The organism is Legionella sp. km535, from assembly GCF_003990085.1.
Lineage (GTDB): Bacteria > Pseudomonadota > Gammaproteobacteria > Legionellales > Legionellaceae > Legionella > Legionella moravica.
Genome location: NZ_RZGU01000017.1, coordinates 1 through 57,671, shown reverse-complemented (window position 1 = coordinate 57,671; position 57,671 = coordinate 1). Strand labels below are relative to the sequence as shown.

The following is a 57,671-nucleotide window of genomic DNA, read 5'->3' as shown; positions in this document are numbered from 1 at the left end:
GTGGGTTCCAGCGTGCACTTCCTTTTAACGTTGCAGGCTCAAATCGAATGACTTTGTTGTTAGCATGTTTCTGCCGCCATCCAGCAGTCATTGCCCAAAGTTCGCCTTTTAAATCGGTAATGACGCAAGATTGTTTCCAGGATAGAAGGGAAGGGATCACTAGACCAACTCCTTTCCCTGAGCGTGTTGGTGCATAGGTTAAAACATGCTCAGGTCCATTGTGGCGCAAATAATGAATCTCACCTTTGTCATCTTCAAATGCCCCAACATAAACTCCTTCATCATGTCCAATGAGGCTCGCACTGTTTAAGTCTTCCCAATTAGCCCATCTGGCTGAACCATGGAGGTAATCACTCACATTGTTCTTTTTAAAATATTTGGAAGCCAACACGATCATCATTAAAAAGAGACAGTCAATCATGACAATCAGACCAAAGGCAGCATTGAAAGAATCTGGGTAATAAGATTGATATTTAATAGCCCAATTAAAAATCTGCCAAGGCATATAAATATGAGCGAATGAAGTCCCCAAGACATCAGCATAGTGAAATTGATGTGCGAAAAACTGCGTGCCAATTTGTATGCTGATTAAAAAAGAACAAATCACTAACCAGGTATGCGTTTTATTTGCCTTGCCAGGATTTTTGTCTCTGACTTGAGGGCCTATGGCTTTATTCAGTTTGTTTTGGCTCATTGGCTCTCTCCCGATGCCCTTTGGTTCACAAACTGACTGACTTCATCTGATGTATCAGTTCCTGAACTAAAGCTACCTCCAGGAGTACCCATAGACAGAATATTTTGTGTGTTGGATTCTTGCGATTCAGAAGCAGGTGAATCTACCTTGTTCTGAATTGCCTCAGCAATTTTCCCACCCGTTGTGTCAGCAATTTTTTCAGCAATGGCCTCTTTAACCGAGTTTGCTTTTTCACGAGCCACATCCATAGTACCTGATGCTAAATGGGAACCAAAAGAACCTGCAAATTTGGCAGCTGTTCCCATGGCTTCGGCTAAACCACCGGTTTTAGAGCCTTTATCCATCCCTGACACAAAACTTGTATCGCCAGAGTTGGTTGATTGGCTGGCTGCTTTAAATGCCGCATTGAGTGCGGATAATCCACCACCGCTTTGGGCAAGTACACTACCTGCAGCCCCCGCCATGGCAGCCCCAGCTATTCCAGCAGCTCCCATAGCACCACCCAGACCGAGCCCACCGCCACCACCAGAACCACCTCCTGATACAATGCCTGCTAAAGCAGGTGGAATTTTATCAATAAGAACCAGTAACAGTACGGCAACTACCAGCATGACAAACATTTCTTTAAGCATGATGTTTTCAGACATTGCAGCGTAATATTGATCTACAAAGGATTTGCCAATACCAATAATTAAAATCATGGCAAAAGCTTGTAATGCAATCCCCAACACAGTTTTGTAGTAGTTAATTGCAATGTCCTGAGTCCAACGGCCACCGCCAAACCCTAATAAAACAATGCCACCATAAGTTAAAATCCATGCGGTGATTAAGATAATGAGCATATTGATACTGACTAAAGCCAATATAATCAGAATAACCCCTGCAACGAGTAATCCTACTGTAGTTGCTGCAGGAGACCAGATGGATGAGCTGTCTATGGCTTTTGAAACAATATCAAACCCAACATCCACAATATCAGAAGGAGAGACATGCTCATTAATCCCAGAAGCTTTGGCTGCAAGTTGCCGCATGGAGTCTATTATCGCTTTTGCAATTGCAGGTCCATTGTCTAAAATCCAATAGAAAAAACCGACAACCACAAAAAACCGTACTGTTTCGCTCAAGAATTCTTGAATGTCTGCTCTTCGCAATGCCATCAAGCCGTAAGTCCACACCATACTGATTGAGGCCAAAGACCAGAACAAATATCTTGCGTAACTCAACATGGTTTTGCTCCATAGCGCGGATGTGCTGGCAAACCGTTGTAAAATATTATCCAGTAAGTCACGACTATCCATGCCATGCCCCTGAGCATGGCAACAAGCAGAAAACCCAAGTAAACAGAAAAGGATAAAGTAAGGAGCTATTTTTTTATTCATACCATCACCACTTCTTGCCAGAGCTTTTGGAATAGCTACCACCACGGAAACACGCATCACCAATCGCTTGGAGTTCTTCTTTAGTTCGACCCTCTCTTGAACTGCCGCATGTTAGAGAAGCCAAATGTTCAGCCTTTTTTTGAGCTGTAGTTTCAGCACTGTCGCAACCTGACAGCACACAAGTAAGAACCAAAATTGATAAACATATAACTTTCATTTTCCTCTCCTTTTTATGATGGATTACCATTTTTTCCCTGAGCTTTTATGGTATGCCCCTGATCTGAAATGCTCATCTCCTGCAGTCTGTATTGCTTCTTTGTTGGCATTCGCCGCATCTTTGACTGCCTGGGCATTCTGTTGCGCCAATAACACGCCTCTGATTTGAAGTAATTGATGGGATTGATTACTTGCTAATTGAGAAGCGGCTTGAAGAGCCTGTTTTTGGCCTGCAGCACTTTGTGCTTGAGATTGCAACGTACGCAGCTTTGCAGAATCATTTTTTAAGCTCTGTTGTTGTTTATCAATCCCTTTGAGCATGGCATCATTGGAGCGTTTTTCAGCAACAGAAGCCGCTAATCTGCTTTGTTTGATTTTTCTAAGTTCTTCAGCAGAACATTGACCCGTGCCATTAAAACACGGGGTCTTTTGGTAGTATTCCTGACTTTGGAATCGGTCAAGATACCCTTGGAGGCTGCCAGCTTCCTGCTTGTAGTAATCAATGGTATCAGTCGACTCAAGCAAATTATTAATAACCGAGTTGGCATTATCCCATTCAAAGGAAGTCAGTGATTTGGTGTTGTCTAACATGTTTTGATATTGATCCATCTGATTTTTGTATTGATCGACTTGCGTTTTATACTCGCTAAGCTGAGTTGCAATCATTTTTCCATTTTGAATCCAGTTCGCAATGTCAAACACAGGCGCACCACCCGCGAATATTGGTAAAGCAAAGCAATAAATAATCATGGATTTAAATTTCATAATGCTCTCCTTCATTGATAAGCAAATTGCTTATATGGTTGTTTAAACGTTAAATCTTTCACTACGATGATATTGAAACGATAACCTGGACGGACATTGATAGTCGGAGACACATTTAGGTTTTTTGAAACCAGTTGTGAAGTAACCTCGCCCAACTGTTGTCCTAGAGCCTGACTCATGACACTGCCAGCTGTGGGCTGGGCGTAACCCAATTGGTTAGATTGATTTGTATTTTGGCTATAAGTAATACCCGCAATAATGCCTGACATTAAAAGCGCTGAACCATAAATTCGCGCATAATGGTGATCTACCTGATCGCGAAAACCACCATATCCAGCACTATCAGCACCGGGCATAGAGCCGATATCCAGAGCTTTACTGTCTGGAAACACCAGACGTTGCCACGCCACTAATACGGAAGACTGACCAAAAGGGACATCACTGGAATAAAGCCCCAATATCTTGGTGCCTTGGGGTATTAAAAGATATTTTCCGGTAGCGGTGTCATATACGTTTTGTGATACTTGAGCGATGATTTGACCTGGTAATTCTGATGAAATACCGCTAATCATTACCCCTGGAATCACGCTGCCAGCTCTTAGTTCGTATCGACTGTTTGGATTTTGCAACGTTGAATTTAAATGCCAGCGCATTTCATTTTCTTCCCCACCTAATGTTTGTGGCATAGGTTTGGCCTGTCTTCCTTGTAATAATGCGAGCTGCTCTTTAAATGCTGATGAAGGGTCGATGTTTAATGTCATCTCATTGCTATTCATGGAAGTTTTAGTAGTGTCGCGATTATTCAATCGTGGGTTATCTACCATTACGGATGACTTAGCTTTGACAGCCTCTTCAAATTCTTGAGTTTTTTCCTGACGAATACGCTCGATTTCAGCTTCAGATACCTCTTGTGTCAGAGTATCTTCTTTTTGTGGAAGTTGCTCAGGAATGGGCAAAGGGGTTGTTTCACTGTTAGCTATAGTGACACTCTGGGGCGGAATTACTGCTGATTTATGGTTTCCTACCACGTCATTAGCAAGACTCATGGTATTTTTCTTTGAGTTTTTAACCTTCACTATTTCTGGTGGCTGGTTTTGCGCATTAGCTCGTTTATTGGCAACCAATGCGATGAGAACCACAAAAAGAGTTAAAATACCAATTGCAATCATGAGTGGCACATTATTTACTCGTTTTACACCTGTGGTTTCAAGCTTTTGCGGTGAATTGTCTGGTGACAAATAATCATTATTTCGATTCATTGTTCTTACTCCTTATGAGTCCATGCGCTGACAGGAATGATATTTTCATTGTTTTTTGCATACAGACGGCTCAATGTTTGTATTCCTACAAAAAGGCTTACTCGATAACTTTGAGGTTTAAGCTCATCAAGAACGTAGAAAAAATTAGCTTTATTCTTAGGGCATTGATTTTCATTGATGCCATAGCCCTTTTTTCTCAAATTTTGAATAAGACTTAAGCCAAAGCCATCGTTGACTGCCTGACCAATACAAAATGTATTTTGAGCAGGGGGATAGACTCGGGTTAATTGAGTGGCTGCATCTGTCGCCAAATAAGCATCTTTACCCTGAGGCATTTGGGTGAAATTGCCATAACGCATGCTGGCACAGCTTGATAACAAGACGGCAGCCAATAAAACACTTAGTTCTTTCATCTTCAGCACCTTGTAATCGTAATTTTTTCTTGAGAGGAACCGCTACCGATAACCAATATGGCTTTATCAAAAACACCATCCACGATGTAACGACAACCCTGGAGGCGATAATTGACCATGACGGACTCTGATTTTTTAAATAGCCCTCGACTTCTTAAAACGAGCAGCGCAGGCGCTTCACTTTGAGCCATGGTTTTTGGCATCTCAATAATCGTTTTGACGCCATTGTTATATACTCTAACAGGCTTAAATCGGGCATTGCCTTGAATGCGATAATTGAAGTTAAGATCACCTAGATATTCATTGGTTTCTGGTAAGGTATCTACTTTTCGTCTTTCAGCCTGGATGCGTTGTAGTAACTGCCATTTGGCTTTTGCCTCATCAGGATAAGTAAATGAAATGTAAGGCATAAATTCGGTTCTATCTGACTTTAATCTAAAGTGATACGTTCTTCTGTCTGTAGTGACTACCAAAGAAGAATCAAGGCCTACATCTTTAGGTTTTATGAGCAGATGGATTTGTTGCATAGCCCCAGATCCCGTGATGGATGGTTCAACGACAAAGCGTGGGTCACCAACGTTCATGTCGTTAAACTGCTCTCCTGGTTGGAGGGCAATATCACACACTTGTAAAGGCGCACAAACTACCCTGATTTGACCTGATCCATAAATAAAACTGACTGAACCATCGCTTGATGCAAAGGGTATACTTGTTTTTTCTCCTTTTTGTGTACGCTCTGCAATATCTAAACCTTGTTTTTCCTGACTCGATAGCTTGGGTACAGTATCCGAAAAATAATGCTCGGCCAGAATAGTGTTATCTAATGCAAAACTTGTGAGCGGTGTTAATAAAAAAAATAGCTGCATTATTCTTTTCATTGTTGTTCTCCATGCTTTAATTCGTATGACCAGTTAAAATCACGCACATAAATCAGGTGGGGATTTTTCAAAATGGACTCACTGGTGGCATCCTTGATTTCATTCTCCTGATACATCGTAATCATCGCTTTCATCATGCGAGGCTTTTCTTTAAGCGACCCATCACGATTTCTCACCGTTTCAATCCAGTCGACTTGCCAGGTCTCATCCGACTCTTGAAGTACTGAGCGAATGTCTATGCTCACAATCTCAAAGGCAGCTCTTTCAAAGGGATTGGATTGCTGTTTGTCACTGTAGAACTCTTGAATCTTAGCTAAAGCTGCATCATTGACATTTAAATAGGAATACACTTGAAAAACTGCCTTCTTTTGCAGTTCCGTATCAAGGCTTACCATGCGAACGTTTTCAATAAAATGGGCAGCTGCAGCACGATAATCGTCAATGCTTGCGTCACCAACCTTATCAGCACGGGTAACTGATAAGGTATTGCCATTGGCATCTTGTTGAAACACCAAAGGGATAAATTTGGATTGGCTACCTATCGCAATGAGTCCACCAACTGCTGCCAATGCGATTAACAGGCTACCTAATCCTACCAATTGCCAAACTTGTAGTGATTTCATAAGTCCTGCCGTATGAACATTCCATGCTCGTCTGGCGTTGAAGTAGGGGTTATTTGTTACACTTTTTTTCATGCTGCTTCTCCGTAATGATTCATGCGAATACCTTTCTCTGAAAGCCATTGAGAGACCCACTCATCTTCATACTTCGACTCTAATTGCTTCATACGCGCAATCGAATCAGGATCTGTTGCACCTACAAACGCCAAGGCATAAGGGCCTAACGCCAATTGATAAAGGCGCTGCCCTTTTTCACTGACATAGTAGTAATCACGCTTGGGTTGAGCAGATGCTATGATGTCTATCTGGCGTGGATTTAAGCCCATGCGCTCATAAATAAGTCGGGTCTCAGGATCTCTTGCATACAGATTGGGTAAAAAGATTTTGGTGGCGGTTGATTCAACAATAATATCTAAGATTCCAGAGTTGGCGGCATGAGATAAATGTTGCGTTGCCATAAACACCACACAGTTTTTCTTAGCCATGGAATCAAGCCATTCAGCAATCTTGTTTTTAAACACAGGATGCGCCAGCATTAACCAGGCTTCATCAAGCAAGATTAGAGTGGGACGACCATCTAATGAAGTTTCAATACGCCTAAAGAGATAAAGTAAAACAGGCAATGCAAATTTTTCACCTAAACCCATTAAATGCTCGATTTCAAAGGTCATAAAGGAAGACAAACCAAGCCCATCACTTTCTGCATCCAATAAATGCCCCATTAACCCATCTATGGTGTACTGCTTTAACGTTTCTCTAATGGGTTCATCCTGAATCGTCATGACAAATTCAGATAAGGTTTTAGAGCCACTTTGGTGCATGCTTAGAATTGCATGGCCGATTTCATTGCGCTGAGCTGGTGTGGTATTCAAACCATTCAAAGCTAGAATCGTATCAATCCACTCCATAGCCCAAGCCCGATCTGCTTTAGTTTCTAAAAACTGCAAAGGCGCAAAGGCAAGGCGTGAATCTTTACCTGCGATGGTGAAATGCTCCCCACCTGTTGCTTTACAGGTTGGATACATAGACATACCTTTATCAAAAGAATAAATACGTGCATCTTTATATCGACGCCAGGATAATGCTAATAAACCAAGATGGGTTGATTTACCAGAGCGTGTGGGACCAAACATAATGCCATGGCCTAAGTCTCTGACATGAAGATTCAGACGAAATGGCGCATTACCGCTAGTGACACAGTGCAGCAAAGGCGGTGATTGAGGGGGAAACAGTGGGCAAGGCGCTTTATTTTCACCAGTCCAAATGCTGGATGTTGGCAACAAGTCCGCCAGATTCATGGTATTCATTAGAGGTCGTCTGATGTTTTCAACACCATGGCCCGGTAGGCTGCCCATGTAGGCATCCATGGTATTAATGGTTTCTGTCCGGGCGCTAAAGCCTAACGCATTGATATTCTTTTCGATAAATAGCGCGGCTTTCTCTACGCTTGTTCTATCCTCATCCATTAATACAACTACAGATGTATAGTAGCCTTGACCCACCATTCCTGAATTTGTTTCGGCAATGGCTGCTTGCGCGTCATTAACCATACTTAGCGCATCTTCATCAACGATCCCGGAGCTGGTATTAAACATTTGGTCAAAAAAGCCTCTGACCTTTTGTTTCCATTTTTTACGGAACTTGGTGAAATGAGCTACAGCTTCATGCGGATCCATGAATATGAAGCGGGAGTTCCAGCGGTACTCCACAGGCAGTTGGGTCAACAGCGTTAAAATACCTGGGTAAGACTCCATGGGGAATCCTTCAATAGCAACACACTGAATGAACTTTCGGCCAATTTTAGGTGTAATACCTGGAATTAATTCCTGACCGCCTATTAAAGCATCCAGATAAATTGGATTTTTAGGCAGATTTACAGGGTGGTTAATCCCTGTGACACAATATTGAATGTGTCTTAAAAAGTTATCCTGAGTGACTTTATTGTTTTCATTGATGAGTATTTCTGAGCCTAACCTTTCGAGGTGAAGCGCAGCGCTCGTACGAGATTCAAAGTTTCTGCATGATTGCTTGAATGTTTCAATTAATTGATGGGTTTTTTCTTTGTGGTTTAATTTCTCCCCTGAATCATCAAACATCAATTCAACAAAACGCTTTTGAGCCAATACAGGTGGATACCAGGTTAGTGTGATAACAAAATAGCCTTCATACAAAGCACCAATACTTTCAAAGTATTGCCTTCTTTCTTCGTCAACAGCCTTCGAAACATGATCGGGAAAGTATGAAGCACTGCACTCACTGTAACTAGGAGCAGCACGTCTAATGGCATCTACATGAATCATCCAGCCATTACCCATAGAGGACATTGCCTGATTGATTCGAAAAGCCATCATTTCACGCGCTTCATCGGTAGTATTGGCTATATCTTCACCTTGATAAAGCCAGGCTGCCATAAACGAGCCATTTTTACCGATAATCACGCCATCATCGACAACTGCAGCATAATTCAGTAAATCAACCAATCCTGCTGTACGACTTCGATGTTTTTTGACATGGTGTTTACGACTTTTAATTTGAGCTGCGCTAAACAAAATACTTAATAGCAATAGCCCCGTAATACTGATTAAAAAGGTAATGAACTCAATCATAAATAACCCCCTTTATTATTACGAAAAGGGGTTGAACGAGCTGGGTAATATGCCTGATAGCCTCTTTGCCTTAGATAAACAGCTCTCATATAAGGATCAGCCTTTGCCATAAGCCTTAGACCTTTTAAAGATAAAAACCAAAGGGCAAAACCAAAAATAGCGGCAAGCCAATCCTGAGCTGCGAATACTAAAATTGCTGAGAGTAAACCTGAGAACATAACCAGCTCGCGGTCACCACCCATAAAAAGACTTGGGCGGTTACCACATCTGCGTATAGGAATGGTGCGAAGACTCATGGCTGTGTCTCCATAGCTATTTTTGAGACTAAAGGTTTAGCAATTTCGGCTCCTTTGCCTGTAATTGCTGTCATGGTATTTTGTGCTGCAACCAAGAATGAAAGCACCAGTACAATAAAGAGAAGGGTTCGCAAAAAGCCATTCATTTCACCACCAAAAATCAGCGTGGCTCCCGCGCCAACCAAACCAATTATTGCTGCGGTAAATGCAAATGGGCCTGTTATGGATTTTTGTATTTTGGTCAGATACGAGTCAAAAGGTAATCCTCCACCTGCACTAGATGCACATGCAGGGTGTGTTATTAACAGAAGCAATAAAACAATCGCTCCCATCATCCATAGACTTCGATAATTTATATTAACTGCTTGGTTCATACCTATTCTCCTTAAATAAGTTGTTCGATGTTGTAATGACCGTTTTCATACCCTTTAACCGATATGATTTCTTCAATTCTGCGTCCTTGCGGTGTTCTTGTGATATGCACCACATAATGAACCGTTTCACCAATTAAAGGTTCAATTTCAGTTGGGGCAGAGGGGTTTCGGGTAATTAGTGATTTCAAACGATGAAGTCCTGCAAGACAGTTATTGGCATGCAAAGTGGCAGCACCACCCTCATGACCAGTATTCCAGGCATCGAGTAAATCCAGTGCTTCACTTCCTCTAACTTCACCAACAAGGATTCGGTCTGGCCGCATCCTAAGAGTGGTTTTTAAAAGCTGGGTCATATTGACATCAATAGTGGTGTGATATTGAACGCAGTTCTCAGCGGTGCATTGAATTTCACCAGTATCTTCAATTATGAAGACGCGCTCGGATGGTGAACTACGAACCATTTCATTGATAATGGCGTTCACTAATGTAGTTTTCCCAGAACCCGTGCCACCAATAACTAGAATGTTCCGATGTGCAATAACAGCTTTTTTAATCACTGCACATTGTGCTTCTGTCATAATTTCTGATTTTACGTAGTCGTCCAGTGTAAAAACCGAAATGGCTTTTTTACGAATTGCAAATGTTGGCTTTGAGACCACTGGTGGCAGCTGCCCTGCAAAACGTGATCCATCCAGTGGCAACTCACCTTCCAGTATCGGATTAAAACGGGTTATTTCCTTACCATGAAAGCCTGCAACAGTTTTAATGATGGATTCAGCACGAGCATCATTGATACTACCTATACAACGCATGGTTTCACCCAGGCGTTCCTGCCAAAGCTTGCCATCTGCATTGAGCATGATTTCAACGGTTTTAGGATCACTTAGCGCCTGTTCAATCATGCCACTCAAATCACGCCTTAGCTTTTCACGGGCGCGGTCTTTAACCGTTATTCCTTGTTCTTCTTGTGCTTTCATACGAATAATCCTCGATGTTTTTAAGCTGACTTCAAGCTGTGTTTGAATTTGCTAATTAAACGGTCAACAATGCTTTCCTTATTGGAAGGAGAGTCGCTGAACCATTGATCTTTTTGGCGTTCTCGATAAATACGTCTTTGGATTTCATCACGGTGAACAGGGATCGATTGAGGGGCATCGAAAGCAAGGCGAACTTCACCATCACGATAACCCACTACAGTGCAGTAAACTTCCTCACTGATAACAACAGACTCCCCAACTTTTCTTGTTAAAACCAACATATTGCTTCTCCTTCTATTATTTAAATAAATAGGCTTTGCACTGCCTGATATTCTCTTCAACCACTTCTTTGCTGGCTGGTTGATATTTTTCTGGTACGACATTAAAAGAATTTCGTCTTTTAATATCACGACAAAAGCCAATCATTTGCGGCAGGGTAGGAGGCATTTCGCAATGATCTCGGCAATCAATAATGACCTGATTCAAAATCTCATCACTGAATTGATTTAGGCCCTCCAGCCACTCCTTCTTGGCAAACTCTAAAAAACCATCACTCTTGAACTGACTGCGCCACAAATGTCCGTAGTAAACTGCAAAGCGAGTAAACAAGTTTTCAATACACTTTTTTCTACTGTCGGTAGCATTGCAGGTTGATGACGTTTGACTGCTTGTATTCGTCTTCATCGGTGATTGCTGCGTCTCCTGCTTCTGGGTTCCAGAATGGATCAATGGCTCCGCTCTTAGTATTTGTGCCGCACTTCTCATTCCTTTTCTCCTGCGTTAATTCGATTTTGACCTCATCTTCCCAGCATTTTTGAGACAACCAGTTGGCTGGAAATTTCCATGCTGGAACCCATTCCCCATGGGCTTCTTTTGCTGTACGGGTTTTGATTTGTTGATCCAGGGCTTGCAGCATGCTTTGCAGTAAAGGCTCATCTGGATTGATTTGTTTAAAGATTTCAAAGGCACGTTCACGTGACTTTTTCTCGGGGTACATACGCCAGAAATGGTCGAAGCGTTGTAATAAATAAATATAATTATTTTCTTTTATTAGAGGTGTGTCGGCTTTTAGGATTTCATCTGTGTCGGCTTTTGCTCCCACACCCTCAGAATAACCTGTGTTTATAGGGAGTTTCGGATGCGGCTTTATGTCGGCTTGCTGTGTCGGGTTTGTGCCGGGTTTATTTTGGACACAATAACTGATATCCGCTAAAAGACATTTTAAAATAAGATGTTTATCGAAAGACTGAATAACTATAAGACCTGAGCGTTCAAGCCCTTTAACGGCTCGGCGAATTTGCTGACGGCTAGGACTTCCAGATTCTGTAATGCCTTGATGGGGTTCAATATAAAGTACCTCAGCCAGTGATTGGTAACTAATACGCCGCTTGATCCCTACTATGAAAGTATTGCGATCCATGTAGGGCCGAATCCCTCTTAAGTAGGTAATTTGCTGGATATATGAAAGCCCACAGAGCGCATCCAGTTCCTTGTCATTCACTGTAAAGTACATAAATAATCCGTTATTCCTTAACTAAAGTCTTAGCGCTCAATGAAACATGTGATACCATTTTGAGAACTAAATGCTGTTAAATAGCTCTTAACGAGCTTAACTACTCAAAATGAGTATTTATAAATCCCAAAATAACACATATTGAGCTATAGTCAATATGTAAATGGATTAATTTATTAACCAAAAACGTGGAATGGGTATGAACATCAAAGAAAAAATCGGCCAAAGAATAATGACTGAACGAAAGGCCAAAGGATTGACGAGAAAGGCATTGGCTGAGTTGACCAGTGACTTGAAAATTTCACGTATTAATAATTATGAAAGAGGGGACCGTACCCCTGGTCCAACAGAAATTAAAATGTTAGCTGATGCGCTTGAAGTTTCTGCTTCTTATTTAATGTGCTTAACTGATAACCGCGAAGGGAAGATGACAAAATCCCTTGGCATGGGGGCATTGATTCCTGTCTTAGATTATAAACAAGCAATTGATCCCGCTGCATTCATCCAGAAAATTAAGGAGGATGTTGATACAAAAGTTGAGTTTATTCCTGTGAGCACAGCTGTTAGTGATAGCATTGGAAAAAATGCTTTTGCATTGCAGGTTAAAGATGAAAGCATGATGCCCGAGTTTCGGATTAATGATGTCATCATCGTAGATCCAGATACAAGCCCCAAACCTGGTGATTTTGTAGTGGCCTTGATGGAAGGGGATCAGGAAGTAATTGTTCGCAAGTATAAGCAATTATCGGCCTCCAAAGAGACTCATCAGTTTGAGTTAATCGCACTTAATGAGGATTGGGCTGACATTCGTGTTGGTTCCAGGGAGATGCAAGCCCAGATTATTGGATGTGGTTTTAGTTTGTTTAGAGGATTAAAAAGCTAAATACTTAGGAATGTTCCACCGCAATCACGATAGTCATTGCCATGACATGTTAAGAGTATTATTTGATGCTTTTTAGATGCACGGTGTAAAATTTGTTTCATTTTCTCGCGTCTGAGATCATCAGAATTAACTAATGCGTCATCGAGAATTACTGGCACAGAAGCCCCTTTTTCTGCCAGTAAGTCTGCATAGGCTAACCGTAACAAAATGGCAAGCTGCTCGCGAGTACCTATACTTAAATTTTCAAACGGTTCTCTAACACCATTTCTCAATATATGTTGAAGTGAAAACTCTTCATCGATTACTGGTTCTGAGTCAGGAAATAAAATTTTTAAATAGGGTGTCATAGACTCTGTTAAAGGCTTAACCAGCATTTCTTTGGCGGATTGGATGTTCTCTTTTATCAGTTGGCACAATAAGTTTAATGAACCAACGTGCATACCTAGTCGTTCGACTTCTTTGCTAATGTCTTTTAGCTCCTGTTCAGCTTGCTCTTTTTCTTCAGCAAGTCCTCGATGGCCACTCGTTTGCAGTTCAATAGTTATATCTCTAACTTGTTGCTTTAGTTCAGTAATTCTGTTTTTAGTAGAATTTAAAACGCCCTGGCGTCTCTCGACTTCAGACACAGCACCCTCATGATCGAGGTCTTTTAAAGTACTTTCAAAAGACTCCAGTTTGTTCTTTAGCTGTTGCTTTTCTTTAGCGATAGACTGTTCAGCACTTTTCAGTTCTTTATCTGAATGATCATTTCGTGCTGCGTCCAGTTTATTATTAATTGCAGTCAAAATTTCTTTTGTTGTTGATAATGCTGTTTTTGCATGTTTAAGCGCAGCATCTTTTATTAGAAACTGATCATGTGCTAGTCGTTCATTATCGCTGCAATTAGTGAGTTCGTTAGAAGATATTTCTTCCTGTTTTTCGGCTATTTCTATAGAAACATGCGCTGATTCGCCCAATAGTTTTTTTAAACTCGTTTCCTCTAATTGGTTCTCAGTTAATTCTTGTTCTAATGATTCGATACCGTTAGACGCAAGAACATCAATTTGGGTTTTTAGTGAGGTGATTTCATTTGAAAGGGAATTTTTCTTATCTAGCAGATCCTCTGCTTCAGTCATTGAAGTAATCTGGTATTGTTCAAAAGCAGCAGAGAGCTGTATCTTTGCTTCTTCTAATTTTGTTTGTACCGCACTTAGTTCTTCTCCACCAGGGATAATGAAAATATGACTATTACCAAAAGTTATTGTCGACTTATTGGAAATAAGTAATTCCCCCTTACCAGCAACAGATTGATCATTTATTTTCACTGAATCATTTTTAATTGAATATTCAATTCGGGTGGCTATAGTGTCAAACTTCATTTGCAGTGAACTAACTTGTTCAGTAAGCTGTTTGAGATTTTTTAAGGCGATAGCATCTAGTTGTATTTGTGATAGATTGTTCTGTTTTATTGTAATGTCACTATTCAGTGCTTGTATTTTTTTAAGTTGCTCATCAATGCGTTTGATATGACTTTGAACTCCGACCAGTTTTTGATAATCCCTGGCTTTTTTTATAGCTAACTGACTTTGCTCATGTTTTTTACGAGCTGTAGCCAAAGCTTTTTGGGCAGTGTCCAAATTTTTTTTGAGCTGATTAGTTTCAGCTTCTAATTCTTTGATCTGTGACAGAAAGGCATCATGGCTTTTGGTTTCTTTATCCAGATTATCAATTAGTTTACTTCGTTCACCTAAGGCAGTTTCAGCAGTTTGATGCTTAAGTACAGTGAGTTTCAGATCTTGCTTACATTGTTCATATTCTTTATTAACTTCTTCCACATGCTTTAAATGCTTTTGTGCTTGTTCAAGTTGTTCTTTGTCATTTTCTTCAATCTTATCCTCAACTAGAGAGGTCAGTTCCTGTTGATAGTCAGATAGTTTATCCACTTTTTTCTGGTAGGTATTTAATTCATTTATCAGGTCTTCCAATTTTTGTTCAGCAACAACTTTGGCATCCAGTTTTTCTTTATATTTACCCCGTGGCTTTCCACCTTTCTCAGTTTGAAATTCATTCAGTTCATCAGTAAATTTGTTCAAAAGGATTTCACCTTTCCCCTGGCTCAGCATATCGGTTAATTCATGACTGAGTACATTTTGGATGGTCTGACTGGCTTTGGTGTTATTTGATATGGAGACTTGGTGCCAGGCGCTACCTTGCTCAACCCATAATACCCCATAAATCCCTTGTTGCTCCGATTTGGCTAACCCTCGTTCTACATTATCGAATTTTAATAGTTCAGCTAGCTGAATTTCAGCCTCAGAACCAGTCCATTGAACACCCTTTTCATTGGTCAATAAGGCTCGTCCATCTTTTTTCTTAGAAAATATCTTTTCAAGGGTATAACTGTTACCAACTAGTTCAAACTTAATCTTAATTTCTGGGCTACCTCCTTTGTAACCAGCAAAGTCATCAGCGCCCATGCCGTTAAATCTGTCAAATAATATGGCTCTCAATGCACGTAAAAGGGTGGATTTTCCTGCCTCATTATCGCCATAAATGACATTTATACCGGAAGAAAGTCCTGTTAGTTCAAAAGGCTTTTCATACTGTTGAAAATTTTCAATTGCAATCGATTTTAGCAACATAATTTAACCAACCCCTTTATTTGATTGCAGCTCTTGCCAAAGCATTTGGATAGCTCTATCAGCAAAGGGATGCTGTTCATTTGATTCATTCTCTTTGATCGCTAAAAGTTTCTCCAAGGTATTACTTAAGAATCCTGCGGATTGAAAATCCTGTAAATCCTGTTCAGAAGGACTTAGCTTTAGATTTGTATCGTCTATTTCCAGCATTGCGAACTTCGCTTTCCAGCTGTCTAGCAACTGTTCTAATTTCTGACGATTCTCCAAAGATAAATTACCATCTAAGCTCAATGATATTACCTGGTTTTTAGCAGATTGAAACTTTGAAAAATCATCATTTAGAGCTTCGATATCATTTGCCGTAAATATAGCAAATTGAATTTTATGCCATTGGTATTTTCCAGTATCTAAGGATTCAACCCTTGGCACGTCGTCATTTTTATTTAGTGTCACCAATAAAGCCTTGCCCGGTTCGTTATCTTGAAATCGATCTTGTTCTGGCGTTCCGGCATACCATGCTTTAGTTGAGACCTTCATTTGACCATGCCAGTCACCTAAAGCGAGATAATCCAATTCTGCTTTTTCGGTTCGCTGATAAGATATCATATTATGAATTTCAGCAGATTCAGGTAAGAATCCTTCAATCGAACCATGTGCCAGTCCCACTTTAAAAGCTGATGAAGGGGCTTGGAATGTATCATACCATTCTGTTAAATCTTTATATTCATGGCGTAATTTTAATGGTGCCGGCAATATTAGAAGTTTATCATTAGCAACTGATATAGATTCAGGCTCCAAAGCCAAAATAATATTATCTGTTTTTTCAGGTAAATTTTTCATTCGAGTCCATACACTTTGTGCCAATGCTGGATCATGGTTACCAGGCAATAATACCCACGGTCCTTTATATTCCTGCATAGCATTAAGTGTTTTTCTGATAGTTGTATCACTGACTTCATTTGCATCAAACACATCACCGGCAACCAGAATTGCGTCTGCTTTGTGCTGATTTGCAAGGCCAGCGAGGGTCTTAATGACATCGAATCTTGCTTCGCGGAGGAAGGCTGCAATGTCCCCCTTTATATTGGCGAATTGTTTCCCTATTTGCCAGTCGGCAGTGTGGATAAAGGAAGTTTTCATTAACTCTCCTGGGATGAAGGCTTTGGAGTTCTTATCTTAAATTCAGTTAGCCATTGTTGTAATTCTTTAAAGTCTTTTTCTAGTTCACCAGGTTCTGGTAACCTGATAGGGGCTTCAATAGGTTGTGAATGTTCATATCTTGAGTATTTTGTCATTAGTTCATCAAAATAGTTACAATCTTCCATCGAAATTTTTGCTAGATTGGAAATTTTTCCCATAGTGTTAATTGCACGTCGATAGCGTTCTACAACACCTGACATAAGTTCACATTCAATCATCCTTTCCAAGAGGATTCTAAAATCACTGCATAGTGATTTTACGTAGGGATCATATGCTTCCCTTCCATGCTCTTTTAAAAGTCTTGTCGCTTTAGAGAGGCGATCATTCATAAGCTGATTTAATGCTTTATCTGGTTTTTTTGCAAAAAGAGGGGTATCACCAGGTTCACCAGTACCCCATGGTTCTTCTCGGATGCATAGGATTTCAGGTTCAATATTTGCTTTTTTTGCATAATCTTGAATCATACCTAAAAGGGATAGGCGATGGGTGAAGATAATTACTTGCCTTTCTGTAGCGAGAGAGCAAAGTCGTTGAACAACCGCTTCTTCATAATCTTGATCTAGCGATGAAATAGGATCATCAAATACAAAGGGAGATGGATAATTTTTTCCGCATACATCTGCTAGAAATGCGGCAATAGAGACAACTCGGTTTTCACCTTCGCTAAGCACATCCTGCAGATTGTGATCTGCACCTCGTAACTTGAGAGTATGTAAGACTTTACCTTTTGAAACTCTGGATTTTATTAGTTCGACTTCAAGTTTTGAGGCTCCCAATAAGTTTAGCTCGCTATTAAAACGATCAACAAAAGCTGCAGTGATAAGCATTTCAGAAAGCTCACCTTTTTTCTTAGATAAAGAAGTCGAGTTGGTTTTCTTTTTAGCTTCTTGAATATTGTTAAGGAGTTGTAGGCGATTAACTTCTTCTTGTATTGCAACTTTTTGTTCAGAAAGCCATTTTTTGGCTTTTAGTTGATTCAACTTATTTTTTAGCGCATCCCTATTTTCATTTTTTGCATCATCTAAATGTTTACCTGCTCTTTCTTCATATTCATGAGCTATTATTTGTATTGAATCTATGACAGGCTGAGCTGACTGAATAGGACTTAATTCAGATTCGGATTGGATTGTTAATAAACTTGCTTTTCTATCGCTTAGAAAATTAATCGTATGCATCAGTGAGTCGATAATACTTTGATCTTCTATACCAGCAGCATCAAACTTGGTTTTAAACTCTGTTATTAGTGGAATGTTGGGTAAATTATTTATAGCCTGTTCTAGTGTATGTTTTGCCTGATCTGCTTGCTTTTGTGTTTCCCCTCTTATGTATGATTCAAAAGAAGAAAATCTCTTTTGGGCATCCTCAGTTAGCTCTTGGTGACATAATACACAAACAGAATTTGATTGAATAACTGGAAATTCTTGCGTAGGATACACCATTTCTTCAGAGTATTTCCGGGCTGCTTCCCATAGCTCTTTCCAAGTGTCAGAACCTATCCCTTCAATCTGTGCATTGCTGAACACTTTTTTAGCAGCCGCATCAGCAACCTCTTTTTTTATAATGGATTGTTTTTTAGTCTTAATAAATTGCTTACATTTTTCATCGGATAATTTCTCAATGTAGCCTTTAATATCCCTAACAATGCTATCTGCATGAAACTTTCTGTTCTGCAACTGCTTTGCTTTGTCCGCAGGGGATTTTTCGGAAATCCTCTCATGTATATCTTGTAATTCTTTTTCATCTATTACTGTAAAAAGACAATATTGATCAATATCTTCGGGTGAAATTTTGTCATTAAGTTTTTTTAACCATTCTGAGCTGGTAGTGTTAATTAATGCATCAGGTATTTTAGGCATTTTGGAGATAAGTTTTTCTACTTCACTATCAAGATTCTTTCCAACTTCCTCACATATATCAATAAGTTGACTAAAAAAAGATAGAAGTAAAGGCTCGTAGCTTACTTCATTTTCTTCTCCAACAAACACTCTACTAAAGGAAGCATCGAAAATATCAACGGAGCAGAGTTCATCACATAGTCCTTGGCCAGACCATTGATACTCTGTAGGTGAGTATTGTTTTAAAAAAGATATTTTTGCATTTCGAGGCACATCATCTGACGAAAATACATTATTATGCAGCTCATCTCGAATACAATCCCGAACGCCACATATATGTTTTAGTAGTCTAACGTAGCCTGTTTTTCCTGAACCATTGTGCCCATAAATCACAGTAATATTACTACTTCCAAAATTAAGGGGTTTTTGTGGGGCAAGTTTGTTAACACCGCTAACTTCGCTAATTGAACATAGCCGTATTTCTTCTGAGTCATGTGAACTAAAAGCATCTTTTGGTATGCTGTAATCTATGTTAGGAAATTCATTACTAGTTTCCAGTCGACATAGCTCAACAAGTTCGCTAATAGTGGATTCATTAATTTCAGTAAATTCAAGTATGTGTTTTGCAGCCATTTGTAGCCACTTAGGGCGATTTGATAGCCATTCGCTTATATGCTGGTTCTCACTATACATGTTAACTCCCTAACAACCGTTGCATACTTTGGGTCCAAGATGATTTAAATGCGGAATCATTGGCGAATAGTTTATAAAGTTCTAATTCATCTTTACGCCTTAGAAGCATGATCTCTTTTAATATTTTCTCAAAGGCCAAGTCCCTGTTATGGGGGTCAGGATTGTTCTTATATTTGGTTTCAAAGTCAGGATGGTTTTTAATGCTTTCAGCTATATTCACAAATTTGACTTTCTGTTCTTCTGGTGTTGCGCTCCACCCCTGGAACCAGCGTTCATTGAAAGTGCGGATGATATCATCTAGGGGATCAGTTTCTCTTTCTCCTCCATAGGCACCCCTAGGGTTTGGATTTTGAGGATCTAGCTCTGAAGCGGATTCATCGAGCTGTATTGTGTGATTGAGCTTAACTCTTTGAAGGCCATAAGAACTTAAGTCAACAGATTCAAGGAGCTTATCAAAAGCATCGGCATCTGGATCAGCTACTTTTAACTTTGGAATGAGAAATTTTAAGAACCAGAATAACTTTTCCCAAGACTCTATTTCAAATGGCATGATGGCGGCCATTTGTCCATAAATTTTTACAAATTGCTTTGCTTTGATTTTAAAGTCTACCTTGGCTTCATTTTCCAGCTCTAATTCATTTTCAAAGCGACTCGCTGCGATATCAATGATCGGACTTAATTTTTGTGCATCTTCATTATTAAAGTAACGCATTACGAAGTCTTCGACTTCGTACCATTCATAGACACCTAAATCATCCATTTCATCCTTCAATTCGTGGAGTACGTTGATATCGGTAGCTTGAGACAATGAGGTTGCAGTATAGAATGGATCAAATGCGTTTTTGATATCATCTACACTATTAAAAAAATCTAAAATAAAAAGGTCCTCAGTTTTCTTCCCTAATTTAGGTGCTGATCGGTTTAAGCGTGATAAAGTTTGCACGCATTGGACTCCAGCCAATTTTTTGTCTACATACATCGCACATAGTTTTGGCTGATCAAATCCTGTTGTGTACTTATTTGCCACAACCAACAATCGATAATTATCTGTATCGAATTTGTCTTTTGTATCAGAATCGGAGAATCCGTTAATGTCTGCCTCTGTGTATTCAATACCATCAATTTCTTTTGCACCAGAAAATGCGACTAATACTTTAAAAGGGTTTCCCTGCTCTTCTAGAATACGATTGATGGCTTTGTAGTATCGAATAGCGGTTTCAATGTTTTGAGTAACGACCATCCCTTTAGCTTTTCCTCTTAGCTTTTTGGCATTGACAACATGAGGAATGAATTGCTCCATCATAATTTCAGCTTTGGTATTAATGGTTTGCTGGCTTCGCTCAACATAAGCTCGCAGTTTTTTCTGAGCTTTTTTGCTTTCAAATTCAGGGTTTTCAATTATGGATTTCTCAATCTCATAGTAGCTTTTATAGGTAGTATAATTGGTTAACACATCTAGAATGAAGCCTTCTTCTATTGCTTGCCTCATCGAATAAAGGTGGAAGGGCTGGAACGATCCATCTTCTTGTTGTTGACCAAATTTTTCCAAGGTCGTATTTTTAGGGGTTGCTGTAAATGCTAAATATGAGGCATTACCACGCATTTTTCTCGACTTCATTGCTTTTAGGATTTTATCCTGAGCGTCCTCAGTATCTTCTATGTCAGATTTCCCAATCGCTTTATTCATACTGTCATGAGCTGATCCAGATTGTGAACTATGAGCTTCATCAATGATTACAGCAAATCGTTTATCACCCATATCCGAAATACCATCAATGATGAAAGGGAATTTCTGAATAGTGGTGATGATGATTTTCTTGCCGCTTTCTAAAGCCTGTTTTAACTCTGATGATTTATATGCAGGCGCAATAATATTTTTAACTTCTGAAAATTCTTTAATATTATCTCTTAGTTGTTTATCCAGAAGTCGGCGATCGGTGACAACGATGACAGAGTCAAATAATGGCAGGTCAATACTTCGACCTCCTGAAATCTCTTTTGAAACAGGATAGGTTTCAATCAGCTGATAAGCTGCCCAGGTTATTGAGTTTGATTTACCAGAGCCAGCTGAGTGCTGAATCAAGTATGTTTTGCCAACACCATTCTTAGATGCATGGTCAATTAACTTTCGAACAACATCCAGTTGATGATAGCGGGGGAAAAATAAAGTTCGCTTATTGAGCGGATCTTTACTGGTCCCATCCAGTCGAACAAAGTGTTGAATAATATTAGCAATACTTTCCTTGGTGAAAATCTCTTCCCATAGATAAGCTGTTTTATGGCCGTTGGGATTAGGTGGATTACCTTGTCCCAAGTTATGACCTTTATTAAAGGGTAGGAAAAAAGTACTTTTACCTGCCAATTTAGTTGTCATGTATACTTCATCGGTATCCACAGTCATATGAACTAAGCAACGTGCAAATGTCAATAAGGGTTGGCTGATGTCTCTATCCTCTCGATATTGTTTTTGGCCATGATAGCGAGCAGTTTGGCCTGTCCAAGCATTTTTTAGTTCAAGGGTAATGATTGGAATACCATTAATAAATAGCACCATATCAATTTCTTGCAGAGGATTTCCTTGAGAATATCTGATTTGTCTCGAGCAGCTGAATATATTGTCTTCAAAGTTTTGTTTTACTTTTTCACTGCTACTGGTAAGTGGGACGGGGTACATCAAGTGGAAATGAGCATTGTCTACACTTAGCCCTTTTTTTAAAAGGTGTAAGATACCGTGTTTTTTTATTAATCGGTCATACCGTTCATATAGTTTTCTTTTCCAGTCAATAGGATTATTTCTTTTGAGCTTAGTTAGCTCCATAGCTTGTGTTTTTTCTATAAATTGCCAAAAGAATCGCTCATCTAAGGCATATTGTATGTTGAAGTCTGATGGGAAGCCAACTTCATATCTTGATCTACTAGATATGTCTTCCTTTAACTTTTGGCTACCGATTTCGGTTAGCCAATTTTCAATGGCTGTCTCTAGTGCGTTCTCGTTTGTTTGACTTACCATCTTTGCTCCTAGCTATACCACTTTGATTTTACCTGTAACAGCACTGTTAATTAGTGTAGTTTTATATTCTTTTAGTTTTGCGATTTGCTGATGTAGATACTCAAGCCCCAAATCAATTTTTTTTGATTCTCTCTCAATGTATTGAACTATAGAATTTTGTTCTTCCCTAGAAGGTAATATTAAAAATTGAGAAGCTAGGTTATTAAAGCGGATTCTTACTGCACGTTGTCTTACTGCATTACAGATTACTTGAATATATTTTGAAAGAGCCATTTCTCTTAAAAGATATGCAAAGTAGTATTGAGAAATTGCGCTAGATTTTGGATCACAAATTACATATTCTGGCGTACATTTTCCATCTGAGTCTGAAACACCAATAGCACCTTCAAAAGCATCCATCGAATTTAGAACTAGTTGACCTGAACGAATTCCTTGGTACCCACCTTCTAATATAGCCTCCGTATATCCATCTAGACGTCGGTTTGATCGAAGTGTAACTTGACCGTCTCGGTAGGCGGTTACGACCCCATCATTTTTACTAACGGACAGCCGACTTTGTGTGAATAGATTTTTAAATCTTACGATTTCCCAATGTTCAGGAATTGTATTGATCCAGTCAATACCAGATTTTTTCATTGGAACATTAGGAGTAAGTCCTTGGGTAACAGCTTTTTGAATAATGATTTTCTTTCGTTCTTTTAATAGCTTAATTTGTCGTTCTTTTATAGCTATTGCTTCATTGATTTGGGATGTTTTTTTATCAAGAAAAAGGGCAATTGCATTTTGTTCTGCTTGAGATGGATATGGTAAATAAAGTTTTTTAAATTCATCTCGGTCTAAGCTTTCCCTGAGATCCATTATACCTGTGCAATATTTGATAAGGGATTTATAAAAAGGCTCATTTAAAAACATATAGGCGTAATATTTTATATTAAACTCTGATGTTTTGGGTTTTAGAACAATATACACTTGGCTTAAAGCGCCATAATATTTTGATAAACCAAGTGAGCCTATAACGACATTCATTTTGTTAATTACTAAATCATCTTCATAAACAATTTTATAATGTTCAATATCTTCAGATTTGTTATTTCCTATAGCACCTTTCTCATCGTATGGTATAACACCTCGTTGCCTTGTAACAGATAAAATAAAGTCTGTTTTTGGTCCAATATTTTTTTCATTTCGTTCGTTGAAGATAGCTCTAATAGGGATGATATCCCAGCTTGTAGGCAATAATCTGACAAAGTCAAGGCCAGAGTTTTTATAGGAATTATAATTCGTTGTACCTGTAGAGGCTAACATAGTTGCTCTCCTTTAACGTTAGCAATATCTACATGTAAAATTTGAGCGATTAGCCCCTCACATTTTTGTTCAAGGGTTATGATGTCAGATGCGACTTCATCCAAAGAGCGAAGAGGTTTTTGGCGATAGAAATACTTATTGAAGTTGATTTTATAACCAATTTTAACTGAATCTAAATTGATCCAAGCGTCATCCACATGAGGTTTTACTTCCGTTAGAAAGTATCTTTGAATTGATTGGTGTAGTGGAATGAGCTCGTAATCACGTAAGTCGGAGCATGTCTCATAAGTAACATATTCATTTTTTCTACCAGTTGGGTAATACCCAAAATAGGATAGTTCTCTTTCTTCACAATCATAGCGATGTATTAATAAAGCCAGTTTTTCGCCACTCAGTTTAATTGTTTTTTTAATTACTTTTGCAGCTGACTCACTGTACCAGCTAACAGCATTTAAAATTATTTTTTTCTCCGTAGCAGATAATACAATTTTTCGAGTGTTAAGCTCCTTTTCTACAGAATTTACAAAAGCGTTGAAGTCATCAAATTCATCTTGTCCAATTGCATCCATTAATAGTTCAGCATTTTGGTATAAGTTTTTAAGAAAACTCCAATATCTACTGTCGAAGAGTTTTGCTTTTGCCTTTGCATTCAGGCTTATATCATTAATTTCACACCATGATAAAACCTCCTTCTTGATCGAGTTTAAGCAATCTTTTTCATAAACTTTATCGCCATATTCTACATATAAATATTCCATGACTTTGTTAAGAGTTTTATCAAAACGAATTGATGCAATAGCTTTTGGGGTAAATTGAGCTTTGCGGCGATCAGGACGTTCTATAGCGACTTTGCAGTAGCCAAAATCTTCATTTTTGAAAATTTTGCTAGCAATACCTTTGGGATCATTATTTGAATCAATTTCTCGCTCAATCGACGCATGATCGAAATAAGTTTGTGCGATTTCTTGGATATGTTCAGGCGCAAGCTCACAGTTTTTTTCACCTAAGTTTTTGCGTAGCTTACGGTAAAGTAGGCTGGCATCAATGAGTTGTACTTTACCTTTGAGATTGTTTGACTTATTGTTATTTAAAAGCCATATATAGGTAGTAATACCTGTATTATAGAAAAGATTATTGGGAAGCTGAATAATAGCTTCCAATAGGTCATTTTCTATAATATACCTACGAATATTACTTTCACCTCCACCAGCATCACCAGTAAATAAGCTGGAACCATTATGGACTGATGCGATACGGCTTCCCAGTGTACTTACTTCAGGATCCTTCATTTTGTTAACCATTTCCATCAGGAAAAGGAGCTGACCATCACTAGAACGTGGTGTCGCATCAACAACTTCATTTTTCCCAAAAAAGTCTTTGAGTGTCACTTTAAATCGGGGATCGATGACATCCTTTCCATCTTTAATATGTTTCTGATCTGAGGCCCAGCTTTTACCGTATGGTGGATTCGAGAGCATAAAGTCAAAGCGTTGAGTGGCAAACTCATCAGTAGATAAGGTCGAGCCTACTTTGATATTTTCAGGATTGTTGCCCTTGATCATCATATCTGACTTACAAATAGCGTAAGTTTCATCATTGATTTCTTTACCGTATAAATACACGTCTCGGTTGTCATTAGGGTATTTTTCTTCGATAAAGTTTTGCGATTCTGTCAGCATTCCTCCGCTACCACAAGCTGGATCATAGATCGTCAAGGTCAGTGGTAATTGAGCCTTGATGGGATCAAAGACTAGGTGAGTCATTAACTCAATTACTTCTCTTGGGGTAAAGTGTTCTCCTGCTTCTTCATTGTTTTCTTCGTTAAACTTACGAATAAGTTCTTCGAAAACATACCCCATTCCCAGGTTAGTCAGCGCTTGCAGCTTATTCCCTTCAGGATCTACTCTGACTTTTGGGGTTAGATTGATATACGGGGAAACGAATTTTTCAACTACATCTAGTAGCACTTGCTTTGATGCCATATGGCGAATTTGTGATTTTAAGTTAAAGCATTCAATGATCTCTTTGACGTTATCGCTGAATCCAAGTAAATATTCCTCGAAATTCTGTAATAGGATTTGTTGATTATTCGTTGCAGTATCGAATAAGTTTTTTAGTGTCCATTTAGAAATGTTGTAAAATACATAACCAGAAGCAGCTTTTAAAGGCTCATCGTCGAATTCTGTAGCATTCATTTCTTCTTTCTGGAACTGAATTTCTTCTAATACTTTAGCTTTGGTAGGTTCCAAAAGGGTATCTAATCTACGCAATACGACCATTGGTAGAATAACATCACGATATTTACCTCGAACATATACATCACGCAAACAATCATCAGCAATATTCCAAATAAATGAAACCAGTTTATTATGAGCACTATGATCCACAGTTCAATCCTATATTATGAGCACATGCATTTAGATGTGCTTAGTACTGTTAAAATTTCATATCAACCTTGTCAAAAGGCAACACAGTTTTTTAGCTATTATCAACAGCCCCATTCTGTTTTACCCATATATCGACATCCTCTTTCTTAAACTTCCACAGCCGTCCAATTTTATGAGCTGGCATGTCTTTTTCATTAATCCACTTGTAAACAGTATCTCTTTTAACTCCGAGGTACTCGCCAATTTCATCAACTGATAACCACCTATCATTCATTGCTCTTCTCTTATGATTATTTTTGCAATTAAAAACAAGTATAGCCAATGAAAACCAGATCACATTGGGCTAAAAAGGTTTAAAACCGGCTAATACTATCGACTTTATCTTGATTAATCAATTTGTAAGCATGATTATCGTCAAAGTGTACTAGTTTTGATTTATTTGATGGGGGATCTGTTCTGTACGGTATCTTTGACCATAGAACAGATATGGTTTGATAGAGATTAAAATTTTTAATGCCCAATCAGCATGGTGAAATAATGAAATAGGTTATATGCTTTCGCAGCTCCTAAAAATTCCTTACCAGCCAATACCTGACTGAGCATCAAGGGACTAGCCTCAAGTATTTGAGCCAGCTCTTTACAGTCTAATTTACTGTAGGACAGAATATAATCAATTAAATATTTCTGAGTATCTTTTTTTAATTGAAACTTAACATCAATAACAGGTTCCGCAACCTCGATAAAACATTCCATGTAAAACATCCTCGCTTTCATATTAATACGGCATAGTCCAGTCGAAAAACAGTAAACCATAGCGGCGATATCGATAAAATTAGTTTTTTTACATGGAAAAGATCAGAGGTAAAATGCAATTTTGAGCAATTTATCACCTATCGAGGCTTTTCTCTTAAGCAGCTGTTACAACCTCCGAGAGTTCTGAATCTTTTGTTTGCTCGATAACAGGTCTGATTCTTTTTGCGATCAAGTAAAGGAAAACAGCACCTAATATTGCCCACATACCCAGCTGGTTAAATACATGCAGGTAATCACCATTAGATAGCAATGGATTTGTGGATTCACCTTGGGTCATAGCATTGGAAAAGTAATGTGATAAAGAGGCTGATACGCCTGATACCATCATCCAGGTGCCCATAAGCACACCTTGTAAATGTGGAGGGGAAATTTTGCCAATCATGGCGTAACCGACTGGTCCTATTAATAACTCTGCAATCGCTTGCGAGGTGAAATGGAGCATTACCCAATAAACACTAACATATCCATGCTTATTAGCTGAGAGGATGCCGCTGGATAGGCAGAAGAAAGAACCTGCTAATATCAGGAATGCCCAAACAAATTGTTTGGTTATTGATACATTGTACCCTTTTGCTTGTAGTCGTGTTAGCACTATGGATAACAACGGGGCGCCGATAATGATTACCATGGCATTGATATTCAAAAGCCATTGAGTCGCCATTTCATAATGGAATAAATGTTTATCAACATTGTTTTTAATAAATAGGGTTATGCCCATTGGGCCTGTGAAGTAGATCATCCAGAATAAGATTGAGGTTACTGTCAGTATTAGAAAAGTCATTATCTTTTGCTTATCCAAAGTCGATTTTTGTTGGTAGCCAAGATATAAAATGACAAAAAACATAATAACGCTTAGGCCTACTACAACTCCATTACTGAACTGAGCTTTATGAAAACAAAGTAGGGTGAAAGGAATAAGAGATAAGATAATTCCCCAGCCAATAGCTTTTTTGAAGTTTAGTGAAGCTTTGCTTTTAACATTGAGCAACGGAGTGTCGCGATCATTTAAGTTTGTCCAGTAACCCCACATGAGCAAAAGTGTAATTACGTTTGGAATTATGCTGGCATAGAGTAAAGTTTGATATTGATTTGAGTAATCAAAGAAGCCGCTGATGATGTAGCCCGCGCAAAAGCCTACATTCATGTAAGAATAACTCAAGAAAAAAGCTTTATCTCTGCGGTTATCATCCGGAGCAAATCGTTGTGTCAATATACTGTTGTATGCGGTGGTGTTTAAGCCACATCCTACTAGAAATAAACTCAGTCCAAGATAAAGCAACGACTTAACCGAAAGTGCCAAAAGTAAAATACCGATAGTTTGTATGGCTGTAGTAATCAAAAATAAGGATCTGTTACTTAAAAATCGTCCACCAACCACTCCGCCGAGTAAATGTAGAACATAGTTAAATGCGAGAAATAAACCCACAATGCTGTTTGAAAGGGTATTGGACAGTCCTAATTGTTTAGTGAGAAACAGTGATAATGAGGAATATAGAATTGCATAAGAAAAGGTTGAAAAAGCCTGTATTAAATACAGTGGCATGGTTCCTTTTGGCATTTTTTCTGATAACAGCATATTTTTTCCCTAAAACTATTTTGAGAGGTGACTCTACCATTAAAAATGGATAAACTTAATCCCTTTCTGCAATTATCCTGATTTTTAAGGGATGATAATTGAAATTTAATTGCTGTATGGGTGTTTAGGAATGAACAAAATTACTAGAGTTTCATGGAATGAAGTCAAGCATCAAGTAAAGCAAGTTAACGAATCAATATATCGTGTCATTGAAGATATTACACCTGGTAAAGAAATACCATTCTACCTGGCTCGTTATAAATTTGGTGAGCATTTCGGTATTAAAAATCATGCTTATCTGCCAACCAGCAGTGGTCAAATGGAAAAAATTGACAGCAAGCACACAGATAACGAGTTATTCAATCATCTTGGCTATGGCAAAAATAGTTTACCTTTAGGTTTAATATTGGATAAGTTTTGCGAGTGGCATTATTTTGGTGAAGATGAGCGTATCTTTCCAGACTGTGTTCAGGGACCTGGTGCAATTTTTAATATGCAGGTTATTTTTGATGAGGATCAGACTGTAGATAACAATGTGCTCTCCGTTTCATCTGGGGCGCTTTCATCCTTTTTATTACCGAATATCGGCTGCAAAAGAAAGCATGCAAGAATTCAGAAATATTTTAATGTTGCCGTTCCAGCTCCCAAGTCTCCTTACGAACATTATTTGGTATTCAAGGAGATATTGAAGGATAAAAATACTATCGATAACTGGCATAGCGAGATTCTTTATTTTTCAGAGCAGTTTATCAATGAGGTTAAACATAATGATAAATGGCTTAAGCTGAAACTATACTTCTCGGAGTCATTAAGAAAAAAGCTGACCCAAAATACTTACGATGCTTCTTGTAACGATTTATTCCTCAGTGCCAAGAGCATTAATCGTTTCAGACCTACGCCATTTATCATGGATACAGCAAAATACATTTTTAATATTTGTATGGGCTCTGGTATTGGCGTTAAACCGGCAGTTGATGAACAGTATTTTCCAGTTAAGACAATTCAGAAAATTTATAATGAATGTTATGACTTGGAATACACAGCGACAGTTATGGTTCCGTCAACTTTGAATGGTCAAGCTGATAGTGTTTATTATCCCTTACAGTGTCCCTTTGCCAAGATTAATACATTTAAAACCAATCAAAGCAATAGTGCTTATAGTGAACTGGAAATGCTAAAAAATGTGCTGTTGGCTTATCAGTCAGAGTTTACTGCAGATAACAGTTCTGCTTTTGGAAGTCTTCTTTATCATGTAAGCAAACAAACGGAGTTTTCTTTTTACCACTATAAATCCTCTAGTAATAAAAGCATTAATAGTTCTGAAGAATTAGAGGGAACAGATAACAGATTTGCTTTTTCTTATTGCAGCGATAAAACGCAATTTGCCAGCGATGCGAAGTTATTTAGAGGTTGCGTTAGATTAAGAAAACAATAAGGTTATATAGATGAGAATATTAGAAACAAAACGATTATTTCTACGGACTTTTCAAGAAAAGGATGTGGAATCATTAATTGTCATTAACCAGGACCCAAAAGTAATGCAGTTTTTCCCAGCCATACCCGCGCGGGAAGAAACCATTGCATTCATAGATAAAATTATTTCTCATCAAGAAGAAAAAAATTTTTCCCTATATGCTACTGAAATTAAAAATACGGGTGAAATGATTGGTTTTGTAGGTTTATTTACTGCGACATTTCAAGCTCATTTTACTCCTGCGGTTGAAATTGGTTGGCGTTTATCATCAAAACACTGGAACCAAGGCTATGCAACAGAGGCTGCCAAAGCTGTACTTGATTATGCTTTTAGGAAATTAGATTTGAATGAAGTAGTCTCGTTTACATCCGAATTAAACAAACCGTCTATTCGTGTAATGCAAAAGATTGGCTTGCATACTAATTCAGAAGATGATTTTGACAACCCAAAGGTACCGTTAGGGAGCCCGCTTATTAGACACGTGTTGTATAGATTAAAACGAGCAGAGTATTTATCAACTTAGTGTTAAATCGTCAATTGTCAGATCGAGCAGCTTCAGGTATTTGTTGCTAATAGTCTTTTTTTCGACTGGAGGGATGTATACTGTTGTTATTGAAGAAATAACTGATAACTCAAGATTACAAAGTTGAATCCATTCAATTCGGGGGGAACAAGTAGGCAGGGAAGGAGCTTCATAAAGGCATATAGAGTAATTCGCTTGATAGTAACCACTTAGATAATCTTTTAAAATTGCTAGATAGTTAGTTTTTTTCCCATCAGTTCTACCAAAGTTTGCAACTTGCCAAAGTATTAAATGCGCATGAACATCAATGAACCGTTCAAATAATACCAGCTCTGTAGCTTCAATTGAAAAACATCCCTGATCACCTGGGTCAATTTCAAGATCACTAAATAAGCAGTCTTGGGTAGATACTGCTGGCAGAATGATGGTGTCACCACCATCTTTCTTAATTTGTCTCACGGCATTAAGTGCTGAGTCTGCAAAAACGGTAGGGTGGCCGTAAAAAACAACACATAAAATTGAAACCTTCTTATATTCTTCAATAATATGATTTGTTAATGCTTGATAAGCTTCAATCCGCTTTTCGCTGCTAAAGTAGATAGAATCCAACGATTCAGAATTTTTCGCTTCTCGTTGAATCCATTGTTTTAGGTTATCTTCATTAAGAAGGTAGAGTACCTTATCAGCCTTTTGAATAACTCGTTTAGTTTCTTCGGTCAGATGGGAAATCGATTTGATTCCCGACCCTACTACTATTAGCTTATGCATTAAATTGTTTTATGTTCACTATTTTATTGCTATCAGGCTGGTACTGTTTTTGTATTGAAACTATTTTATTAGAATTGGCCTGGCTCTGTTTGTTTTGATTTGTATCTAATAATAAATCTTTGTGGCTGATCAAATACTCATTCCCTACAGCATATTCAAGTTTGTCCATTAAACTCATTTTGATGTCACCTTATATTAAATTCTGATAGCCATTGTACAAATAAAATTCTTATAGGTATAGCCTAAAAAAATATTTGCAGTGATGTGCTCAATATGCTCTAATAAATACTCGAAACGAGTATTTTGGTTTTATGAGTTACAGGAGTTGAGAAATCATGGGCAATATTCACCTAATCCCCCGACTAATCCGCTTAAGAGATGCCCCAACCTATGTAGGTATGGATCGCCATCGATTTAATAAAGATGTTAGACCTAACTTGGTTGAAATTCCAATGGGAGTTCAGGGAGTTGCATTTGATCGACTTGATTTAGACGCCTGGGTGGACGATTATATACAGTGTAGTGGTCGTCCTGCGGTAACCAAGCAGAGGAGTTTGGAACAATGGGACGAAAAAAATCGCCGGGTCTCTTCAAAAGAGGTGACTATTGGCACATCGATAAAGCGGTCTTTGGATGCAGAATTCGAGAAAGCACTGGTACGGGCAACCTCGAAGAAGCAGAAAAATACTTTGCAAAACGTTTAGAAGAAATAAGGCAAGCGAGTGTGTTTGGGGTAAGACCCAAGCGCACATTTATGGAAGCTGCTATTAAATTTCTGGATGAAAACCAACATAAGCGCAGCATCAGTGATGATGCAGGGCGTTTACGTGTACTGGTTCAATATATCGGAAAAATGCCTTTGGATTCGATTCATATGGGTACTTTACAGCCGTTTATTGATGGCAGACGTCAGGATCAGGTTAAAACAAGAACGATTAATCATGGTCTAAAAATCGTACGTCGCATCTGTAATTTGGCTGCAACCGAGTGGATTGATGAATTTGGGCTAACTTGGTTGCTGAATGCACCTAAAATTAAATTATTGCCAGAAGATGATTTGCGTAAGCCTTATCCGCTAAGTTGGGATGAACAACATAAGCTTTTTGCTGAGTTACCATCGCATTTGGAGCAAATGGCGCTATTTGCAGTGAATACGGGATGCAGAGAGAGTGAAGTGTGCCACTTACAATGGGATTGGGAAATTAAGATTCCTCAATTGTCACATTTAATGGTGTTCATCATACCGCCTGAAATGGTTAAAAATGGTGAAGAGCGCTTGGTTGTCTGTAATCAAACGGCAAAATCGGTAGTTGATAACCAAAGAGGAAAACATAAGCAGTTTGTGTTTACCTTTAAAGGTAATCCGGTTACCCGTATAAATAATACAGGTTGGAAAGAAGCTCGCAAGAAAGCTGGTTTAGAGTTTGTACGAGTTCACGATCTAAAACATACCTTTGGTCGGCGATTAAGATCTGTCGGTGTGAGTTTTGAAGACAGGCAAGATTTGCTTGGGCATCGTTCAGGTCGTATTACAACGCATTACTCATCAGCTGAATTGCAGAATCTATATGAAGCTGGAAACAAGGTTTGCGAAAAGCAACAAAGTGGGGTAGTTCTCACGTTGCTTCGTAATCCAAATAATAGGAAAGAAAAAGATACATCTCATGGACGTAAGGTAGTTAGTTTATGAGTTTGTGTCTACTGTGCCCCACAAAATCCCCACAATGGTTTTTGAGGGGTTGGGATAGTCGATTGCAACTTATTGATTTTACTGGCTTTAATTGGTGGGCCCACTAGGACTTGAACCTAGGACCAACGGATTATGAGTCCGCTGCTCTGACCAACTGAGCTATGGGCCCGACGAGAGGGGTCATTTTAAACTGATTTTGATTTATGTTCTACTGTTTTTTTTATTTTTTAATTGCCGTTTTAAAAACGGCAATTAATTTAGCCTTCATCGCCTTCCAGGAAACTTCGGAGTTTCTCTGAACGGGAAGGGTGGCGTAGTTTTCGTAATGCTTTTGCTTCAATTTGACGTATACGCTCACGGGTTACGTCAAATTGTTTTCCTACTTCTTCCAGAGTATGGTCGGTGTTCATTTCGATGCCGAAACGCATACGCAGGACTTTGGCTTCTCTTGGCGTTAGTGTTTCTAGTATTTCCAGAGTTGCTTCTCTTAAGCCTTCCGCAGTTGCCATGTCAATTGGAGATTCGATGTTGTTGTCTTCAATAAAGTCGCCTAAATGAGAGTCATCATCGTCACCAACTGGGGTTTCCATGGAAATGGGTTCTTTAGCAATCTTCAGTACTTTGCGGATTTTATCTTCGCTCAGTTCCATTTTTTCTGCTAATTCTTCCGGTGTTGCTTCACGTCCGGTTTCCTGAAGAATCTGGCGTGATATACGGTTCAGCTTGTTGATGGTCTCAATCATGTGTACCGGTATACGTATGGTGCGTGCCTGATCCGCAATGGAACGAGTGATTGCTTGTCTGATCCACCAGGTAGCATAAGTAGAGAATTTGTATCCACGTCGGTATTCAAATTTATCTACTGCTTTCATCAGTCCGATATTTCCTTCCTGAATTAAGTCCAGGAATTGCAGTCCTCGGTTGGTGTATTTCTTGGCAATCGAAATTACCAAACGCAAGTTTGCTTCAACCATCTCTTTTTTAGCGCGTCTTGCTTTAGCTTCACCAATAGACATTTTACGATTAATGTCTTTAATTTCACTGATGATCAAGCCGTATTCAACTTCAAAGGAGGCTAGTCTGCTTTGTAGGCGTAAAATTTCTTCTTTATGTTCTTCTATGCGCGCTAAATCCAGTTTTTTCGCCTGTTTTGCGCAAAGGGTTTCTAGCCATGTCAGATCAGTTTCCTGGCCTGGGAATGTGTCAATGAATAGTTTGCGTGGAATGCGGGCTTTTTCAATGCAAAGACGCATGATTCCGCGCTCAAATTCTCTAATGTGATTTCGGAGTTGGCGGAAATGACGTGTTAATCGATCAACCTGTCTTGAGGTGAGTTTCAGTTTCAGGAAGGAATCGGACATAATTTCCAGTAATTCCAAAGTCTTTTTATTGGTTCTGCCGTGTTCTTTTAATGCGACCATCGCATTGTTGAAGTTTTCCCGCAGTTCATCAAAGTACACTTTGGCTTGCTCAGGATTGGGGCCGTCATCGACTTCTGCCAGTCCACCTTCACCATCTTCGTCTTCTTCATCAACAACACTAAGAATGACTTCTTCCTGCTGATCTTCATCAAGCATGGAGCCAATATTGGCAGCTGGGGCAATTTCTTCATCTGAGTCAGCAAAACCACTGATAATTTCATTGAGTCGTATCTCTTCAGCGTTGAAGCGATCGTAATCATCAAGAACTAATTGTACTGTTTCAGGGTAGTGGGCAAGAGATTTTAGTACCTGATAAATCCCTTCTTCAATCCGTTTGGCTATGCGTATTTCACCTTCACGGGTCAGTAGTTCTACTGTTCCCATTTCTCGCATGTACATCCGCACAGGATCGGTGGTTCGACCTGTTTCCTTATCAACCGACGCCAGTACCATAGCTGCTTCTTCGATATCAGGCACTTCTTCAGTATTGAGCAGGAGCGCGAGTTCATCATCTCCCGGTGGTTGCTCAAATACTTTGATGTTCATGCCTTCAAGCATGCTTATGATGACATCAAAATGCTCTGTATCTACTATATTAGGCAGTAGGTCGTTTATTTGACTATAGGTCAAATAACCTTGTTCTTTACCAAGGCTAATGACTTTGGTAATTTGTGAGCTTTGCTGTTCTTGGTCATTTGTGGTCATAGGCACTTCTTTTAGGAACAATTAGGGTCAACAAAAAGGGTTTGATTATAAACCGGGTAGCGTCAACATACCAGCCTTTCAGATTTTTTATTTTTCTAAATCCGTCTGATGATGCCTTTCTTTTAACATCTGCTGTAAATTGTTGCGTTCGGTTTCGGTTAAACCCTCTTTCCGGGATTTATCAATCAATTGTCTTATTATAAGCTCTTTATTCTGCTTTTGTAAAAATAATAACGTATCAATAAATTCTTTTATTAGCTCTTCTTCAGGAACTTGATGATCCCATGAGGCTAAACGATTAATCGCTTCAAAATACTGAGTAGTGCGCCAGTATTCGATTAATGTTGCTGTAGTTGCCTGAGGGTTTAATTCTAATTGGTGGAGTATCTGAAGTAAAATGTGATGTTCTTTTTTATTCAGTAGATCCGGGGAAATTTGCTGTGTGATACGTTTGTAAATGTCAGGATTTTGTAAGAGCAGTGCAATAGCTATTCTCAGCGGCGATCTTGAAATGCTCGCTGTTTGCTCCGTTGCATTAACTTCTGTTTGCTGGGTAATGAGTTGATTGAGTCTGTGGTTGTCTATGTGAGTCAATCGGGCTAAATCATCAATCAATAGTTGCTTGAAAGAACCTTCTTCCATTTTTTGTAAAAAAGGTTTAGCTGAATTAATGAGTTGCGTTTTCCCTGCTGGACTTTGAAGATTAATGTCCTTGGCCAAGCTGTCAAAGAAGTATCGATGCAGGGGGATTGCTTGTTTAAGGCGGGCTAAAAAATTCTCTTTTCCTTCTTCGCGCACCAGACTGTCGGGATCATGTCCGTCAGGTAAAAAAATGAATCCTGCATCCAATCCTGAGTTCAAATGAGGCAAGCTGCTTTCCAATCCTCTCCATGCTGCCTGCCGTCCTGCAGCATCGCCATCGAAACAAAAAATCAGGTGTTTGGTATGTTTCGCCAATAATTGGATGTGGTAGGTGCTTGTCGCTGTGCCTAATGTCGCTACGGCATTCATGAATCCATGCTGAGCCAGGGCAATGACGTCCATATACCCTTCAACCAGAATAATGTATTCGGTGGTTTTGTTTTGACTTAAAATCTGATGCAAGCCATATAGTTCGCGACTTTTCTGAAAAATCACTGTTTCAGGGGAGTTCAGATATTTGGGTTTATGTTCGGGATCCAGAACCCGTCCGCCAAATCCAATAATTCGTCCATGGCGATCATGAATCGGGAACATAATCCTGTTTCGGTAACGGTCATAGATTTTTCCGTCATCATTCTTAATTAACATTCCTGTTGCTATCAACTCACGTTGATTTCGAGGAAATGATTTTTCAAGATTGTGCCAGCCATCAGAGGCAAAACCTAATTGATAGAGCTTGGCTACAGCTCCGCTCAGGCCTCTTTTGCGAAGATAATCGATAGCACTCTGTCCATCGTGTTTTAATTTTTTTTGATAATACTGGCTGACTTCAGACAGTAATTTATATAAGTCATTGGATGTATTATTTTTTTCTACCTGACCATCTCTGGGGACGGTTAATCCAAGTCGAGTCGCCAGAGTTTCAACAGCATCAATAAAGCCTTGATTCAGGTAGTTCATCAGAAAACTGATCGCATTACCTGATGCGCCACAACCAAAGCAGTGATAAAACTGTTTTTTGGCTACGACGTTGAAGGAAGGGGTTTTTTCATTATGAAATGGACAGCAGGCAATATGACTTGTTCCTCTTTTTTTCAGAGGAACATAACTGTCAATTAATTCAACCAGATCGGTGCGATGCAGGAGATCATCAATGAATGGCTGTGGAATTAAGCCAGACATAATATCCCTTAGCTCAGTTTGGCCTTGATTAAGGCGCTCACTTGAGTCATATCAGCGCGACCTTGCAGTTTTGCTTTAAGTTGTCCCATTACTTTACCCATGTCGGCCATTTTTTCCGCTCCTGTTGCAGTAATGGCCTCCTGGATCATGTTCTCGATTTCTGTTGCGGATAAGGGTTCAGGCAGGTATTTGGATATTATTTCCAGTTCAAATTGTTCCTGAGCAACCAGATCATCGCGATTTGCTTTTTCATACTGAGAGATGGATTCTTTACGTTGCTTGGTCATTTTGTCCAAAATGGCCAGCATCCGCTCTTCAGTAACTTCGATACGCTCGTCTACTTCAATTTGTTTCACCGCAGCGGTGATCAATCGAAGTGTAGTCAGTAAATTTTTATCTTTAGCGCGCATGGCGTCTTTAATGTCGTTATTGAGACGTTCTTTTATGGACATAATTTATTCCTTAAAAACCAAAAGGCCACATGAGAATGTGACCTTGGTATTGTATCTGAACATTCACTCAACAAATATTGGGTGAACGAATGCGTAAATCTTATTTACGTCGGTGTTTCATGCTACGTCGTGAAGAAGTATCGCGAGAAATTTTTTTCAGATGACGTTTTACTGCAGCAGCTTGTTTGCGTTTACGCTCAGCGGTTGGTTTTTCATAAAATTCACGACGGCGTAATTCGGTTAAAATACCGGCTTTTTCACAAGAGCGCTTGAAACGGCGCAGTGCATATTCTGGGTTTTCGCCTTCTTTTACACGAACGGTAGGCATTAACTAATCCTCTGGTTATTTGATCTCAATAGGTGGGCAATTCTAGTGCTAGTTGAAGCACTCGTCAAGTCCAAACTAAATCTTTCTTATTATTTTATTAATAATTCATTATAACGCAATTTTATCTAATGTGATAATTTTGTTTTATTCATGGAATGAATATCGAAGGTAGTCGGTTTACCTTGAGAACGATTAATCGGCTTAAGTTTTTTTCTGAGGCCTGACCAGAGCATTAATCGAATGAATTTTACTTTCGGTTCATGACTGAGCTTGTGATATAATCACACGTGGTTATTGATTGCCAGTATTGGGGTAGTGTATGCGTGTATTAGGTATCGAGTCGTCCTGTGATGAAACAGGCGTAGCAATTTATGATTCAAAATCCGGGTTATTGGCTCACGCCCTGCATTCACAAATAGAAACCCATAGAATACATGGAGGAGTTGTCCCTGAACTAGCATCAAGAGATCATGTCAATTATTTAATTCCTCTGGTCGATGAAGTACTCAAACGCGCTCAATTAAATAAAAACGAGCTGGATGGCATCGCTTATACCGCAGGTCCGGGTTTAATCGGAGCATTACTGGTTGGTTCCTGTTTTGCAAAAAGTTTTGCCTATGCCTTACAAATTCCTGCTCTGGCAATTCATCATTTGGAAGCTCATTTATTGGCCGCAAAAATGGAAACGCCAACCCTGGAGTTTCCCTTTATCGCCTTGCTCGTTTCAGGTGGGCATTGCCAACTCATAGAAGTAAAAAAGATGGGTGAGTATCAATTGTTAGGCGATACACTGGATGATGCAGTAGGCGAAGCATTTGATAAAACCGCCAAGCTCATGGGCATTCCCTATCCCGGTGGTCCAGTATTAGCAAGACTCGCCGATCAATGCACCACAACACCCTATCGATTTCCTCGCCCAATGACCGATAGGCCAGGATTGGATTTCAGTTTTAGCGGATTAAAAACGTTTGCATTAAATACCTGGAATCAAAGTGCAAAACAAGACTCCGATCGTTCAGAAATTGCAAAAGCATTTCAAAACGCTGTAGTAGAAACGCTAATTATCAAAGCCAAAAGGGCAATTCAACAATCCAATTGCAAGCGTCTGGTTGTTGCCGGTGGCGTAGGGGCGAACAATGCTTTGCGTTTTGCTTTAAAAGAGTGGATGGCCAGCATCAATGGTGAAGTCTATTTTCCTGCTCTTGAATATTGTACCGATAATGGTGCAATGGTTGCGTATGCAGGTTGTTTGAGAATGGTCTTGGGTGAGAGGGATTTGGGGGCGGAGGTGGTTGTCAAAGCGCGCTGGCCCCTCGCCTGAACGGACGTATTTGGCGCATCTTGCGAGAACTCCCTTTTAAAAAAATGCTCATGTACTTAATGTACACTGCGCTTTTTTTAAAAGGGAGTTTTCGCAACCTGCACTCAAATCCGACCGTTCAGAGGTTTGGTGTATTTGGCGCATCTTGCGAAAACTCCCTTTTAAAAAATGCTCATGTACTTGATGTACACTGTGCCCTTTTCAAAAGGGAGTTTTCGCAACCTGCACTCAAATCCGACCGTTCAAGGGTATGATGTATTTGGCACATCTTGCGAGAACGCCCTTTTAAAAAAATGCTCATGTACTTGATGTACACTGCGCTTTCTTCAAAAAGGAGTTCTCATAACCTGCACTCAAATCCGACCGTTCAGAGGTTTGGTGTATTTGACGCATCTTGCGAGAACGCCCTTTTAAAAAATGCTTATGTACTTGATGTACACTGCGCTTTTTTCAAAAGGGCGTTTTCGCAACCTGCGCTCAAATCTGACCATTCAGGGGGATGATGAGTACCCGATATAGGTACTCACTTAATTATTATTCTTCTTTAGGTTTGGTTGTTTTTGGTTTTGCTACTTTTGGTTTTGTTGTTTTAGGTTTAGTTGCTTTCGCCTTTGTTACAGGCTCTTCTGTTTTGCTTGTTTTTCTGGTTGCCGTTTTGGTAGTTTTAGTGTCCTTTGCTGGTGCTTTTGATTTAGGTTTTTTTTCTTTTGTTTTTTCTTTAGCTTGTACTGGTTCTGTTTTAGCTGCATGGGCAACGGGTTTTGGCGATGGAATCTCTTCATTTTCATTGATCACGGGAGGGGATTCCATGATGTCTTTAATGACGCCTTGTTTGAATTTTATTTTTGGCTCTACACCATCGATTAATCGGTTAATGTTGTTTTTGTGTTTATAAAGCACCAAAAGAGCTATAAAGAATAATGGAGGAAATATATCCAGTTGACCAACCAGAAGTAATGTGTAGAAGGGCGATAAGGATATGGAAACAATTGAGGCTAAAGAGGAGTATCGAGAAAAATTAGCGACTAATAACCAGGTTGCAGCAACCAGGACGCCAATAATAAAGTGAAATCCTAGCAATGCACCTATCGCTGTGGCGACACCTTTTCCTCCTTTAAATTTAAAAAACACGGGAAACATATGACCAACAACAGCTGCCAATGCTGTAAATGCTATAGTGACTGGAGTTGCGCCTAGTGCTTTTGCAATTAAAACCGGAATAGTTCCTTTTAGAACGTCGCCAACCATCACCAAGGCGGCATATTTTTTTCCTGCCAGGCGCAGGACATTGGTAGCACCTGGATTTTTTGAACCCTCTACTGTGGGGTCAGGTAACCCAAATACTCGACAAACGATGATTGCAGAGCAAAATGAACCCATTAAATAGGCAAGAATTACCAAGAATAGAAATAGAGTCACCTGGAGCTCCTTAAGCAAAAATATTTTTTATTATGAGATAATCTTAATGTTCTAGCAACTGAAAGTTATTTTTTTGGAATTAATTGATTCTAGTGATTTTATTGCAAGTGACAGGAGCTTGATGAGCCCTGTCAGAGAGAGGATTTTGGCTGAGTTTGAAGTGAATTGATTTGCATGAGTCATGACCGCATTAATTAAGGCTCAGGGTAAAAAAAGGGCTTGCAGGTTATTAGTAAAGCGTCTTCCTAGTGGAGACACTTGCCAATAGTCATTGGTTAAAACGATAAGATTTTTATCCTGAGCGATTTTTAATTTGGGGAGCAATCGATTTAAGTTTAATCCTGTTGTTTGATTAAATAAGTCCAACGGAATGGGTTGTTCCAGGCGAGTTGTATTGAGCATGAACTCAAATAATAAATCGTCATCCTTTACTTTTTCACTATGTGCCAGGTAGGGTTTGTCCGGGTTTAAATAATCTTTAGGCTGACGGTGTTTTCTGGTTCTTTGTATCGAGTGTGCTGTGGTAATTTTTCCATGTGCTCCAGCGCCTATTCCCAGATAATCGCCAAACAGCCAGTAGTTCAGGTTGTGACGTGCCTGTCTGCCAGATTGTGAAAATGCGGAAATTTCATAACGTGAATAACCTGATTCCCCTAACAGGTTCAAACCTTGCTCTTCTAATAAAAACGCATCATCCTCAGATGGAAGAGGCGGTTTTACTTTGTAAAATACAGTATTTGGTTCTATGGTTAATTGGTACCAGGATAAATGTTCTGGCTGATGGCTTAAGGCAGTGGTCAGATCAGCAAGTCCCTGTTCGACACTTTGATTGGGTAAGCCGTGCATGATGTCGAGATTAAGATTATCAAAACCGGCTGCTCGAGCAGCAATTATGGCTGTATGGGCTTGATGTTCGTCATGTATTCGTCCCAGTGCTTTTAAATGAACAGGATTGAAACTCTGGATTCCCAGTGACAGACGATTGATGCCCGTTTGTCTGTATTCAGTGAAGCGCTGTTGTTCAACACTGCCAGGATTTGCTTCCATTGTGATTTCAATATCGGGAGCAAAAGGAAGTAATTGCTTTAACTGAGTAAATAAGATGTTATAGGCTTCTGCAGAAAAAAGACTGGGAGTGCCTCCTCCAATAAAAATAGAGGTGATTTCTCGAACCGGAAACTGAGTTAAATCGGATTGTAAATCTTCAATTAATGCACGAACATATTGGAGTTCCGGTAAGGCATCAGGGCTTTTGTGAGAGTTAAAATCGCAGTAAGGGCATTTACGAATGCACCATGGTATATGGATGTACAGAGATAATGGACGCATTAAAATTTTTAGACTGGCTTGTTTGAGAATGCGATAGTATCATGACAACTGTTTTGTCACCAAATAAGTGATATTGAACTATGAGAGAAAAGCCAATTTGTAAACGGAGAGCGGTGATTGCCAAATCACGGTTGTTTACTGTTGAAGAGATGCATTTAGAGTTTTCTAACGGCGCTAAAAGAATTTATGAACGCATTAAAAGTCATGGACACGGAGCTGTTTTAGTAGTTGCGATTACTCCTGGAGACTCGTTATTATTGGTTCGGGAATATGCCGCAGGTACTGATAATTATGAGTTGGCTTTTCCTAAAGGGGTTATTGATCAAGGTGAGACTCCTGTTGAAGCTGCAAATAGAGAGTTGCGGGAAGAAACTGGATTTGCAGCGAAAGAACTTCATTGGATTCGTGCAATGAGTTTGGCACCAGGTTATTTTGGAGCACGAATTGAGGTGGTTGTGGCTCAGGGATTGTATCATTCGCCTTTATCAGGGGATGAACCGGAACCACCTGAACTGGTTGAGTGGCCTCTAAGTGCTGCTATGGAGTTATTGGAGAAACCGGATTTTACCGAGGCGCGCAGCATTGCTGCGTTATTTTTAGCTAAAGAATGGTTAAATAAGAGGAAATAAAATGTCTAAGAAACGAGTGAGAGTCGCGGTTACAGGCGCAGCGGGACAAATAGGCTATGCATTATTGTTTCGGATTGCATCAGGCCAAATGTTTGGTGCTGACACTGAAGTGGAGTTGAATCTTCTGGAACTCGAGGCTGCTCTTCCTTCACTGGAAGGTGTTGCTATGGAGCTGGATGATTGTGCTTTCCCCTTATTAAAACGCATTGTGTGTACCTCTGATCTGAATACGGCAATGGATGGCATTAACTGGGGGTTATTAGTAGGCTCAGTACCTCGTAAACAAGGTATGGAGCGTTCTGATTTATTGCAGATTAATGGCGGCATCTTTACGAAGCAAGGTAAGGCCATTAATGATTACGCTAGTGATGACGTCAGAGTATTTGTAGTTGGAAATCCTTGCAATACTAATTGCCTGATTGCCATGCATCATGCTAAAGACATTCCCAATGATCGATTTTTCGCCATGACCACCCTTGATGAGTTAAGAGCACGAACTCAATTGGCTAAAAAAGCGGGTGTGGATGTTACTGCCGTAACTGAAATGACTGTTTGGGGTAATCACTCTGCAACACAATATCCTGATTTTTATAATGCTAAAATTAATGGGGTTTCTGCTGCCAAAGTGATCAATGATGAGTCCTGGTTAAAAGATACTTTTGTGCCTATGATTCAACAAAGAGGCGCTGCGGTAATTAAAGCACGTGGTTCTTCTTCTGCTGCTTCAGCTGCCAATGGTGTTGTTGTTGGGGTGAATCATTTAGTAACCGATACTCCAGCAGGTGAATCGTTCTCTGTATCGCGTCGATCTCAAGGGGAGTACGGTATTGATGAAGGTTTGATCTTCTCTGTTCCATGCCGACGCGAGAAAGGTGAGTTAATTGTAATTGATAACTTACAATTAAATGATTACGGTCAAGAGAAGTTTAACATTACTCTAAATGAGTTGAGACAAGAGCGCGACACTGTTAAATCTTTGGGATTACTGGATTAAAGGTTTCGTTCTATTTGCCCTGGAATTTCGATTCCAGGGTTCATCCCTTAGCGTTTCTCATTTTTTTAGGGGCTGTTGATATTTCATTATATTCAAGCCTACTTTCCGCGACTTGTTCGCGGAATCGATAGATCTTGCGCAAAACAAGAATATATTGCGCCTATAAAGATTGGATTGGATCCCGCGAAGAAGTCGCGGGACGTCGAAACTTGAATGGTCAACAGACCCTAATATTTTACTCTGCGTTAATGTGAGGCGATTTAGCTTATAAAAAGTGAGTATCTAACAGAAATTAACCCTGGGTTCCTGATTTATAAACGGGGTTTAAATGACTCTGATTTAACTACAGTGGGTACCGATGGTTTTTTTTCATGGCGATTTGCGTACTCTTCACTTTGATATATTTTGAAAAATATAGAAGCATCTAATATGGGCTTGGCTTTACCGTTACGTAGTAAGGTTGAAACCGATCGGCCGTTAGATAATATGTCATTGAGTTTATGAATTAACAATTCCACCTGTTCAAAGGGATCTTTTTGTATCTGTATCATATTGGGAGTATGTTGAATAATCGCTTTGGCCAGTTGGATATCGGTTAAATGCAGGCTAAGTCGAGAATGAGATATTTTAATAAAATTCTTTTCTGATTGCATAATCAAGTTAAATAAAAAATCCGGTTGCTTTTCTAAATGTGCATTTAATTTTTGACTAAATCCATGCCTGTCTTGATTGTCCAACATTGCCTGGGTTAACTCGCTGTGATCCATCTTGGTATGGGGCGTCCCTGTTTTCTTTGTGAGCCATACGAGCAGATTATCTTCAGAGCGTGAGTGATTTAGTGCGCTGAATTGAAACTTTGGAGATACTTTAGGATGCGATAACATCTTATTCCAATCTATTGAAGGCATATGATGGAGTTTAGCCATTGTATCCATTGATTGCCTGATAGCATCAAAATTAACCCTCCATTTTTCAATGTGAGGAAGCGCCTCTCTCAGGGCGCGAAGTAGAGCGATGAAGGAATTTTTTGTATTAGGATTATAGCGTTCTGTTGCATCTTTAAGCTGTTGAACAGCCGGATAGCAGTATTTGCCGTTTCTCATTGCTTCCAAATGAAATACCGATTGTAGGGATTTTAGCAATGCAGAGAATGGGTCTTCCATACAGAATATTCCTTAACAGGCCCTTCTATAAAAGTAGTGTATAAAAACCACAAAAGCCAAATTTTTTACACAATGGGATTAAATTTACATTATAAATCAATAAAATCTATCATTATAATAAAAACAATCGATTTTATTTATATGTAGATATCACCTAAATTAAAGATGAACGACAGATTAATCCACTTAGGAGAATGTTCATGATTACCGTAGGCAATAAATTTCCGGTTTTTCAAATTAAATCAACCGTCAGTAATGATTTGAATAATGCGTTTCAAGTGATCACAAATGAGACTTATCAGGGGAAATGGCTGGTTCTTTTTTTCTGGCCCAAAGATTTTACCTTCGTTTGCCCCACAGAAATCGCTGAATTTGGCAAGCTTTATTCTGAATTTGCTGATCGGGATGCTCAAGTGCTTGGAGGCAGTACAGACAGCGAATTCGTTCATTTGGCATGGAGAAATCAACACCCGGATTTAAATAACTTGCCTTTTCCAATGCTTGCTGATGTAAAGAGGGAGTTGTGTAGCCAATTAGGGATATTAGATGAGCAGGAAGGTGTTGCTCAACGAGCTACTTTTATTGTTGACCCTCAGGGAGTTACCCGTTTTGTGATGGTTACCGATTTAAATGTAGGGCGAAATCCAACAGAAGTGTTACGGGTTTTAGATGCGTTACAAACAGATGAGCTATGCCCATGCAATTGGAAAAAAGGCGAAGAAACCATCCATTTAAAATAAATTCACGTAGAGGTATGTGTCATGATTGAGAATATAAAAAATACATTGCCAGAGATTGCTAAAGACATACGCTTGAATTTAAGCAAGGTTCTTGACGTATCCTTCAATGATGGGCTGAGTAACCATCAGATTTTAGGTTCTGCTCTGGCAGTCGCTTATGCACTAGGCGATCAGGATTTAATTAAAGAAATTAAAGAAGAAATTCAGGATGAGTCGGTCATTAACGCCTCACAATTAGCAGCAAGTTTAATGGCGATGACCAATATTTATTACCGGTTTGTCCATTTGACTGAACATCCTGAAGTGGAACAGATACCCACCGGGTTAAGAATGCAGGGTATGATGAACCCTGGCGTCGACAGAATCACTTTTGAAACCTTGTCTCTAGCTGTTTCATCACTCAATGGTTGTGGAGCATGTATCAGCTCACATGCACGTCAATTAAATGAACACGGATTTTCAGCCGCAGCCATAGCTCGTGTTGGCAGAATAAGTGCTGTTATTCATGCGGTGTATGTGAGTAAGAGAATGTTTTAACACGTGATAAGTGTAGTATGGTTTAAACAAGCAAAAGCTGCGGGGATTAAGCCCGCAGTTGGCAAAAAGAATCTTACTTGATTGCACCACAGGCTACCCGTGCTCCACCACCGCCCAAGGGGGGAGTATCTGAATAATTATCACCATTGGCGTGAATCATTACTGATAAGCCCTTTAAATCATTTAATTTTAATCGTGGAGCAAGGGTCGGTGTGTTGGCTACTCCATCATCAGATACATAAAGTACTGGAAGGTCACCCAAGTGTCCATTACCATAAGGCCCTTGATGGCTATTGGTATTAGCAGGATCATAATGACCACCAGCTCCCATGCCGTCAGAACCGCAATCAGCATGTTGATGTAAATGAAAGCCATGTAGTCCAGGAGCAAGCCCTGTCAGATTCGGTTTAATCAGCAGACCAAAAGGCGTTTCAGTAAAAACCACCGAACCAATTGGGTTCTGATTGGTCCCCGTTGCATTGACTGTAGCGGACATTTCCGCTGCATGGGCTGCATTAAAGCAGAGTAATGAAGCAATAATAAGAGCAGAACATTTTGTCATAATTTTCTCTTGTTTGATGTTCGGGTTATAAGTATTGCTCAAGATAAAGATTAATGCCACAGGACTTACGAAATACGTTCTGTACATGATAAAAAATTGGTCTTGCCCGCACAGGCGCTTTCTAGTGTCCGGGGAAATTGATCTTATTTCAATCAATTCCCCTCTCCACCGCGCGTAGCGTGGGGAAGACAGTTTTTTTGTTATGTACAGAGCGAAAAAACGCCCAATCTCTTTGTTAAAAAATATTTTTAATTCGGTCATTTAGTACATTTAAACTCCCTTATTAAAAAGGTCTTTTACCTTGACCTTGGAGTTTTTTGTAAGTCCTGAATGCTTTGGAATACAATTAAGTAACCTTATTGTTTTCAGAATGTTTTTTCATTAAATTCACATCAAAGTAAAAAAGGTGTTGCTGTATCACAAGCAGGGTTTATACTTTCTATTTTGATGTCTTTAATTAGAGAGCACTCATGGAATTGAGAATTGATAATACGCCATTTAAAACTTTGTTTCAGCCGCTGGATTTAGGCTTTACCCAAATTAAAAATCGGTTGTTGATGGGGTCTATGCATACAGGCCTTGAAGAAGATAAAGAAAGTTTAAAGCGGTTGGCTGAATTCTATCGTGAACGCGCTTTAGGTGGGGTTGGTTTAATCGTGACCGGAGGTTTTGCTCCTAATCGAGCGGGTCGTTTGGCTCCTTTTGCGGCGAAATTGACCAACAGCAAAGAACAGCATCGACATGAATTAGTGACTCATACGGTACATGAAGCCGGTGGTAAAATAGCGCTGCAAATTCTGCATGCTGGCCGTTATGGCTATCACCCGTTTATTGTCGCACCTAGCGGCATTAAGTCGCCAATCAGCCCATTTAAACCTTGGGTCATGAGTCAATGGCGTATTAAAAAAACCATCAAACATTTTGCCCGTTGTGCACGACTTGCTCAAGCGGCAGGTTATGATGGGGTTGAAATAATGGGTAGTGAAGGGTATTTGATCAACCAGTTTATTGTGTCTCATACCAACCATCGACGAGATGAGTGGGGTGGTAGTTATCAAAATCGAATTCGCTTTCCAGTTGAAGTAGTGCGTGCTGTACGTGAAGCGGTTGGTGAAAAATTTATTATCATTTATCGATTGTCCATGCTCGATCTGATTGCTGAGGGAAGCAGTTGGGAAGAGGTGGTTATTCTAGCTAAAGCTATTGAGCAAGCGGGAGCCACGATAATTAACACAGGTATTGGCTGGCATGAGGCGCGTATACCGACTATTGGAACTATGGTGCCTCCAGCAGCATTTACACCGATAACCAAGCATTTGAAACCGGAGGTGACTATTCCGGTTATTACCTCCAATCGTATTAATACTCCTGAACTGGCGAATCAATTGTTGGAAGATGGGTTTGCGGATATGATTTCCATGGCCAGACCGCTATTGGCAGACCCTCAATTTGCTGAAAAAGCAAAACGAGGTGAGTCTGAGGCTATTAATGTCTGTATTGCCTGCAATCAAGCCTGTCTGGATCAGGTTTTTGTTAATAAATCAGCATCCTGTCTGGTCAATCCACGCGCCTGTAATGAAACTGAAATAGTCTATCAAGAAGTTCATCAGCCCAAATCGATCGCGGTTGTAGGTTCTGGTCCCGCGGGGTTGGCTTTTGCTGCAGTAGCTGCTGAACGAGGACATCAAATCACTGTATTTGAGCGAAGCGATCGTTTGGGTGGCCAGTTTAATCTGGCGAAACAAATTCCTGGTAAAGAAGATTTTCAGCATACACTGAATTATTTTAAGTACCAGTTGCAAAAATTCAAGGTTGATCTTCGTTTGAATACTGAGGCCAATGTGGATTTGTTACACAGTTTTGATGAAGTAGTTCTTGCCACTGGTATTAAACCTCGTACTCCGGATATTAAAGGTATCGAGCATGAGAAGGTGGTGAGTTACATTGATGTAATCAATCGCAAGAAAGCAGTCGGTGAGCGTGTCGCGATTATAGGCGCTGGGGGCATTGGTTTTGATGTCGCTGAATTTTTAACTCATGAACATCACACTACTGTAAATCAATTTTATGAAGAATGGGGTATTGATATTAAAGGAGAACATCGCGGTGGATTGCAACCAGCGCAAAATGCTCCAAGTCCTCGAGAAGTGTATTTATTACAACGTAAAAATGAAAAAATGGGCAAACGATTAGGTAAAACGACAGGCTGGATTCATCGATTAAGCTTAAAGCATAAAAAAGTAAAGATGATTTCTGGTGTTAGCTATGAGGCCATTGATGATCAAGGTTTGCATATCAAACTTGACGATAAATCTGAAATTTTAAATGTAGATACTGTGGTGATTTGTGCGGGGCAAACTGAGTTAAAAGAATTGTATGAACCCTTAAAGCAAATAGGGAAAACCGTTCATTTGGTGGGTGGTGCGTATAAAGCTCTGGAACTTGACGCACGCCATGCCATTGATCAAGCGTGTCGGTTGGCTGCTTTAATATGACCAGCCTTGCAGTTGTTATTAATCCTGCATCAGGCGGTGGGCAAGGTAAAAAAATCTGGCAGATGATTCAACCCGAATTAAGCTCATTATTTGATGTAATGGATTACAGAATATCAACTGGTGTCGAGGAACTCACTCCTCTGACGCAGGAATTGTTGTCTGAAGAACCTGATTATTTATTAATCATAGGGGGAGATGGTACGTTAAGCTACGCGATTAACGGTTTGATTAAACAGAATATAATTGCGATTAAAAAAACGAAAATTGCTTTTTTAAATGCCGGTTGTGGCGGGGATTTCATCAGACAATTTCCTCGGCAGAATATCAGCCAATTTTTGGAACGATTAAAAAACAACCAATTTGTGAGTAGCAATATTGGGAGTATTCGATTTAGAGATCAACTTCCTCGCTATTTTATTAACATTGCCAGCTGTGGTTTATCAGGACAGGTCGTTTCGAAGGTAACTCACAGTCGATGGTTAAAAAAATTGGGCGGCTCGCTTAATTATTTATTTTACTCTTTAGTAGGATTGTTTACCTACAAGAGACCAGTAGTTCGAATTCAAATTGATGAGGCTTCATTCTTTGATTGTTCTCTTCTTTTGATGGCGGCATGTAATGGCCAATTTTTTGGTGGCAGCATGCACGTCGCTCCAAAGGCTTTAGTGGGGGATGGGCTTCTTGATGTGGTGCTTTTTCACGATTTCACAAAATTAGATGCTCTTCTGAAGTTGCCAAAAATATATTCTGGACGTCATATTTTGGAAAAGAACGTTCAATACGTGCAAGCGAAAAAAGTAACTATTGAACCAAAAGATAATAGTATTATAATTGTTGAGGCAGATGGGGAATACATTGGGCATTTGCCTGCAACATTTGAATTGTTAGAGGAAACCCTGGCAATCATCGTATAATTTGGTTGATTTTGTGGTCTTTTTGTCCTTGTTTTGATCTGTTTTGGTAATAAAAATCAGTATTTCTCAATACAAATAGCTTGCTTTTTTGGAGAATATTAATAAATATAGTGCATCATCTTGTTTATTTTGTTATTATACTGAGCAATTTTTATATTACTTACTCTTTTCAGATTTACGCTTTACTATATCAGGAACACTATGACTCAAGAAATTACCAATTTCTCCGCTTTTAATTTTTCAGATGCTTTGAACAAGGCACTGGAGGATATGAAGTTTACAACACCATCTCCTATACAGGCACAAACTATGCCGTTGTTATTGCAAGGGCGCGATGCAATTGCCTTAGCTCAAACAGGTACAGGTAAAACAGCCGCTTTTGCATTACCAATACTTCAGAATCTGTCACCAACAATACAAGGGACACAGGCACTCATTATTGCGCCTACCCGTGAGTTAGCTATTCAGGTTGCTGAACAATTTGAATTATTAAGCAGACATCAACGCGGCACTACTATTGCTGTATTGTGTGGCGGTCAGGAGTATGGTCGTCAGTTAAAACAATTACGTGGCGGCGCTCAGGTTGTGGTTGGAACTCCTGGTCGTATCCTGGATCATATAGACAAAGGTACCTTACCTTTGGAGAATTTGCGTACGTTTATTCTGGATGAAGCAGATGAAATGTTGCGAATGGGTTTCATCGAAGATGTCGAAACAATTTTGGCGAAGTTACCTGAGAAGAAGCAAATCGCTTTGTTTTCAGCGACTATGCCACACCGTATTCGTCAAATCGCCAATACTTATTTAACTGATCCAGCTTCTGTCGAAATTCGAATGGAAACAGCTACTGTAAAAAGTATTGAACAACGATTTCTGTTTGCTTCAGGGCATCAGAAACCTGATGCATTGGTTCGTGTTTTGGAAGTTGAAGATTATCAGGGTGTTATTGTCTTTGTTCGTACCAAAAGCAGCACAGAAGAGGTTGCTGAGTTATTGCAACAACAGGGTCTGCGGGCAATGGCAATTCATGGCGATATTACTCAGGCATTGCGCGAGCGTATTATTTCCCAATTCAAACAAGGTGCCATTGACATTCTGGTTGCAACCGACGTAGCGGCTCGTGGTTTGGATGTAGAACGAGTTACCCATGTTATTAATTATGATTTACCTCATGATAATGAAACGTATGTACATCGCATTGGCCGGACTGGACGGGCAGGTCGTTCCGGGGTAACTATCTTATTCGTAACCCCCAAAGAATCACGTTTAATCAGCAGTATTGAGCGACATACTCGTCAACGTATTGAAAAAGTCAATGTACCTAATGATCATATGATTCAGGTAGCCAGACAAAAGCGCTTTATGGCAAATATTACAGATCGTCTGGAGCATGCAAATCTACCTTCTTACAAGCGTATTGTCGAAGAATACATTAAGGAAAATGAAGTATCAGCAGTAGACGTTGCAGCTACTCTTGCCTTATTACTGCATAAAGATTTGCCTTGGAAAAAAGAATTGGCTTTACCCAAATCCCCCAGACCTGCAAAAGAAGGTCGTGTTAGCCGTAATGGTGACGGTCGCTCAGAGCGTAACTCTCGTTTTGGCGAAGACAGAAGGGGATTTGGTGGTGATCGTAAAAGTTTTGGTGGTGACAGAAAAAACTTTGGAGACGAACGCAAAAAATTTAATGATGAACCACAGGCTCAGGATTTGTTCCGCATTGATGTGGGTAAAGTTCATGGCGTAAAACCCGGAAATATTGTAGGTGCTATTGCCAATGAAGCGGGTTTACAAAGCCGTTACATCACTGGTCTTAAAATTCATGATGACCACTCTACTGTTAGATTGCCCAAAGGCATGTCTAAAGAGGTTGTTCGAGATTTGACCAAAGCTTGGGTTTGTGGCCGGCAATTGAATTTAACCTTAATTGGAAGTGCTTGATTCGATAAGTAGGGACGCGTCATTGCCTCTTTACTTTAAGTGATCTGAACCATAAAACGCTGAAGCCTGATTAACAGTTTTTCTACTGTTAATCAGGCTTCAGCGTTTTTTTTTTAATCAGTAGCGATGTTTTTTCAACACCACAAATAGCCTTATTCACCAAAGTCTCATCTATGCTTATCCTGTATGTTTAATTCCGTTCTTTGTATTAAGATATAAAGAGTATCCTGTTTCCCAAGAACAGTGATATAAAAGGATAAACCAAAGAGTACATTCTTTGTCAAAGATGAACTTTTTGTAAATTATAGGATTAAATTATAATAAAAACATACAGTTTTTCCTTGCCTTAAACCGGTTACGAATTTAATATCCTCGACCTGAAAAATAACAGCAATACTCAATCGAGGACAGAAAGTGAAAATTAATCCAAATGCTTTTTTTACTAAACAACAACCAAAAGATTCAAATGATGACAGACGAATGAAAAAGGATGAAACACCTCATAAATATACACAAAAAGCCAAAGGCACCCTTCATCATTACATTAAGGATGAAGTCCAAGATGTACTTGAAGAACTTCATGGTAAGTACAATCCACATGCTTATGACAGTTATTCAGACGATGATTATGCTTTCGATGAAGAATCAAATGGATTGAATTTATCAATTTCAGCGGGTCTTTAATTCGGGCCTTAGTGCGAGCGTTAGTTTTGTCTAACGCTCAATACTTATTGAAATGTACATTTAGGGTTTAAAGACTATGGCTGCTCCAACCGCAGTTGCAACCCCGATAGCAGCTAAAGCAGTGAAAAAGGTATATCGGTTATCCTGAGAGGAATGTTGTGGCGCATCTGATGGTTCTTCCTGTTTGACTTCAGTTTTTATATTATTACAGTTTTGAATAATCGATTTGATCCGATCTTTAGCCTCTGTGTTGGATGCAAGTAAAGGCTTGAACCGTTGTTCCCAAAGATTTTGAGCTTGAGTCGCCTGCATGGATAATCCCGGGTCAGTCACATAATGATAATTTGCGCGCGCAGTGGCTTCAAAAAAAGCAGCAGAGAATTTCAGTTTATCTGCATCATCCCACAGTTCTGAATCAGATATGGAGGCATTGGAAAGGTATCGACAGTCTCCAACCTGAGTTCCAGAAAAATCGACGATAGCCTGTTGCAATACTTCGTCATTAGAAAGGATTTGTGTAAAAAAATCCAGACATGCTAAAACAAATTCCTTCTCAAACTGGGTCATGTTCATATCTCAAAAAATGCTGACTATAAATTCGTTTAGAGTTCAGATCAATATGAAAATTAAAGGGCATATTGCATCTCCCAATTTAGGGAAAATTGATTAATAGGCATGTTTCATAATATAATAATCAATGTTTTTTTTAAAAAAAATCAATTAACCAAGGGTATTCATGAAACTATTAGCTACCGTGGGAGCTTTTTTATTTTCTGGAATTGTTGCTGCTACACCACTTAATCATGTTGTTATATTTGGTGACAGCTTATCTGATAATGGGAATTTATACGAGTTCATGAAACACCAGTTACCTCAATCTCCACCTTATTTTGAGGGGCGTTTTTCAAATGGACCCGTTTGGATTGAGCGTTTGATTGCTTCCTATTTTCCAAACGATCCGACATCTCACCTCAGCGATTATGCGATTGGTGGGGCAGGAGTATCTGAAGAAGATGACGACGATGATGTTTTATTTACCCTGAGAAGAGAGATTAAAACCTATCTGCTGGCGAATAATGACAAAGCCAGTGAAGACAGCCTTTTTGTTGTTTGGATTGGTGCCAATAACTACCTTGGGATGCCCGAAGACATCGAAAAAACATTGATGGACGTCAATACAGGTATTACTCATGGTTTGGAACAACTGGTGGAGAAGGGAGCAAAACACATACTGGTTCTTAATTTACCTGATTTAGGCAGAACACCCGCAGCCATAGAGTTTGGTTCAATTGAAACGTTGAGCTATTATTCAAGCCACCATAATGAGGCATTAAATAAAACGCTTGCCAATATGAAACAGACCTATCCCGATGTCGATTGGCTGTATTTTGATTTGAACACCGCGTTTAACGAAGTATTGGAACATGCGGCAGATTATGGCATTACCAATATCACAGGTACTTGCGCAAATTCTATCGCCGATCAATCCAGCCGTAAATCTGTTTTAAAAATGGTTTCCAGCGTTACTCCCGGAATTAAAGGGGATGCTTGTGATGGATATTTGTTTTTCGATTTAGTACATCCTACCGCACTGGCGCATCAACTTATGGCAGATAAAGCTCGCATCATGCTCGACGCAGCAGGTGTTGAACTTTCCGATAAATCGGTTTAAAAGCAAATTAACCGGGATAAACCAATCCCGGTTCGTTATTCGATAGACTCATAGGAACATATGGAACAAATGACACGGATGCTCCTTCTTTTTTTCTTTATAACTACCAGTGTTTGGGCGGATCAGTTTGAGATAAAAATAGACCAACAGTCTTTAGAATTACCTTATTGGCCGGCCCAAGCTAACCAGTATGGAGCCGTGTTGATTGTTCGTGGAGGAGAACAACCGCAATGGTCCGATTTACTGGCTCAATGTGCAAAACAACTGTCAGCAATTGGCTGGTCTGTAGTGCTGATAAATTGCTCTCCTTCAAATACTGTACCCTGGATTAAACAATTACCTGAAGTAATCAGTTCTTTAAGACAAGATAAAAATAAACGCATCATTATGATTCACTATGGTGAGCAATTAAACCTTTCATTAGATTATTTTAGTAAACCGCAAGCCAAGATGATTAATGGGTTGGTTTTGATTTCAGCTTATGGCGATGACAGCATTAAGGAAAAAGCGCCATCATTACGCTTTCCCATTTTTGATGTTGCTGGACAGTTTGATTACGATTTTGTATTAACTCAAATGAATGATAGAAAAAAAGAATATAGAGAACGGCCTTATCTTGCTGTACAAATGCCAGGAGCTGATCATGATTACGACTTCAGCCGACGATTACTTGTTTCATTTGTGCACGGTTGGATGACCAAACTACCTGAAACACAAGCATTGCCTCGTTCAATGCTCGAGTCTTATATTGAACCAGTCTATTCGTTACATAGTTTTATTGCTTCTAATGATGAATCGAGCTGGGCTGGATCTATTAAATAATCCTGTTGAATCCTAAGGGGTTACCAGCCTTTATTTTGGCAAATGAGTTCATAGGCTTTCATGATTTTGTGTGTTTTATCATTAGCCAGCTTAATCATTTCTTCAGGTAAACCCTGCGCGATTAATTTATCCGGATGGTTACGGCTCAATAACCGTCTGTAGGATCTTTTTACCTCTTGTTTCGTGGAATTGGGATTGACTTCTAGTAAAGCATAGGCATGAGCCAGATTGTTTTGTGATGACTGTTGTTTGTATTGATACTGTTTTTGTGATGAATAGTTATGGCTGTATTCATTGTATTGATGTTGTTGATTATTTTGTTGCTGAGCTTGTTCCTGCTGTTGTTGGGCGTAGGAGCTGTATTTAAAATCATCGTAAAATCGATACTGTCTATGCAAGGGGGCAAAGCCTAAACAGGCAAAAACAACATCCAGGACTTTTATTTTTGCTGTGGTTAATCCATCGACCTGAGCTGCTCGATATTGAATGTCCACAAATAATTTCAGTAAGTCTCGGTTATCTCGACATATTTTTTTTAATTCAAATAGTGCGGTATCCAGTTTGAACTGTTTATTTTTTCCTTCATTGAATAAACGTTTAGCGCGCTCTATTTGCTCAGAATTAAGGCGCATCTCCTTCATGAGTAATTTGGCCATACTAATTTCTTGTTCTGTAACACGCCCGTCGGCTTTAGCTATATGTCCCATTACTGAAAAAGTAGTTTCAAAAAATGCTTTTTGTACCGCCTTTCTTTTTTCAGAATGATAGTACCAATGCGGATTGGAATAATGACTGGCTAATCCTCTATCAAAAAAATTGCCAACAAGAATACCGAACAGAGCGCCTATAGGTCCTGCGGATAAGAATCCAAAGAAAGCTCCGAGAAGTTTTCCCCACCAGGTGGATAATGTAAAGAATTCCCTAAAAGTCATTGTTGATTTTAATCCTCAAAGGATATAAACGATTTATGCCATCATATATTTAATATATGCGCAGCAAGTTGAATTATCCAACAGAATTGGTAAAAAAGCTAATTTCGTAGTACAGCAATAAGGACTTGAAACGAATATAAACCGGTTGAGGATGTTTCATTTAATCATCTATGGTGCTATTTGAAATCACCAAGGTCTGTTGATCATTGCTCTCTTAGCCTACGTCCCGTGCTTTATGTGGCGTTGTTGCAGATAGTAGGAGGTTCGCCAGGAGGGGAATTAAAAAATAGACACACTTTTAGGAAGCTACGCTTAAAAAAGTGAAGATCGTTCAGGCATAAAGCGCGGGAAGTTGAGATAAATAGATGTATTGTTAACAGACCTTTACATAATGGAATTTCAGAGTATTTGTCAACGGAGGGGGATGCAATTCGACGGTGATGTATCGCACAATTCATTGTTTTGGGTATATACTGTGCCTTTTTCGGATTTTGGTACACCTCCATGCGATTGCTCTATTCATTTTTAATGTATTTGCTAACTCCATTTATTCTCTTAAGACTGTGGTGGAAGGGCAGAAAACTACCAGCATACCGAATGCGAATATTGGAGCGTTTTAGTCTTGGTGATCTTGAAAGCAAGCCGGTAGATGTTTGGCTTCATGCTGTTTCCCTTGGAGAAGTTATAGCGGCAATACCTTTGATTGATGCCATGCTGGAGAAGCATTGGTCTATTCTGGTTACGACTATGACACCAACGGGTTCAGAACGAGTTAAAGCACGATTTGGTGATAAGGTTGCTCATCAATACATACCTTACGATTTAGCTGGGGTTTTGAAGCGTTTTTTTAGGCAGGTACAGCCCCGTATTGGGATAATCATGGAAACTGAATTGTGGCCTAATTTAATAGATCAGGCTCATGCAGCCAAAGTCCCATTAGTGCTGGCTAATGCGCGCTTATCAGAGCGTTCCTTAAAAGGATATATGAAGCTTAGGGTGTTATTTAAACCGGTTTTGAATCAATTCTCCGCTATTTTGCCTCAAAGTGATGATGACGCCAGGCGATTTATTACTTTGGGTGCGAGGAAGGAAATTGTTCAGGTTTTGGGGAATATGAAATTTGATTTGCAAACGAATACAATTGATAGCGCTCGATTTAATGAGTTGAAAAGTCATTGGGGATCTGACAAAACAGTGGTCATTGCAGCCAGTACTCATGATGATGAAGAAACTCGTATTTTGTCTGAGTTACCTCGTTTGCAAAAAGCCATTCCTAACGTGATATTATTGATTGCCCCACGTCATCCTGAACGCTTTCAAACGGTGTATCAATTGAGTACGCAAGCTGGATTTAATACCGGCTTACGCAGTGACCTGGATACAGTTTCAAGTGCAAATGAAGTAGTGGTTTTAGATTGCCTGGGTGAGTTGTTAGGTTTATTTCAGATTAGTGATTATGCCTTTGTTGGCGGTAGTCTGGTGCCAGTGGGCGGGCATAATGTTCTGGAACCTATTGCGATGAATGTCCCTGTTATAAGCGGAAATCAGGTACATAATTTTAAAACAATATGTCAGGATCTCAAAGAAGCTGAAGCGATACAGATTGTGAGCCAGGCGGATGAGTTAATTGATTCGATTATACAATTACATCAAGATAAAGAATTCCAGCGTCGCATGGTAGAAAATGCTACCGCAGTTCTGGAGAGTAATAAAGGTTCTGTCCTCAAACATCTACAGAAAGTTGAGTCTGTTATGAATCCTGCAAGATAGTTAAGCCTGGTTGCTCGTAACTGACTCTTGTGCACCAAGATTCCATATTTGTGACTAAGAGACAGTTGCTTGCAATCAGGATTTTATGCACAAACTATAAGCTTCGATTTCGAAGCTTGAGAAACCATGAGCCTGTTTGCGAGCAAACAGGCTACAAGTCATGGATCCAATATGTCTCAGCATTAGGTAGCTGTCGTTAAATAAATCCCAGCCGAAATCCCGCGGCGAAGACCGCGGGATCTAATACTTGAA

The 57,671-nt window shown here is 39.4% G+C and carries 53 protein-coding genes and 1 tRNA gene (1 of these 54 running past the window's edge); 17 read left to right on the top strand and 37 right to left on the bottom strand.

Going from position 1 to position 57,671, the window contains the following annotated elements:
- The 15 genes in view from ELY21_RS10960 to ELY21_RS10890 are tightly spaced (at most 23 nt apart) and all read right to left on the bottom strand, a layout consistent with a single transcriptional unit that may run on beyond the window.
- Positions 1-694 carry the beginning of a type IV secretory system conjugative DNA transfer family protein gene (locus ELY21_RS10960; protein WP_127109464.1) on the bottom strand. Its footprint begins 1,196 nt before the window's first position, so only the first 694 of its 1,890 coding nucleotides appear in the window; it begins with the start codon at positions 692-694; the stop codon falls past the left edge of the window.
- A complete protein-coding gene (gene trbL / locus ELY21_RS10955) occupies positions 691-2,073 on the bottom strand; it encodes a P-type conjugative transfer protein TrbL (protein ID WP_127109462.1) in 1,383 nt (460 codons plus the stop codon). The genes ELY21_RS10960 and trbL overlap by 4 nt, the downstream gene beginning before the upstream one ends.
- Before the next feature lie 4 nt (positions 2,074-2,077).
- Positions 2,078-2,290 carry a hypothetical protein gene (locus ELY21_RS10950; RefSeq protein WP_112220434.1) on the bottom strand — a complete coding sequence of 71 codons (213 nt, stop codon included), beginning with the start codon at positions 2,288-2,290 and terminating at the stop codon, positions 2,078-2,080.
- Between the two features lie 23 nt (positions 2,291-2,313).
- Positions 2,314-3,054, bottom strand: a complete 741-nt coding sequence (gene trbJ / locus ELY21_RS10945; RefSeq protein ID WP_112220351.1) for a P-type conjugative transfer protein TrbJ — start codon at positions 3,052-3,054, stop codon at positions 2,314-2,316.
- 11 nt (positions 3,055-3,065) lie between these two features.
- Positions 3,066-4,313, bottom strand: coding sequence for a TrbI/VirB10 family protein (locus tag ELY21_RS10940; RefSeq protein ID WP_127109460.1), 1,248 nt, complete (start codon positions 4,311-4,313; stop codon positions 3,066-3,068).
- Between the two features lie 5 nt (positions 4,314-4,318).
- On the bottom strand, positions 4,319-4,726 hold the full coding sequence (locus ELY21_RS10935) for a conjugal transfer protein TrbH (protein WP_112220353.1): 408 nt from the start codon (positions 4,724-4,726) through the stop codon (positions 4,319-4,321).
- A gap of 2 nt (positions 4,727-4,728) precedes the next feature.
- Positions 4,729-5,604: a P-type conjugative transfer protein TrbG gene (gene trbG, locus ELY21_RS10930; RefSeq protein WP_127109458.1), complete on the bottom strand. Its 876-nt coding sequence runs from the start codon at positions 5,602-5,604 to the stop codon at positions 4,729-4,731.
- Entirely contained in the window at positions 5,601-6,299 is a 699-nt protein-coding gene (locus ELY21_RS10925) for a conjugal transfer protein TrbF (RefSeq protein ID WP_127109456.1), read from the bottom strand. The genes trbG and ELY21_RS10925 overlap by 4 nt, the downstream gene beginning before the upstream one ends.
- Positions 6,296-8,830: a conjugal transfer protein TrbE gene (locus ELY21_RS10920; protein ID WP_127109454.1), complete on the bottom strand. Its 2,535-nt coding sequence runs from the start codon at positions 8,828-8,830 to the stop codon at positions 6,296-6,298. Before ELY21_RS10920 ends, ELY21_RS10925 begins: the two co-directional genes overlap by 4 nt.
- Positions 8,827-9,126 carry a conjugal transfer protein TrbD gene (locus tag ELY21_RS10915; protein ID WP_038839093.1) on the bottom strand — a complete coding sequence of 100 codons (300 nt, stop codon included), beginning with the start codon at positions 9,124-9,126 and terminating at the stop codon, positions 8,827-8,829. Before ELY21_RS10915 ends, ELY21_RS10920 begins: the two co-directional genes overlap by 4 nt.
- On the bottom strand, positions 9,123-9,500 hold the full coding sequence (locus ELY21_RS10910; protein ID WP_127109452.1) for a TrbC/VirB2 family protein: 378 nt from the start codon (positions 9,498-9,500) through the stop codon (positions 9,123-9,125). The genes ELY21_RS10915 and ELY21_RS10910 overlap by 4 nt, the downstream gene beginning before the upstream one ends.
- Before the next feature lie 11 nt (positions 9,501-9,511).
- A complete protein-coding gene (gene trbB, locus ELY21_RS10905) occupies positions 9,512-10,477 on the bottom strand; it encodes a P-type conjugative transfer ATPase TrbB (RefSeq protein ID WP_127109450.1) in 966 nt (321 codons plus the stop codon).
- Positions 10,478-10,497: 20 nt separating this feature from the next.
- Positions 10,498-10,758 (bottom strand): carbon storage regulator CsrA, encoded by a 261-nt coding sequence (gene csrA, locus ELY21_RS10900; protein WP_127109448.1) that lies wholly within the window; start codon positions 10,756-10,758, stop codon positions 10,498-10,500.
- A gap of 16 nt (positions 10,759-10,774) precedes the next feature.
- Entirely contained in the window at positions 10,775-11,086 is a 312-nt protein-coding gene (locus tag ELY21_RS10895; protein WP_127109446.1) for a Vir protein, read from the bottom strand.
- A gap of 19 nt (positions 11,087-11,105) precedes the next feature.
- Positions 11,106-11,990 (bottom strand): hypothetical protein, encoded by an 885-nt coding sequence (locus ELY21_RS10890; RefSeq protein ID WP_127109444.1) that lies wholly within the window; start codon positions 11,988-11,990, stop codon positions 11,106-11,108.
- 199 nt (positions 11,991-12,189) lie between these two features.
- On the opposite strand from ELY21_RS10890, the gene ELY21_RS10885 reads away from it, so the two are divergent.
- Positions 12,190-12,873 carry an XRE family transcriptional regulator gene (locus ELY21_RS10885; RefSeq protein ID WP_127109442.1) on the top strand — a complete coding sequence of 228 codons (684 nt, stop codon included), beginning with the start codon at positions 12,190-12,192 and terminating at the stop codon, positions 12,871-12,873.
- On the opposite strand, the gene ELY21_RS10880 is transcribed toward ELY21_RS10885, so the two are convergent.
- The 9 genes from ELY21_RS10880 to ELY21_RS10840 form a co-directional block, all read right to left on the bottom strand.
- Positions 12,870-15,494 (bottom strand): AAA family ATPase, encoded by a 2,625-nt coding sequence (locus ELY21_RS10880; protein ID WP_127109441.1) that lies wholly within the window; start codon positions 15,492-15,494, stop codon positions 12,870-12,872. The two genes, ELY21_RS10885 and ELY21_RS10880, sit on opposite strands and share 4 nt — an antisense overlap.
- A gap of 3 nt (positions 15,495-15,497) precedes the next feature.
- On the bottom strand, positions 15,498-16,631 hold the full coding sequence (locus ELY21_RS10875) for a DNA repair exonuclease (protein ID WP_127109440.1): 1,134 nt from the start codon (positions 16,629-16,631) through the stop codon (positions 15,498-15,500).
- The gene (locus ELY21_RS10870) at positions 16,631-19,219 is read right to left on the bottom strand and encodes a hypothetical protein (protein WP_127109439.1); all 2,589 of its coding nucleotides are present in this window, start codon (positions 19,217-19,219) and stop codon (positions 16,631-16,633) included. The genes ELY21_RS10875 and ELY21_RS10870 overlap by 1 nt, the downstream gene beginning before the upstream one ends.
- A 1-nt stretch (position 19,220) precedes the next feature.
- Complete coding sequence (locus tag ELY21_RS10865; protein ID WP_127109438.1) at positions 19,221-22,229, bottom strand: type I restriction endonuclease subunit R; 3,009 nt, start codon at positions 22,227-22,229, stop codon at positions 19,221-19,223.
- 12 nt (positions 22,230-22,241) lie between these two features.
- Entirely contained in the window at positions 22,242-23,534 is a 1,293-nt protein-coding gene (locus tag ELY21_RS10860) for a restriction endonuclease subunit S (RefSeq protein ID WP_127109436.1), read from the bottom strand.
- The gene (locus ELY21_RS10855; RefSeq protein WP_127109434.1) at positions 23,528-25,921 is read right to left on the bottom strand and encodes a class I SAM-dependent DNA methyltransferase; all 2,394 of its coding nucleotides are present in this window, start codon (positions 25,919-25,921) and stop codon (positions 23,528-23,530) included. Before ELY21_RS10855 ends, ELY21_RS10860 begins: the two co-directional genes overlap by 7 nt.
- Positions 25,922-26,012: 91 nt before the next feature.
- Positions 26,013-26,195, bottom strand: coding sequence for a helix-turn-helix domain-containing protein (locus tag ELY21_RS10850; RefSeq protein ID WP_127109432.1), 183 nt, complete (start codon positions 26,193-26,195; stop codon positions 26,013-26,015).
- A 236-nt stretch (positions 26,196-26,431) separates the two neighbouring features.
- The gene (locus tag ELY21_RS10845; RefSeq protein WP_127109430.1) at positions 26,432-26,674 is read right to left on the bottom strand and encodes a hypothetical protein; all 243 of its coding nucleotides are present in this window, start codon (positions 26,672-26,674) and stop codon (positions 26,432-26,434) included.
- Positions 26,675-26,828: 154 nt separating this feature from the next.
- Positions 26,829-28,310, bottom strand: coding sequence for a peptide MFS transporter (locus ELY21_RS10840; protein WP_127109428.1), 1,482 nt, complete (start codon positions 28,308-28,310; stop codon positions 26,829-26,831).
- Positions 28,311-28,440: 130 nt separating this feature from the next.
- On the opposite strand from ELY21_RS10840, the gene ELY21_RS10835 reads away from it, so the two are divergent.
- Together ELY21_RS10835 and ELY21_RS10830 are read left to right on the top strand one after the other, a co-directional pair.
- Entirely contained in the window at positions 28,441-29,745 is a 1,305-nt protein-coding gene (locus tag ELY21_RS10835; protein WP_127109426.1) for a hypothetical protein, read from the top strand.
- A 10-nt stretch (positions 29,746-29,755) separates the two neighbouring features.
- A complete protein-coding gene (locus ELY21_RS10830) occupies positions 29,756-30,307 on the top strand; it encodes a GNAT family N-acetyltransferase (RefSeq protein ID WP_127109423.1) in 552 nt (183 codons plus the stop codon).
- Here the strand turns inward: ELY21_RS10830 and ELY21_RS10825 are convergent.
- Both ELY21_RS10825 and ELY21_RS10820 read right to left on the bottom strand, forming a co-directional pair.
- On the bottom strand, positions 30,299-31,075 hold the full coding sequence (locus ELY21_RS10825) for an SAM-dependent methyltransferase (protein ID WP_127109421.1): 777 nt from the start codon (positions 31,073-31,075) through the stop codon (positions 30,299-30,301). The two genes, ELY21_RS10830 and ELY21_RS10825, sit on opposite strands and share 9 nt — an antisense overlap.
- The gene (locus tag ELY21_RS10820) at positions 31,068-31,253 is read right to left on the bottom strand and encodes a hypothetical protein (protein WP_027265163.1); all 186 of its coding nucleotides are present in this window, start codon (positions 31,251-31,253) and stop codon (positions 31,068-31,070) included. Before ELY21_RS10820 ends, ELY21_RS10825 begins: the two co-directional genes overlap by 8 nt.
- A gap of 157 nt (positions 31,254-31,410) precedes the next feature.
- Between ELY21_RS10820 and ELY21_RS15860 the strand changes: the two genes are divergently transcribed.
- Positions 31,411-31,779, top strand: coding sequence for a hypothetical protein (locus tag ELY21_RS15860; RefSeq protein ID WP_058450423.1), 369 nt, complete (start codon positions 31,411-31,413; stop codon positions 31,777-31,779).
- A gap of 50 nt (positions 31,780-31,829) precedes the next feature.
- Complete coding sequence (locus ELY21_RS10810; RefSeq protein ID WP_127109419.1) at positions 31,830-32,765, top strand: site-specific integrase; 936 nt, start codon at positions 31,830-31,832, stop codon at positions 32,763-32,765.
- 92 nt (positions 32,766-32,857) lie between these two features.
- Here ELY21_RS10810 and ELY21_RS10805 read toward each other — a convergent pair.
- The 5 genes from ELY21_RS10805 to rpsU form a co-directional block, all read right to left on the bottom strand.
- Positions 32,858-32,934 (bottom strand) — tRNA-Ile (locus ELY21_RS10805).
- Between the two features lie 88 nt (positions 32,935-33,022).
- A complete protein-coding gene (gene rpoD / locus ELY21_RS10800; protein WP_127109417.1) occupies positions 33,023-34,891 on the bottom strand; it encodes an RNA polymerase sigma factor RpoD in 1,869 nt (622 codons plus the stop codon).
- A gap of 87 nt (positions 34,892-34,978) precedes the next feature.
- Positions 34,979-36,715, bottom strand: a complete 1,737-nt coding sequence (gene dnaG, locus ELY21_RS10795; protein WP_127109415.1) for a DNA primase — start codon at positions 36,713-36,715, stop codon at positions 34,979-34,981.
- Between the two features lie 8 nt (positions 36,716-36,723).
- Positions 36,724-37,167, bottom strand: a complete 444-nt coding sequence (locus ELY21_RS10790) for a GatB/YqeY domain-containing protein (RefSeq protein WP_028384339.1) — start codon at positions 37,165-37,167, stop codon at positions 36,724-36,726.
- A 100-nt stretch (positions 37,168-37,267) separates the two neighbouring features.
- Positions 37,268-37,495, bottom strand: coding sequence for a 30S ribosomal protein S21 (gene rpsU / locus ELY21_RS10785; protein ID WP_018576467.1), 228 nt, complete (start codon positions 37,493-37,495; stop codon positions 37,268-37,270).
- A 319-nt stretch (positions 37,496-37,814) separates the two neighbouring features.
- Between rpsU and tsaD the strand changes: the two genes are divergently transcribed.
- Positions 37,815-38,816: a tRNA (adenosine(37)-N6)-threonylcarbamoyltransferase complex transferase subunit TsaD gene (gene tsaD / locus ELY21_RS10780; RefSeq protein ID WP_127109413.1), complete on the top strand. Its 1,002-nt coding sequence runs from the start codon at positions 37,815-37,817 to the stop codon at positions 38,814-38,816.
- 534 nt (positions 38,817-39,350) lie between these two features.
- On the opposite strand, the gene plsY is transcribed toward tsaD, so the two are convergent.
- Together plsY and hemW are read right to left on the bottom strand one after the other, a co-directional pair.
- Complete coding sequence (gene plsY, locus ELY21_RS10775; RefSeq protein ID WP_127109411.1) at positions 39,351-40,235, bottom strand: glycerol-3-phosphate 1-O-acyltransferase PlsY; 885 nt, start codon at positions 40,233-40,235, stop codon at positions 39,351-39,353.
- Between the two features lie 201 nt (positions 40,236-40,436).
- Entirely contained in the window at positions 40,437-41,564 is a 1,128-nt protein-coding gene (gene hemW / locus ELY21_RS10770) for a radical SAM family heme chaperone HemW (protein ID WP_127109409.1), read from the bottom strand.
- An 80-nt stretch (positions 41,565-41,644) separates the two neighbouring features.
- Here hemW and nudE point away from each other — a divergent pair, with 80 nt between their 5' ends.
- Both nudE and ELY21_RS10760 read left to right on the top strand, forming a co-directional pair.
- Entirely contained in the window at positions 41,645-42,193 is a 549-nt protein-coding gene (nudE, locus tag ELY21_RS10765) for an ADP compounds hydrolase NudE (protein WP_028384335.1), read from the top strand.
- Between the two features lies 1 nt (position 42,194).
- Positions 42,195-43,187 carry a malate dehydrogenase gene (locus tag ELY21_RS10760; protein WP_127109407.1) on the top strand — a complete coding sequence of 331 codons (993 nt, stop codon included), beginning with the start codon at positions 42,195-42,197 and terminating at the stop codon, positions 43,185-43,187.
- Positions 43,188-43,498: 311 nt separating this feature from the next.
- Here the strand turns inward: ELY21_RS10760 and ELY21_RS10755 are convergent, their stop codons facing one another.
- Positions 43,499-44,350: a hypothetical protein gene (locus tag ELY21_RS10755; protein WP_127109405.1), complete on the bottom strand. Its 852-nt coding sequence runs from the start codon at positions 44,348-44,350 to the stop codon at positions 43,499-43,501.
- 200 nt (positions 44,351-44,550) lie between these two features.
- Between ELY21_RS10755 and ELY21_RS10750 the strand changes: the two genes are divergently transcribed.
- Both ELY21_RS10750 and ELY21_RS10745 read left to right on the top strand, forming a co-directional pair.
- Positions 44,551-45,090: a peroxiredoxin gene (locus ELY21_RS10750; protein ID WP_127109403.1), complete on the top strand. Its 540-nt coding sequence runs from the start codon at positions 44,551-44,553 to the stop codon at positions 45,088-45,090.
- Between the two features lie 21 nt (positions 45,091-45,111).
- Complete coding sequence (locus ELY21_RS10745; RefSeq protein WP_127109401.1) at positions 45,112-45,627, top strand: carboxymuconolactone decarboxylase family protein; 516 nt, start codon at positions 45,112-45,114, stop codon at positions 45,625-45,627.
- 73 nt (positions 45,628-45,700) lie between these two features.
- Here ELY21_RS10745 and ELY21_RS10740 read toward each other — a convergent pair whose 3' ends face one another.
- Entirely contained in the window at positions 45,701-46,189 is a 489-nt protein-coding gene (locus tag ELY21_RS10740; RefSeq protein WP_127109399.1) for a superoxide dismutase family protein, read from the bottom strand.
- 470 nt (positions 46,190-46,659) lie between these two features.
- On the opposite strand from ELY21_RS10740, the gene ELY21_RS10735 reads away from it, so the two are divergent.
- The 4 genes from ELY21_RS10735 (at position 46,660) to ELY21_RS10720 (ending at position 52,223) form a co-directional block, all read left to right on the top strand.
- Positions 46,660-48,684, top strand: a complete 2,025-nt coding sequence (locus tag ELY21_RS10735; RefSeq protein ID WP_127109397.1) for an NADPH-dependent 2,4-dienoyl-CoA reductase — start codon at positions 46,660-46,662, stop codon at positions 48,682-48,684.
- Entirely contained in the window at positions 48,681-49,598 is a 918-nt protein-coding gene (locus tag ELY21_RS10730; protein WP_127109395.1) for a diacylglycerol kinase family protein, read from the top strand. Before ELY21_RS10735 ends, ELY21_RS10730 begins: the two co-directional genes overlap by 4 nt.
- 201 nt (positions 49,599-49,799) lie before the next feature.
- Complete coding sequence (locus ELY21_RS10725; protein WP_127109393.1) at positions 49,800-51,539, top strand: DEAD/DEAH box helicase; 1,740 nt, start codon at positions 49,800-49,802, stop codon at positions 51,537-51,539.
- A 414-nt stretch (positions 51,540-51,953) separates the two neighbouring features.
- Complete coding sequence (locus ELY21_RS10720) at positions 51,954-52,223, top strand: hypothetical protein (protein WP_127109391.1); 270 nt, start codon at positions 51,954-51,956, stop codon at positions 52,221-52,223.
- Between the two features lie 60 nt (positions 52,224-52,283).
- Here ELY21_RS10720 and ELY21_RS10715 read toward each other — a convergent pair whose 3' ends face one another.
- On the bottom strand, positions 52,284-52,790 hold the full coding sequence (locus ELY21_RS10715) for a hypothetical protein (protein WP_127109389.1): 507 nt from the start codon (positions 52,788-52,790) through the stop codon (positions 52,284-52,286).
- A 169-nt stretch (positions 52,791-52,959) separates the two neighbouring features.
- Here ELY21_RS10715 and plaA point away from each other — a divergent pair, with 169 nt between their 5' ends.
- On the top strand, positions 52,960-53,895 hold the full coding sequence (plaA, locus tag ELY21_RS10710; protein WP_127109387.1) for a GDSL family lysophospholipase PlaA: 936 nt from the start codon (positions 52,960-52,962) through the stop codon (positions 53,893-53,895).
- Positions 53,896-53,955: 60 nt separating this feature from the next.
- The gene (locus ELY21_RS10705) at positions 53,956-54,717 is read left to right on the top strand and encodes an alpha/beta hydrolase (protein ID WP_127109385.1); all 762 of its coding nucleotides are present in this window, start codon (positions 53,956-53,958) and stop codon (positions 54,715-54,717) included.
- A 20-nt stretch (positions 54,718-54,737) separates the two neighbouring features.
- Here ELY21_RS10705 and djlA read toward each other — a convergent pair whose 3' ends face one another.
- A complete protein-coding gene (gene djlA, locus ELY21_RS10700) occupies positions 54,738-55,649 on the bottom strand; it encodes a co-chaperone DjlA (RefSeq protein WP_127109383.1) in 912 nt (303 codons plus the stop codon).
- 504 nt (positions 55,650-56,153) lie between these two features.
- On the opposite strand from djlA, the gene waaA reads away from it, so the two are divergent.
- Entirely contained in the window at positions 56,154-57,419 is a 1,266-nt protein-coding gene (waaA, locus tag ELY21_RS10695) for a lipid IV(A) 3-deoxy-D-manno-octulosonic acid transferase (RefSeq protein ID WP_127109381.1), read from the top strand.
- Positions 57,420-57,671: the final 252 nt, after the last annotated feature.

Coding starts and splice junctions, on each gene's coding strand:
- trbL (WP_127109462.1), bottom strand. CDS start 2,073: ATGAATAAAAAAATAGCTCCTTACTTTATCCTTTTCTGTTTACTTGGG.
- ELY21_RS10950 (WP_112220434.1), bottom strand. CDS start 2,290: ATGAAAGTTATATGTTTATCAATTTTGGTTCTTACTTGTGTGCTGTCA.
- trbJ (WP_112220351.1), bottom strand. CDS start 3,054: ATGAAATTTAAATCCATGATTATTTATTGCTTTGCTTTACCAATATTC.
- ELY21_RS10940 (WP_127109460.1), bottom strand. CDS start 4,313: ATGAATCGAAATAATGATTATTTGTCACCAGACAATTCACCGCAAAAG.
- ELY21_RS10935 (WP_112220353.1), bottom strand. CDS start 4,726: ATGAAAGAACTAAGTGTTTTATTGGCTGCCGTCTTGTTATCAAGCTGT.
- trbG (WP_127109458.1), bottom strand. CDS start 5,604: ATGAAAAGAATAATGCAGCTATTTTTTTTATTAACACCGCTCACAAGT.
- ELY21_RS10925 (WP_127109456.1), bottom strand. CDS start 6,299: ATGAAAAAAAGTGTAACAAATAACCCCTACTTCAACGCCAGACGAGCA.
- ELY21_RS10920 (WP_127109454.1), bottom strand. CDS start 8,830: ATGATTGAGTTCATTACCTTTTTAATCAGTATTACGGGGCTATTGCTA.
- ELY21_RS10915 (WP_038839093.1), bottom strand. CDS start 9,126: ATGAGTCTTCGCACCATTCCTATACGCAGATGTGGTAACCGCCCAAGT.
- ELY21_RS10910 (WP_127109452.1), bottom strand. CDS start 9,500: ATGAACCAAGCAGTTAATATAAATTATCGAAGTCTATGGATGATGGGA.
- trbB (WP_127109450.1), bottom strand. CDS start 10,477: ATGAAAGCACAAGAAGAACAAGGAATAACGGTTAAAGACCGCGCCCGT.
- csrA (WP_127109448.1), bottom strand. CDS start 10,758: ATGTTGGTTTTAACAAGAAAAGTTGGGGAGTCTGTTGTTATCAGTGAG.
- ELY21_RS10890 (WP_127109444.1), bottom strand. CDS start 11,990: ATGTACTTTACAGTGAATGACAAGGAACTGGATGCGCTCTGTGGGCTT.
- ELY21_RS10885 (WP_127109442.1), top strand. CDS start 12,190: ATGAACATCAAAGAAAAAATCGGCCAAAGAATAATGACTGAACGAAAG.
- ELY21_RS10880 (WP_127109441.1), bottom strand. CDS start 15,494: ATGTTGCTAAAATCGATTGCAATTGAAAATTTTCAACAGTATGAAAAG.
- ELY21_RS10875 (WP_127109440.1), bottom strand. CDS start 16,631: ATGAAAACTTCCTTTATCCACACTGCCGACTGGCAAATAGGGAAACAA.
- ELY21_RS10870 (WP_127109439.1), bottom strand. CDS start 19,219: ATGTATAGTGAGAACCAGCATATAAGCGAATGGCTATCAAATCGCCCT.
- ELY21_RS10865 (WP_127109438.1), bottom strand. CDS start 22,229: ATGGTAAGTCAAACAAACGAGAACGCACTAGAGACAGCCATTGAAAAT.
- ELY21_RS10860 (WP_127109436.1), bottom strand. CDS start 23,534: ATGTTAGCCTCTACAGGTACAACGAATTATAATTCCTATAAAAACTCT.
- ELY21_RS10850 (WP_127109432.1), bottom strand. CDS start 26,195: ATGAATGATAGGTGGTTATCAGTTGATGAAATTGGCGAGTACCTCGGA.
- ELY21_RS10845 (WP_127109430.1), bottom strand. CDS start 26,674: ATGGAATGTTTTATCGAGGTTGCGGAACCTGTTATTGATGTTAAGTTT.
- ELY21_RS10840 (WP_127109428.1), bottom strand. CDS start 28,310: ATGCTGTTATCAGAAAAAATGCCAAAAGGAACCATGCCACTGTATTTA.
- ELY21_RS10835 (WP_127109426.1), top strand. CDS start 28,441: ATGAACAAAATTACTAGAGTTTCATGGAATGAAGTCAAGCATCAAGTA.
- ELY21_RS10830 (WP_127109423.1), top strand. CDS start 29,756: ATGAGAATATTAGAAACAAAACGATTATTTCTACGGACTTTTCAAGAA.
- ELY21_RS10825 (WP_127109421.1), bottom strand. CDS start 31,075: ATGCATAAGCTAATAGTAGTAGGGTCGGGAATCAAATCGATTTCCCAT.
- ELY21_RS10820 (WP_027265163.1), bottom strand. CDS start 31,253: ATGAGTTTAATGGACAAACTTGAATATGCTGTAGGGAATGAGTATTTG.
- ELY21_RS15860 (WP_058450423.1), top strand. CDS start 31,411: ATGGGCAATATTCACCTAATCCCCCGACTAATCCGCTTAAGAGATGCC.
- ELY21_RS10810 (WP_127109419.1), top strand. CDS start 31,830: ATGGAAGCTGCTATTAAATTTCTGGATGAAAACCAACATAAGCGCAGC.
- rpoD (WP_127109417.1), bottom strand. CDS start 34,891: ATGACCACAAATGACCAAGAACAGCAAAGCTCACAAATTACCAAAGTC.
- dnaG (WP_127109415.1), bottom strand. CDS start 36,715: ATGTCTGGCTTAATTCCACAGCCATTCATTGATGATCTCCTGCATCGC.
- ELY21_RS10790 (WP_028384339.1), bottom strand. CDS start 37,167: ATGTCCATAAAAGAACGTCTCAATAACGACATTAAAGACGCCATGCGC.
- rpsU (WP_018576467.1), bottom strand. CDS start 37,495: ATGCCTACCGTTCGTGTAAAAGAAGGCGAAAACCCAGAATATGCACTG.
- tsaD (WP_127109413.1), top strand. CDS start 37,815: ATGCGTGTATTAGGTATCGAGTCGTCCTGTGATGAAACAGGCGTAGCA.
- hemW (WP_127109409.1), bottom strand. CDS start 41,564: ATGCGTCCATTATCTCTGTACATCCATATACCATGGTGCATTCGTAAA.
- nudE (WP_028384335.1), top strand. CDS start 41,645: ATGAGAGAAAAGCCAATTTGTAAACGGAGAGCGGTGATTGCCAAATCA.
- ELY21_RS10760 (WP_127109407.1), top strand. CDS start 42,195: ATGTCTAAGAAACGAGTGAGAGTCGCGGTTACAGGCGCAGCGGGACAA.
- ELY21_RS10755 (WP_127109405.1), bottom strand. CDS start 44,350: ATGGAAGACCCATTCTCTGCATTGCTAAAATCCCTACAATCGGTATTT.
- ELY21_RS10750 (WP_127109403.1), top strand. CDS start 44,551: ATGATTACCGTAGGCAATAAATTTCCGGTTTTTCAAATTAAATCAACC.
- ELY21_RS10745 (WP_127109401.1), top strand. CDS start 45,112: ATGATTGAGAATATAAAAAATACATTGCCAGAGATTGCTAAAGACATA.
- ELY21_RS10740 (WP_127109399.1), bottom strand. CDS start 46,189: ATGACAAAATGTTCTGCTCTTATTATTGCTTCATTACTCTGCTTTAAT.
- ELY21_RS10735 (WP_127109397.1), top strand. CDS start 46,660: ATGGAATTGAGAATTGATAATACGCCATTTAAAACTTTGTTTCAGCCG.
- ELY21_RS10730 (WP_127109395.1), top strand. CDS start 48,681: ATGACCAGCCTTGCAGTTGTTATTAATCCTGCATCAGGCGGTGGGCAA.
- ELY21_RS10725 (WP_127109393.1), top strand. CDS start 49,800: ATGACTCAAGAAATTACCAATTTCTCCGCTTTTAATTTTTCAGATGCT.
- ELY21_RS10715 (WP_127109389.1), bottom strand. CDS start 52,790: ATGACCCAGTTTGAGAAGGAATTTGTTTTAGCATGTCTGGATTTTTTT.
- plaA (WP_127109387.1), top strand. CDS start 52,960: ATGAAACTATTAGCTACCGTGGGAGCTTTTTTATTTTCTGGAATTGTT.
- ELY21_RS10705 (WP_127109385.1), top strand. CDS start 53,956: ATGGAACAAATGACACGGATGCTCCTTCTTTTTTTCTTTATAACTACC.
- djlA (WP_127109383.1), bottom strand. CDS start 55,649: ATGACTTTTAGGGAATTCTTTACATTATCCACCTGGTGGGGAAAACTT.
- waaA (WP_127109381.1), top strand. CDS start 56,154: ATGCGATTGCTCTATTCATTTTTAATGTATTTGCTAACTCCATTTATT.